The following is a 52699-nucleotide window of genomic DNA, read 5'->3' on the forward strand; positions in this document are numbered from 1 at the left end:
ACGGACGCTGTAATTTTTGAAAAGTAGGCGGAGTCAGGGAGTTGGCAGGCCGCGATATGCTGGCAATCGGCGGATTGTCAGCAGAGCGTCATCGGTCGGGGCCGCCCTTCGAGAGGCGAGGTTCATCACAACGAACACAACGCACCCGGCCACGCCGGAACGCCTCCATCCCCCCGGCGTTCGATCCGGGGGCCCAGAGGGAGAGACGGCATGCGTTCGATTCTGACGATGACGGCGGCGGCGGCCTGCGGGCTGGTGCTGACGGGGTGTGCGACGATGCGTGATGACTACGCCTCGGCGTGCGAGCGGGACTACGCCCGGAACCGGGAGTTGGCGACCGGAGCCGGGGCGGCGCTGGGCGCGGCGATCGGGGCGGCGGTGGCCGGGCGCGACAACCGCGAGGAAGGGGCCGCCATCGGCGCCATCGCCGGCGCCCTGATCGGCCGCGAACTGTCCGAGGAGGAGGATCCCTGCGGCTATGGTTTCGGCGGATACAACACGGACTACCGCTATGGCCGCGAGCGCGTTTACTGGCAGGACGGCGGACGGCGCTGGTAGCGGCCTACTCGAAGCGCAGGCCGACCTCGTCGCCGGCCCGCCAGGCCACGACGCAGGCCCGATCAACGGAGGCGATGCGCAGGACCAGCGGCCCGCTGATCTGAACGCCGGTGGCGGCGGTCAGCCGGACCTTGGCGCCGCCGTCGGTGAGGTTGCGAACCACGACGTCGGCGCTTTCCCTGTGCATGCCGTGCAGAAGCTGGCCGCTCATGGCCGTGCGGGGGCGCGGTCGTCGGCGGGGGTCGGCGGCCGGGGCGTCGGGGGAGGTCATGACGGGGGGAGTGTAGGGGACCCGGGAGGGGGAGGGGTTAAGAGGGTTCGGGTTTCCTTCTCCCTCAAGCCGACCTCGGCCCGCCCTAACCCATCCGACGCCGGTGGTCCGCGCTGCGCAGGGTCGAGCGGATGAAGTCGGCCGGGGGGTCGGTCTCGGCCAGGACGGCTTCCTTGATGGCGCGGGGTTCGCCGAAGAGGTGGCCCTGGCCCATGGCGATGTCGAGCTCGAGGATGTCGACAATCTGGCGCTCGGACTCGCATTTCTCGGCGATCAGCTCGATGCCGTAGCGGCGGGTCAGGCCGGCGAAGTCGGCGGCGGAGATGTCGCGCAGACTGGGCAGGGCAGAGGCGCCGTCTAGGTCGAGCAACTGTTCGATCAGCAGGTCGGCGGCCACCTTCATGAATTTCACATCGGACCGCTGCAGGTCGGCGAAGTCGAGGTCGAGGGTCTGGACCTTGTCGATCGAGAAGCGGAAGCCGAGGTCGGCCAGCTTGGCCATGTTGCGGGCCTCGACCGCGCCGCGGGCGTCGAAGGTGGCCTGGCCCAGTTCGAAGATCAGGGCCTGGTTGAGGTCGCGGTTCTCGGAAAGGAAGTCGAGGAACTGGGGGAAGAAGGTCTCGTCGCCGAGCGAGGACAGGGCGACGTTGCAGAAGACGCCGACCTTGCGGTCCTGACGCGCCAGGCGGCGGACGATCTGGGCGCAGCGGAACAGCAGCAGGTTGTCGATAGCCGGGACCAGGCCCTCGCCCTCGGCGACCGAGAGGTATTCGGCCGGCATCATGACGCGGTCGTCCGCGGCGCGCAGGCGGGTGAAGCTCTCGTAGAAGATGGTCCGGCGCTGGGGCAGGGAGACGACCGGCTGGAGGTAGAGGTCGACGCGGTTCTGGGCCAGGGCCTCGTGGATGGTCTGCAGCAGGACGTTGGACTGTTCGCGGTGGCGGGCCTCATAGGTATTGGTCGGGGCCGGCTGGGAGACGCGCTGGTCGATCGACTCGCTCATCTGCTGGATCAGGGTCTCCAGCATGCGGACTTCGCCGGACAGGGCCTCATTGGAGGTCACGGCGCCGGATTCGATGGCCTGGGCCAGTTCGGTGAGCGCGCCTTGCGTCGACTCCATGGCGTCGGCGAGCAGACGGTGGGCCTCGCGGACCTGTTCTATTTCCTTCGTCAGGGCGGCCTTGTCGGCGCGGCCCGAGATGGAGGCATGGACGGCGATCAGCAGGCCCATGGTGGCGATGGCTCCGGCCGCGCCCGCGCCGGCGCCGAGGCCCGCGCGCCACACGAAGGCGCCGACCGTGAGGGCCAGGAAGAGGTAGCCGAAGAACAGGAAGCCCTGGGTGAGTGCGCGCATTGGAAACGGATGGTCCGTGTTCCCGGATGGAATCGCCTGAGTATCAGGGTATCAGAGCGGATCGCCTAGCGGTCCGGCACGAATTCTCCCCAAGCTTCGAGGTTAACGATGGAATTGTTCGATCTGAGCGGCAAGGTCGCGGTCATCACCGGCTCGTCCAGGGGGATCGGCAAGGCGATCGCCGAGCGGATGGCCGAGCACGGCGCCCGCGTGGTGATCAGCTCGCGCAAGGCGGGGCCGTGCCAGGAGGTGGCCGACACCATCAACGCGAAGCATGGCGAGGGCCGGGCCATGGTCGTGCCCGCCAACATCGCCTCGAAGGAGGATCTGCAGCGGCTGGTCGACGAGACCAACGCCGCCTGGGGTCAGATCGACATCCTGGTCTGCAACGCGGCGACCAATCCCTATGCGGGGCCGATGGCGGGGATCAATGACGAGCAGTTCGGCAAGATCCTGCAGAACAACGTCGTGTCCAACCACTGGCTGATCCAGATGGTCGCGCCGCAGATGCTGGAGCGGCGGGACGGATCGGTGATCATCGTCTCGTCGATCGGCGGGCTGCGGGGCAATGCGCTGATCGGCGCCTACAACATCTCCAAGGCGGCCGACATGCAGCTGGCGCGCAATCTGGCGGTGGAGTGGGGGCCGTCGAACGTGCGGGTCAACTGTATCGCGCCGGGACTGGTGCAGACCGATTTCGCCAAATACCTGTGGGAGAACCCCGAGCTGCTGAAGCAGGTCACCGACCCCGCGCCGTTGAAGCGGATCGGCCAGCCGGACGAGATCGCGGGGGCGGCCGTCTATCTGGCGGCGCCGGCCTCGGCCTATATGACGGGCCAGACGCTGGTGGTGGACGGCGGGATCACCATTGCCTGGTAAGGGGAAGCGGAGGCGGGAGGAGGGGCCATGCTGATCCGGATTCCGGTCGCGGTCGGCGAGCTGTTCGACAAGATCACCATCCTGCGGATCAAGGCCGCGCGGCTGTCGGACGCCGGGCAGCTGGCCAATGTCGGCCGCGAGCTGGCCGAGCTGGAGGCGGTGGCGGCGGAGGTGCCGGGGTCGGAGGAACTGGACGCGCTGGTCGGGCGGCTGCAGGCGATCAATGACGCCCTGTGGGATGTCGAGGACGGCAAGCGGGCGCATGAGCGCGAGGGGCGGTTCGACGCCGATTTCATCGCGTTGGCGCGGCGGGTCTACAAGGAGAACGACCAGCGGGCGGCGGTGAAGCGGGACATCAACCGGGTGACCGGCTCGGCCCTGGTCGAGGAAAAATCGCATGGTCGGTGATGGGGCCGGTGATGACGGCGTCCTGATCATAACCGGCAGCATGATCGGGGACGTCATCCTGAGCACGGGAGCGATCGCGGAGATCGTGCGGCGGCATCCGGGGGCGAAGGTGACGGTGGTCTGTTCGCCCGGCACGGCCATTCTGTTCCGCCACATGCCGGCGGAGACGGAGATCATCCCGCTGGTGAAGCAGAAGCGCGGCGGGCACTGGCTGGCGCTGTGGCGGACGCTGCGGCGGCGGCGCTGGGCGCGGATCCATGACTTCCGCGACAGCGTGGCGGGGCGGTTCCTGAACGGGCCGCGCGTCATCCCGCGCCGGGCCGGCGGGGGGGGCGTTCACAAGGTGGTGGAGGCGTCGAGCATCCTGGGCGACGGGCCGGCGCTGCCGCCGGTGCTGTGGCTGGCGAACGCGGCGGAGGGACTGCCGGCGTCGGTGACGAAGGCGAAACGGCTGCTGGTGCTGGGGCCCGGGGCGACGCGGGCGGGCAAGGCCTGGCCGGTCGAGCGGTTCGCGGAGCTGGCGGCCCGTCTGACGGCGAAGGGCGGGCTGCTGGAGGGGGCGGTGGTGGTCCCGACCGGCGGGCCGATGGACCGGGCGGCGGCGGACGCGATCGGCGCGGGCGTGCCGGCGGCGCGGTTCATCGACCTGACCGGCGCCGACCTGCTGACCACCGCGGCCCTGATGGCGCGGGCCGATCTGTTCGTGGGCAATGATTCCGGCATGATGCATCTGGCGGCGGCGTCGGGCGCGCCGACGCTGGGGCTGTTCGGGCCGACGGACGAACGGCTGTATGGTCCGTGGGGCGCGCGCGCCGCGGCGGTGCGGGCGCCCGGCGTGAGCGTGGTGTTCGGCAAGACGTCGAAGACGGTGAGCAGGACCGAGACCCAGATGGGGGCGCTGACGGTCGATGAGGTTGTCGCCGCGGCCGGACGGCTGATCGGCGCAGTGGATGAGGTCTGATATTTCCGGCGATCCCGCACGCACGCACCGACCGCCGAGCGCGGCGCCGCTCCAGGCCCGGGTCGGGGCCGGGATGCGTCAGCACCTGATCTGGCGGCTGGAGTCGGTCGGGTTCGCGGGATTCATCGGCCTGATGCGGTTGCTGGGGGTCGAGCGGGCCTCGGCGCTCGGCGGCTGGCTGCTGCGGACGCTCGGACCGAAGACGGGGACGCAGCGGACCGTGATGCGCAACCTGCGTATCGCCTTTCCCGATATGGACCCCGCCGAGCGCGAGCGGCTGGCCGTCGATCAGTGGGAACAGACCGGCCGCGCCTTCGCCGAGACGGCGGTGATGGACCTTCTGGTGAAGGAGAACCGGATCGAGGTGGTCGGGCTGGAGCGGCTGCACGCGATCCGGGACAGCGGAAAGCCGGTGGTCTTCGTCGCCGGCCATTTCGCCAATATCGAGACGCAGGCGGCGGCCATCATCGGGGCCGGCGTGCCGTGCCAGATCACCTATCGCGCCGCCAACAATCCCTATGTCGACGCCCAGATCATCGCCGCCCGGTCACGCTATGGCGTCCGGCTGTTCGCGCCCAAGGGCGGGGACGGCGCGCGCGAACTGCTGGCCGGAATGGCGCGCGGCGAGTCCGTGGCGCTGATGAATGACCAGAAGTTTTCGGAGGGGCCGGAGGTGACCTTCTTCGGTCAGCCGGTGAACGCCGCGCCGGGGCCGAGCCGGCTGGCGCTGCGGTTCGGCACGGTGATCCACCCCCTGTCGGTGGTGCGGCTGCCGGGGGTGCGCTTCCGGATGACGGTGCATGAGCCGATCGAGCTGACGCAGACCGGCGACCGCCAGGCCGACATCGCGCGCGCGGTGCAGACCATCACGAGCTTCATCGAGGCGCGGGTGCGCGAGAATCCGGTCGACTGGTTCTGGGTCCACAAGCGGTGGCCGGACCGGGTCTATGCCGCGCTGGAGCCGCCCTTGGCCTGATCCGCGGCCCGGCGCAGCGGACCCTTGTAGTTGGAGGCGGTGGTGCGGCGCCGGTCGGGGCCGAAATAGCCGTCCGTCTTCACGAACGGGCGGGGATGGAAAATCACCGCCTGGATGCGGTCGAGGATGGCCTTGGCGGTGATCGGCTTGACCACGAACTCGGTCACCCCGGCGTCGCGCGCCTCATAGACGCGGCTGCGTTCGGAATGGCCGGTCATCATGATGATCGGCAGATAGGGATTGGCGCTGTCGGGACTGTTGCGGACCAGACGGGTGAATTCGACCCCGTCCAGCGGGAACATGTTGAAGTCGACGATGACCAGATCGACGGCGTACTCGCGCAGAACCTCGAGCGCGGCCGCGCCGTCGGACGCCTCGCGCACCTGGCGGATGCCGGCCGACTGCAGCACGGCGGACGTGATGGTCCGCATGTGCTGGTTGTCGTCGACCAGCAAGACTTTGAGCGCCTGGAGAGAGGCCATGGGATGGATGGAGCCGTGCCGGGATCGGCGGGAGAATGATCAATTTAGAGGGCGAATCATTACCGGTCCATGACCGATCAATGTTCACTCACCCGGATAACCGGTTACGCACGTTCAGGTTTTCACCAGAAGCGAGGGATCGAGGTTGCGGTCGCGCCACTTCATGCGCCAGCACAGGTGAGGGCCGGTGGCCCGGCCGGTCATGCCCACGCGCCCGATCGGGTCGCCGCGCCCGAGTTCCTGCCCCGCGGAGACGTCGATCCGGGACTGATGAAGACAGGCGGTGATCAACCCCTGGCCGTGGTCGATCAGGACCAGACCGCCCTCGAAATGCAACCCTGGCTGGGCGAGGGTGACGCGGCCGGCGGCGGGGGCCCGGATCACGGTCCCCTGCGGCGCGGCCAGATCGATGCCGTAGTGGGGCCGCGCCGGGGTCCCGTTCAGGACTCTCTGGCTGCCCCAGCGGCTGGTGACGCGGAAGCTTTCCAGCGGCCAGTCGAAGCCGTCGCGGAAATGGTCGGCGTCGATGCGGCTGGCGAACCCCTCGGTCTTGAGCAGGACCTCGCGCCGGATGCGGGCCAGCAGCTCGGGATCGGACGGCTCGACGGTCGAGGGCGGCAGGCCGTTGACGCGGGTCGAGGGAAACTGGCCGGGCGCGATGTCGAGGGTGCGGGTGGCGGTGCGGCCCTCGAGCCGGGTCTCGATCCGGACGCTGCCGGGGGCGTCGCGGTCGAAGCCGACGATGAAGACGCCGGCGGCCGAGGCGGCGGTCAGGGATTCGCCATCGACAAAGACCAGGGCGCGCGGCCAGGTCCGACCCAGGGCATGGCCGCCCTGGACGAACCGGCCGGTCAGGGTCAGGCCCTCGACATCCTGGGCCCGGGCCGTTCCGGCGGCGAGCAGGGCGCCGGAGCCGAGCACAACACGCCGGCGGTCCAGCATCAGTCGGCCTGTCCCAGCCGCTGGAAGGCCTCGCCGGGGCCGGCATAGGCCTCCTGAAGGCTGACGGACCAGTAGCGCAGGGTCTCGAGCGGTATGCTCTTGCCGGTGACCGCACAGGTGACGAAACGGCCGGGCTTGAGCACGGCGAACTCGCCGTCGCCGTAATGCAGGGTCGCCTTGGCGGTCTGGGTCTTGGCCATGGTCGCAGGCTAGCCTGAGGGTGCGGATAGCGCCACGGCTTTCGCGTCAGAACAGATCGCCCTGGCCGGGCGGCGGCGCTTTCGGCTTCGGCGGGAGCGCGGGCTTCGCTCGGGCCGGCGGCGGGTCCCCGGCGCCGTCGATCCGGGCGCCGCGCGACCCGTCGGCGAAGAACAGGCGCACGGCCTGGCCGTCCTGAAGGGCGGCGGCGGCGGCGATCATGACGCCGTCCTCGGCCTCGACCCGGGCGAAGCCGGGCTTGGGCGTTTTGGGGTTGAGGCCGGACAGGGCGCGCGACAGGGCGGCCAGCCGGGCCTCGTCGCGTTCGAGCCGACGCGGCAGGGCGATGAGGCGGCCCCCTGCTGAGTCGAGCCGGGCGGCGCGCTGATCCAGCCGGCGGTGCAGGGGTTCCGGCGACAGCCGGGCGACGGCTCGAAGCAGACGGTGCTCATGGGCCTTCACATTGGCGGCGAGCCCGGTGCCCAGGCGCGCGGCCATCGACTCCAGCCGGTCGCGGCGGCGCTCCATGGCGCGGTCCAGCAGGGCGCGCGAGAGGCGGCCCGTGACGGTGATCAGGCCGCGCTCATGCACCGCCAGATTTCGGGTCAGGCCCGAGGCCAGCCGGCTGCCGGCGTGGTCGAGGCGCTGTTGCGGCAGGGCCAGCAGATCCTCGGGCCGGGCGGGCAGGCCGCGGGCGGCGGCGCGCAGCCGGGTGCGGCGGTCCTCCAGAATGCGGCCGCCGGCCCGGGCGAGGCGGCGGTCGAGGTCGGCGACGGCATAGGCCAGGTCGGCCAGCACGGGGGTGGCGATCTCGGCGGCGCCGGTGGGGGTGGGGGCGCGCCGGTCGGAGACGAAGTCGATCAGGGTGGTGTCGGTCTCGTGCCCGACGGCCGAGATGATCGGGATGGAGGCGGCGGCGACGGTGCGGGCGAGGGCCTCGTCATTGAACGCCCAGAGGTCCTCGACCGAGCCGCCGCCGCGGGCGACGATGACCACGTCGGGGCGAGGTATCGGACCGCCCGGCTTCAGGGCGTCGAAGCCGCGGATGGCGGCGGCGACCTGACCGGCGGCGGCGTCGCCCTGGACGACGCAGGGCCAGACGATGACGCGGCAGGGCCAGCGCTCGGCGATGCGGTGCAGGATGTCGCGGATCACGGCGCCGGTCGGGCTGGTGATGACGCCGACCACGGCGGGGAAGGTCGGGATGGGTTTCTTGCGACCCGGTTCGAACAGGCCCTCGCCGGCCAGTTTCGCCTTCAGCCGCTCCAGCTGGGCCAGCAGGGCGCCGGCGCCGGCGGCCTCCATGGTCTCGATGACGATCTGGTACGAGGAGCGGGCCGGGTAGGAGGTGATCTTGCCGGTGACGATGACTTCCAGGCCCGACTCGGGCCGGACGCCGAGGCCGCGGACCGAGCCCTTCCAGATGACGCCGTCGATGGCGGCCTTGTCGTCCTTGAGCGTCAGATAGACGTGGCCCGAGGCGTGGTGGTTGACCTTGGATATCTCGCCGCGAAGGCGGACATGGCCGAACCGGTCCTCGAGCGTGCGCTTGAGGGCGAAGGACAGCTCGGACACCGTCTGGGGCGGATTGTTGTCCCGCGCGGGCGGCGGCGGCTCATCGGCCGGGCCCTCGAAGACGTAGGAGTCGTCGCTCATGGGGGGAGGGTAGCGGGCGGAGGCGGTGGCGGGAATGGGGAACGGCGTCGGCCGGACGCCCTGATCGTCAGTTGCCTCCGACGGGCCGCTCATGAGACCTTCCCTGACCCGCAACCGGAGGCCGTGTCGGCATGAGTATGGTGTTGGCGCTTCTGCTCACCCAGGCCGTTGTGAACGTGCCGGCCTATTCGCCGCCCCGCGCCCTGCCGCCCGCGGCGGATGCCGGGCGACTGAGTCTGGTGGTCGCCACCACCGTCTCGGAAACCGATCCGCACCCGCTGTGCGACCGGCCCAACTGCACCTCGCTTTTCCTGGGCCGGTATCGCGACGCGCGCACCCTTGCGGGCCCCGCGGTTGATCCCGAATTCGGCGCCCGGGTGGAGATGGGTTCGCCTTGGAACACCTCCTACAGGCTCGCGCTGATCGTTGAGGACCGACCGGGTCAGGAACGGCTGGTGCGCGCTGTCGCCGGGTTCAATCAACGCACCGGCCAGGCCTGTTTTGACGACCAGGAGACCGGGCCGCTGAACTGGACTCCGGAGGGCCCCGGGGTGTCCAGCGCCAACGGCAGGGTCTGCGTCACGGAGTCGGCCGGGCCGCCCCAAGAGTGACTTGCCGATCTCCGTGATCATCGGTAGGCAACGAGCAGAAACGGTTGTTTTTACGCCGTGATTTGTACGCTTGAGGCCGCCCGGTGAAGTCCAACGATCCAGATTCCGGCACGCCGGACGCCGTCCGCGCGTCGGAGGACGGGGCGTCTGCCAGAGAGCCGGTGAATCCCCTGCCGATCCTGCGCTGGTCGACGCACGACCTGCCGCCTGAAGAGCGGTACCGCACCTGGTATCTGAGGGACTGGCCGCGCAGCGAGCCGATCTTCCGGACCGAGCCCAGCGAACCGTTCAACACGCGCTGGGAATCGGTCCAGCTGGGTCAGGTGACCTTCGTCCATACCGAGATCACCGGCATGCGCTGGGAGCGGCGGGCGCAGGACATCCGCGTCTCGGACTTCGATTCGATCATCGTCAACATGATGATCGACGGCGAGGCGCAGGGAGATCTGGACGGGCGGCCGTTCCACCAGACGGCGGGCATGTTCCATTTCCACGACCTGAGCCGGCCCTCGCTGCATGGCTCGACCGCCAGCCTGACCCACAGTGTGATCATTCCCCGGCCCGTGGCGGAGGCCTGGTTCGCGCCGATCCACGACCTGCACGGGCTGGTTGTCGGGGGCGCGGCGGCGAAGCCCCTGTTCGCCTATTCCGCCCACCTGCGCGAGATGATGCCGCGCCTCGACCTGTCGGAGGCGGACCGCCTCGGGCGGGTCTTTCTGGAACTGCTTTCCGTCGCCCTGCTGGACAAGCGGCCGCCGCCGTCGAGCCGCCTGAGCGCGGAGAGCATCCTGCGCCGGCGGGCGGCGGAGGAGATCGAACTGCGTCTCGGGCGGGGGATCGTCATCGCCGACCTGTGCCGCGCCCTGGGCACGTCCCGCAGCCGGCTTTTCGCGGCCTTCCAGGCCGACGGGGGAATCCAGACCTACATCCTGGGCCAGCGTCTCGAGCGGGCGCGCACGGCCCTGGCCGACCTCGAGCCAGCCGGGTCGATCAACAATATCGCCCTTCGCCTGGGGTTTGGGGACGCCTCCCATCTGAGCCGGTCGTTCCGGAAACGGTACGGAATGGCCCCGAGCGAGTACCGCAAACTGCTGGCGACCGGGCCCGCCGAGGTGGCGGGGACCGAGGGTTCGGAAGCGCCCGCCGCGGAGTAGAGGATCGGGGTCTTCTTCGAGGAACTCTACGCCTGTTCGCGCTATTGAGCCGGGATGGCCGACCCCCGCGACACCGATCCCGACGACCGCGACCCCCGCGAACGCGAGCTGGGGCGGCGCAGCGAGGGGCCGGCGGTCAGCCCCTGGCTGGTCGTCGGCGTGATCCTGCTGATCGGCGCGGCGGTCTATGTGATCTCGGCCGTGGCGCCGTGATCGCCATCCGCGACTTGACCGCCTTCGCAGGCGCCGTCATTGCGCGGGGATGAATATCCTGCTGGTCGGATCAGGCGGGCGTGAGCACGCCCTGGCGTGGAAAATCGCCCAGTCGCCGCTGACGCGGCGGCTGGTCATCGCGCCGGGCAATCCGGGCATGGAAAAGCTGGGCGAGCTGCGGCCGTTGAAGGTCACGGACGCCGAGGGGCTGGCGGCGCTGGCGCGCGAGATCAAGGCCGATCTGGTGGTGGTCGGGCCGGAGACGGCGCTGGAGGCCGGGCTGGCCGACCGGCTGGCGACCGCGGGCATTCCCTGTTTCGGACCGACCAAGAAGGCGGCGCAGCTGGAGACCTCCAAGGCCTTTTCCAAGGCCTTCATGGAGCGGCACGAGATTCCGACGGCGGGGTTCGGCGTCTATGAGCGACTGCACGAGGCGCGGCAGGCGCTGTCGGTGTTCAAGCCGCCCTATGTGATCAAGGCCGACGGCCTCGCGGCGGGCAAGGGCGTGGCGATCAGCCCGACGAAACGCGACGCCGAGGCCGAGATCGAGCGGATGCTGGGCGGCCGGTTCGGGACCGCCGGGGCGCGGGTGGTGATCGAGGAGTTCATGGACGGCGAGGAGGGCTCGCTGTTCGCCGTCTGCGACGGGACCCGGGCCGTGCTTCTGGGCGGGGCGCAGGATCACAAGCGCGCCTATGACGGCGACCTGGGACCCAACACCGGCGGGATGGGCAGCTATTCGCCGGCGCCGGTGTTCACGCCCGAGCTGGTCGAGGCGGCGGACCGGCTGGTGGTGCAGCCGGTGGTCGCGGCCATGGCGGCCGAGGGGATGCCCTATCGCGGCGTCCTGTACGCCGGTCTGATGGCGACGGCGGACGGGCCCAAGGTGGTCGAGTTCAACGCCCGCTTCGGCGATCCGGAATGCCAGGTGCTGATGATACGGCTGGAGGGGGATGTGGTGCCCCTGCTGCTGGCCTGCGCACGCGGGGATCTGACGCGCGCGCCGGTTCCGTCGTTCCGGGACGAGACGGTGATCTGCGTGGTGCTGGCGGCTTCGGGCTATCCCGACAGCCCGCTGGAGGGGTCGATCATCCGCGGCGCCGAACAGGATTTCGGGCCGCATGTGCAGGTGTTCCACGCGGGAACGCGGCGGCGCGCCGACGGCCAGCTGGCGGCGGCGGGCGGCCGGGTGCTGAATGTCTGCGCGCGCGGCCGGGACATCGCCGAGGCGCGCGAGCGGGCCTATGCGGCGGTGAAGAAGATCGACTGGCCGGGCGGGTTCCACCGGACGGACATCGGCTGGCGGGCGCTGGAGCGGGAGTAGGCGCGGCGCGACTGCGGTGGCGATCTGAACACCTGTCTCGCTGAAGTTGAAGCCGCGTGCACCGTCTGCAGGTCATGGTATGTTCTGTCCATGCCTGAGCCGCCCAACGAAATGCATGAAGAGCCCGGCGTATTCGATTTCGCCGACGAAGCGGCGGATGAGGCGTCGATGGTCCGCGGCGAAGCTGACTTCGAAGCCGGGCGTGTGGTCGGTCACGAAGCCGTAAAGCGTTGGCTGCTGTCGCTGTCGACCGAAAACCCGCTGCCTCGACCCAAATGGGGCGAGTAGTCTGGTCGGATGAGGCCATGGAGAACGCGGCCGAGATTACCGGCTATGTTCGGGATTTCAGTCCTGCCGCCGCAGCGCGTCTCGACATGCAGTTTGTCAGTGTGGCGGAAAGTCTGGAGACTTTTCCCGAGCGCGGACGACCCATCGGTCGTGGCCGTCGCGAGGTTCTCGTCTTGAAGCCATATGTCATGCGCTATGTGCTGGTTTCGGACGAGGTGCGAGTTCTCTCAATCCGCCATGGCGCAAGGCGACCGCTCAGCTAGACCCAGGCGGCGGTCGTGATCCAGTGTTGCAACGAGCGAACCCGTGCCATGGAAGGTGACGCTTCCGCCACCGCCGCTGCGCGCGCCTGGAACAGAAGGACTCCCGTGACCGACACCCTGCCCCCCGAACCGCCGAGCCATTACCGCGACGGCAAGGAGCGTCTGGCCGATCTGATCGTGCATCTGACCGGGCTGGCGCTGGCGCTGGTCGGGGGCGGGATGCTGCTGGGGCTGGCGATCGGCTTCGGCGACGCCGGAAGCCTGACGGCGGCGGCGATCTATGCGGGCGGGCTGCTGACCATGCTGGGGCTGTCGACGGCCTATAATTTCGCCGCGCCGCGGTTTCAGCCGCTGCTGAGGCGGTTCGACCATGCGGGCATCTTCATCATGATCGCGGGCTCCTACACGCCGTTCACGACCCAGCACCTCACCGGGGCCTGGGCCGGGGGGATGACGGCGGCGGTGTGGACGACGGCGGTGGTGGCGGCGGCGGCCAAGCTGCTGCTGCCGGGGCTGGGCAAGGGGTTCTGGATCCTGGTCTATCTGGCGCTGGGCTGGGTGATGGTGATCGCCATCGAGCCTTTCATGCGCAGTCTGGGCCCGGCGCCCGTGATCCTGCTGGCGATCGGCGGGCTGCTGTATTCGGTCGGGGTGATCTTCTACGCCAACAAGGCGATGCGCTACCGGCGCGCCATCTGGCACGGCCACGTCGTGGCGGCGGCGGCGGTGCACTGGGTGGCGGTGCTGCTGGCCGTGCTGAAATAGGGCGAGGCGGGGGATGATCCGCGGATACGCATTGGCCCTGAGCCTCGGCGTGATCGCAGCCGCGATCTTCGCGGGGTGGTACAGCACGACCCGCGTGGTCTATTTCGCCCCCGCCCTGTTCGAACAGTCGGTCGACTGCGGCCCCGGGGGAGGCGGCCGCTGGCCGGTCATCGATACGTTCGAGGCCGACTGGTACGGCGGCGCCCTGCGCGCGTTCGGGGAGCCGTCGCTGTACAGCGCATCCCTGAATCCCGAGGCGTCCGCGGGCAGTCTGCGGTTCACCTGGCTGCGCAGTTTCCGCGACCCCATCTTTGTGCGGATCGACCGGGCGGCCGACGGCGGCGTCCAGTTGTCGGCCGGACAGCGCGCGAAGGGCGGACGTCCGGGTTCACAGACGCGGCGGGTTTCGCGACGCCTGACCCCCGCGGAAGTGCGGGAACTGGACGCGGTCCTGATCCAGACCGCCCTGTCGGAGCAACCGCCGAAATCCTGCGATGGAGGCACGGACGGCGCCCGGTGGATCATCGAGGCTGTCGAGCCCTCAACCGGCTATGTCTATGTGAACCGGTGGACGCCCCGGGAAGGACCGGTCCGCGAACTGGGTCTGCATATGCTCGAGCTGACCGGCTGGGAGATCGCCGACGTCTACTGACCGGCGTCAGGCCCAGGCGAACAGCAGGCGGCCTTCGCCCATGCGCTCGCGCAGTGCCGGGAGGTCGGCGTGGCCGACCGAGAAACAGCCGTAGGAGCGGCCCAGCTTGCCCTCGCGGGCGAGGAAGGCCGGGTCGGCGTAGTCGGCGCCGTGGATGATGATGGCGCGCTCGCGGGCCATGTTGTTGGAATACTCAAGCCCGTCGAGCAGGACGTTGGGGCCCTGCTGGGCGCCGTGGCTGGCGCCGGCGGTGGCGTAGGCGCCGACCGAGGACATGTGGCTGTCGGGCGTGTTGCCGAAGCTGGTGGCGAAGCCGGTATGGGTCGGGTCGGAGCCGCGGCCGTGGCTGGTCCGCATCAGGGTGACGGTGCCGCTGGCCAGATCGACCTCGTAGAGCCGCTCGTCGCCCGAGAATTTCTTGAAGTCGACCAGATACATGCGGTCGCGTTGGGTGATGCGGTGCTGGTGGATGTCGAGCGCCGCCATGGCCCGTTCCATCAGCTCCTCGCGGATCTGGGCGCGCGGGTCGAGGGGGCGGGTGGTGTTGAGCTGTGAGGTGATGATCTGGGGCGGGCGGGACTGAAGCCCGGGATCCCGGGTGACCGTCGCGAGCGGGCGGGCCGTCGGAACCTGGGCCGCCGCCGTCGCGCAGCCCGACAGCAGCGCCGCGCCGCCCAGAATGAAGCCTCGTCTCGCCAAGCGCATGCGACGCCCCTCGCACGGTTACAGAACAAGTCACGGGTTGTTTCAGTTCGTGACGGGTGTTTCAACCTGAGCCTTGGCCCAGACGCCCGAATGGCTAAGGTGCAAGCCCTGTTCCGGGAGGTTTTCGTGAAGCTGATCACGTCTTTGTTGGCCGCCGTCGCCTTGTGCGCCGCCACAAGCGTCACCGCGCAAACGCCCGCGCCTGCGTCCGTTTCTCCTGTGGAGGGAACGACGTTCGTCCATGTGGGGCGGCTTCTGGCCGATCCGGCGACCGGTGTTGTGCAGCGCGATAAAACTCTCGTGATCGAAGGGAACCGGATCGTCGAAATGCGCGATGGCTTCGTCGGCGAGGGGCGGATCGTCGATTTGCGGGGCGCCTTCGTGCTGCCGGGGCTGATCGACAGCCACGTCCACCTGACCGGCGAGCAGAACCCGAACGGGCGGCTGGAGACAGTGACCCAGTCCGAGTCCGAACAGGCCATGATCGGCGCCCGCTATGCGCGGCGGACCCTTATGGCGGGGTTCACCACGGTCGCGGACCTCGGGGCGGCCAATGAGTCCATCTTCGCCCTGCGCGACGGGGTGCGCCGCGGCGACGTGCCCGGACCCAGGATCATCGCCTCGGGCGAGGCCGTCTCGGTGCATGGCGGTCACGGGGACATCAACGGCTATCGCGCAGACATCATGCATCTGTTCACCGGCGAGAGCATCTGCTCGGGCGCCGACGACTGCATGCGGGCGGTGCGGCTGCAGGTGCGGGCCGGGGCCGACATCATCAAGATCACCGCCACCGGCGGGGTGCTGTCGAACACGGCGGCGGGACTGGGCCAGCAGTTCTCGGATGACGAGCTGGCGGCCATCATCGGCGCCGCGCACCGCATGGGCCGCCGGGTGACGGCGCACGCTCACGGGGTCGACGGGATCAACGCCTTCCTGCGCGCCGGCGGCGACTCGATCGAGCACGGGACGTACCTGGACGATGAATCGATCCGGCTGTTCCGGCGCGAGGGGACGTATCTGGTCCCGACCCTGATGGCCGGGGATTTCGTGGGGCGGATCGCCTCGGGGCCGGACAATTTCTTCACCCCGGCGCAGACGGCCAAGGCGCTGGAGGCCGGGCCGAGGATGCTGGACATGGTCCGGCGCGCCCATGCCGGCGGGGTGCGGATCGCCTTCGGCACCGACAGCGGGGTCTCGGCCCATGGCGACAACGCCGGCGAGTTCGCCCTGCTGGTGCGGGCGGGGATGACGCCGCTGGAGGCGATCCAGTCGGCGACGGTGAACGCGGCGGCGCATCTGCGGATCAGCGGCGAGGCGGGCCGGATCGCGGCGGGGATGCCGGCGGATCTGATCGCGGTGACGGGCGATCCGCTGAGCGACGTGACCGAGCTGGAGCGGGTGCGGTTCGTGATGCGGGGCGGGATGGTCTATCGGGAGGAGTGAACCGCCGACAGCAACAGCCGCTGGAACCCCGCCTCATCCTCGAAGGTCGCCTTGACCGGCCATGAGGTCACGCGCGCCCGCCATTCGGGGGGCAGGCGGAACCAGTCCTTTTCGGTGGTGACCAGCCGGGCGTGATGGCGCTCGGCGTGGCTGGCGAGATAGGCCAGATCGCCCTCGCGGAAGGCGGCGTGGTCGGGGAAGGGGGCGAAGTCGATCAGGTCGGCGCCGGCGGCGTCGAGGGCGCGCTCGACCTTCCAGGGCTTGGCGATGCCGGCGAAGGCGACGATCGGCCCCTTGGGCGGCGGCGCGGCCGGGGTCAGCCGGGCGATGAGGACCGGCAGGTCGCCGAAGGCCTGAACCAGTTCAGGATCAGCGCCGGGGGCGTCGGCGGGCAGCAGGATGACGACCGCGTCGGCGCGGGCGAGACCGTGGCGCAGCTTTTCGCGCATCGGGCCGGACGGAAACACCGAGCCGTCGCCGAAGGGCCATTCGTCGCCGCGCGTCTCGCCGTCGACGACGACGAGGCTGAGCGTCTTCTTCAGGGTCGGGTTCTGGTGGGCGTCGTCGAGGACCAGGACCTCGGCTCCGGCCGCTGCCGCGGCGCGGGCGCCGGCGACGCGGTCATGGGCGATCCAGGTCGGGCCGCCGAGGGCCAGCATCAGGGGTTCGTCGCCGACATCCGCGGCGGTGTGGAGGGCGGCGTCGACCTGTGTCGGTTCGCGCAGGGACCCGCCGTAGCCGCGCGACAGGCCGTGGGCGTTGATCCCCGCCTCATGCAGCAGGCGGATGGCCTCGCGGGTCACGGGCGTCTTGCCCGAGCCGCCGACCGTCAGATTGCCGACCGAGATGATCGGAATGCCCGGATCGACCGGCTCGGCGCGGGCGATGCGACGGGCGGTGGCGGCGGCCCAGACCCAGGACAGGGGTTTGAGCAGGATGCGCGCGACCATGCCGTGGCGGGCGTCGCGCGTGTACCACCAGCGGGGGGTGTTGAGCTTCATCGGCGGCCTCGCTGCGGGGCGAGCGGCAGCAGGGGCGTGATGGCGTCCCACAGCCGGTCGAGCCCCGAACCGGCCTCGGTGGCGGCGCGGCGGCCGCGCTCGCCCATGGCCTTGGCGGCGGCGTCGTCGGCCAGCAGGGGGGCGATGACGGCGGGCAGGTCCCACGGGGCCTCGACCACGGCGAGACCGCCGGCCTCGACGAGAGCCTGCGTGACGGCGGACCAGTTGGTCATGTCGGGGCCGGTGACGGCGGGCTTGCCGAGGCGGGCGGGCTCGAGCGGGTTGTGGCCGCCGACCGGGGGCTTCTCGAGGGCGGCGGAGAAGGAACCGCCCATGACGACGACATCGGCGAGGCGCAGGAACAGGCCCATCTCGCCGAGGGTGTCGGCCAGATAGAGGTCGGTGTCTCGGTCGGGCTCGCGGCCCTGCGAGCGCAGGGCGAAGCGGTAGCCGTCACGGGTGAGGGCGGCGGCGATGTCGGCGCTGCGGGCGGGATGGCGGGGCACCAGGATCAGGCAGAGGCGGTCGGTCAGGCGGTCGAGGGCGCGGACGAGGGCGATCTCCTCGCCGTCATGGGTGCTGGCGGCGACGACCACGGGGCGGTCGCCGATGGCGGCGCTGAGGCGGGTGAAGGCGGCGGCGTCGTGCGGCGGGGCCTCGCCGGACAGTTTCAGGTTCACATGGCCGTCGATGCGGCCGCCGAGGCTGTGCAGCCGGGCAGCGGAGGTCTCGTCCTGCGGCAGGATGCGGTCGAAGGCGGCGAGGATTTCGCGGGCGGCGCCGGGGAAGCGACGCCAGCCGTCGACGGTCTTTTCTGTGATGCGGGCGCTGGCGAGGACCAGTTTTACGCCGCGCCGGCGGGATTCGAGGATCAGATTGGGCCAGAGTTCGCTCTCGACGAAGACGGCCAGTGACGGCCGCCAGTGGTCGAGGAAGGCGGCGACGGCGCCGGGGGCGTCGACCGGGGCGAACTGGTGGATGACGGCGGCGGGCAGCCGCTTGGCCAGCAGCTGGGCCGAGGTCAGGGTGCCCGAGGTGACCAGAACGGTGAGGTCGGGACGCTGGCGGCGCAGGCGTTCGACCACGGGGAGCAGGGACAGGGTCTCGCCGACGCTGACGCCGTGCAGCCAGACCAGGTCGCCCTCGGGACGGGCCACGGAGGCGCGGCCGAGGCGTTCATCGACGCGGGCGGGGTCTTCCTTGCCCTGTTTGGCGCGGGCGTCGAGCAGGCGGGGGGCCAGCGGCTCCAGCAGGCGCGTCAGCAGACGCCAGGCGATCAGGGCGGGGCTCACCGCGAGGGGTCCTGCCCGGTGATGGCGTCGGCCGCGGCCTCGACGGCGTTCAGGCGCGCGGTCCAGTCGCGGGCGACCGCGGTCAGGTCGGCGCCCTCGGGATAGTGCGCGACATCCCAGACGATGGCGCCCCGGGCGAAGGGCAGGGGCAGCAAGGCGCGGTCCCAGCTATTGAGGCGGATGGCGGGGTTGCAGGACAGGCCGATGAACAGCACCGGCGCTTTCGACAGTTTGGCCAGCAGGGGCAGGCCTTCGGCCATTTCGCCTGCGGGGCCGCGGGGACCGTCGGGGGTGATGGCCAGGGCGCCGATCTTGAGCTGACGCAGGCCGTCGCGCAGGGCCTGGGAGCCGCCCTTGGCGCGGTCGGCCTTGTCCTTGTTGGCCGAGGAGCCCCGCACGGCGGGGATGCCCTGCAGGGCCACCGCGCGGGCGATGAACTGGCCGTCGGGGCTGAGCGAGATCAGGGCCTTGGCCGGCTGGGCCCGGTCGAGCGGCCAGCAGGCGGGGCTGAGGCCGATGCGCGAGTGCCAGAAGGTGCACAGCACGCCGCCGCCCTGTTTCCAGACGGCTTCGGCGACGCCCTGGTTCTGATGGGTCCAGCGGATGGTGGCGAAACAGAACCGCATCCAGCCGGCCAGAAGCCAAGCGAGGACGCCCTGGATGAGCGGATTGCGCAGGGGCCTCATAGGACCGCCGTGACGGGGTCCCCGTCGAGCGACTGCTGCTTCGCCAGACGGGAATAGAGGCCGCCCAGCTTGACCAGTTCGGCATGGCTGCCGGTCTCGACGACGCGGCCGGCCTCGATGACGTGGATGCGGTCGGCGTTGCGGACGGTGGACAGGCGGTGGGCGATCATCAGGGTGGCGCGGCCGTGCATGAGGCGCTCCAGCGCGGCCTGGACGAGCGCCTCGCTTTCGGTGTCGAGGGCGCTGGTGGCCTCGTCGAGCAGCAGGATGGGGGCGTCCTTGAGGAAGGCGCGGGCGATGGCGATGCGCTGGCGCTGGCCGCCGGACAGGCGCAGGCCGGCCTCGCCGGCGCGGGTGGCGTAACCCTCGGGCAGGGCGGTGATGAAATCGTGGGCGGCGGCGGCCTGGGCGGCGGCGACGATGTCCTCGGCCGTGGCGCCGGGGCGGCCATAGGCGATGTTGGCGGCCAGGGTGTCGTCGAACAGGAAGGGCTCCTGGGTGACCAGGGCGATCCGGGCGCGCAGGTCGTGCAGCTTCAGTTCGCGGATGTCGCGGCCGTTGACGGTCACGGCGCCGGCGGTGACGTCGTAGAAGCGCGGCAGCAGGCTGAGCAGGGTCGACTTGCCGCCGCCCGACGGGCCAACCAGGGCCACGGTCTCGCCCGGCGCGACGGTCAGGGACACGTCGGACAGGGTCGGGGCGCCGCCCGCGGCGGCCGGGGCATAGGCGAAGGAGATGCGGTCGAAGGCGACTGTGACGGGACCGTCGGCCAGCGGCGCGGCGTCGGGCGCCTCGCGGATCTCGGGTTCGATGTCGAGGGCCGAGAACAGGCGGCGGGCGGCGGTCAGGCCCTCGGACATGACGGTCTGGAGATTGGTCACCTGCCGCAGCGACTGGCCGGCGGCCATCAGCAGGCCGATGTAGGCGGCGAAGGCGCCCACGCTCATGGCCCCGTCCTGCGCCCGCCAGCCGGCGTAGGCCATGACGGCGGCGACCACGAACATGGCCACGAGGTTGGAGAAGGGGCCGGCGAAGGCGCGGCTGTCAGCGGACTTGATGACGTGCCGCTGGCGGCGGGCGACGACCTCGCCGACGCGGTCCTGTTCGGCCGCCTCGCGGTTCTCGATCTTGATCAGGCGGACGCCGTCGAGGTTCTCCATCAGGGCGGTGGAGAGGTTGGAGGTCTCGACCATGGCCCCGGTGGTGGCCTTGCGCATCCGCTTGCCGAAGCGGCGCATGACGAAGGCGATGACGGGCGCGCCCAGCAGGACGATCAGGGTCATGCGCCAGTCGATCCAGACCATGTAGCCGATGACGGCGACCAGGGTCAGGGCGTGCTGGGTGTAGTTGACGACGCCATTGGTGAAGGCCTCGCGCACCAGATTGGCGTCGAACAGGACGGAGGAGACGAAGCCGCCGGAATGCTGGCTGCGCAGCCGGGCCAGGTCGGCGCGGATCATGGCGCCGAACAGCTTGACCTGGATGTCGCCGACGATGCCGTGGCCCAGCCGGTTGACGAGGGCGGCCTGGCCGAGGGCGGCGGCGGTCCAGATCAGGCCGGCGCTGATGATGATCAGGGGGATCCAGACGAGGGCCCGCCCGGGCGGCACGGTGAAGACGCCCCAGATGGTCACCGCCTCGCCGAGGAACAGGCCGTTGATGGCCGGCTCGAGCAGCTGCAGCACGGTGGCCGCCATGACGCCGACCACGGCGGCGCAGGCGATCGACAGGAACAGCGGCGTCCGGTGATGGGAGAGATAGTCGCGCCAGATGCGGGCCAGCAGGGGGCGCAGGGGCTCCTTCTCGTCGGCGGCGGGGGCGGGCGTCGTCATCGGTCCGAGGTCGGACGGGACGGGGGGGAAGTCAAGCGGGGAGGTGGCGGGCCGCTCGTGGCGACCGTTAGCAGACGGGAGGCGAGGCGGCGAATGTCGGCTTTCGACCCGTAGCGGTCATTGGCTCAGCCGCGCCGCAAACCTTGCGGAAGGTCACTCTTCACGGCGACATTTTCAGGAGCGCGAACGAGCCAGCCCAAGGCTACCGGGACGAGGTGGATCAGGTGGCTGAGGTGAAACGTAAGCGGCTCTATCCCGTCCCAACGAGGGCCGAGGTTGACCACCAAGATCATCAGGCCGATCCACCAGCCGCTGAGATTAGCGTCCCGGAGGCGGAGATATGTCAAAACGACAAGAGCGACGTAGACCGGAAGGCCCGCAAGAGAAGCTACCCACTCCAATGCTCCGAGCCTCATCATGAGAACCGGGAGAAGGATCATCGCCGCGATGAGCGCGACGCTCGCCCAGCGATAGTTCCGGATTGCGCTCAGCCGGTGAAAGAACATCGCCATGCGAGGAAGTTAGCAGGGGTGATGTCCGCTAACTACCCTCAGGCGACCGTCCGCTCACGACCCATTGCGGACCCTCAGGTTAGGTTGTGCTTCTTGTCCTTGGACCCGAGCCCAAAGCGACAAGCACGATGATCCCTGGAAGCCACATGAAAGAGAGGCCAGCTTCCCACAACTGAAACAGGCGGAAATCCGACTCAGTGTGTGATTGGCCCTGTTTGCCGCAATAGCTATTCTGCGGACTGACGTATTGATAGGCAGGAGCGGCTGCGCAGGCGTGTATCGGCGAGTCGGGGAACCGCATTATTCCTGCGAAAAACCATGTCAGCATAAATGCAGCGACGAGGGCCATTAGGAGCTTGCGGACCAAAATTGCCCTCGTCGAGCTCCGGTGACGACTTAGCGGCATAGATGCTTCCGTCTCGTGCGAGTAGTTCACGGAGTATCGTGAACGCAAGGTCAGCTTACCAGTCCTAAGCGTGCCTCAAGCCAGCCAACGCCCGCTTTCCACCCGTTGCGGACTTTCCCTCCGCCCGGATGACGCGCCCCGTCTGAACCGCTATCTCCCCTCCCATGTCCCGCTACGACCTCACCACCCCCGCCGGCCGGTTTCGCGCGCGGTGGGACTATGTCTGGAAGGATCACGCCTTCCTGCGGCGGTGGTTCATGAACGCCCACTGGCTGGGGCCGGATCTGGTGCGGACCAACCAGCCGTCGCCGCGGCAGCTGGCGTACTGGAAGGCGCAGGGGATCAAGACCGTCATCAACCTGCGCGGGGCGCGGGACGAGGCCTATTATGCGCTGGAGAAGGCGGCGTGCGAGCGGCTGGGGCTGACGCTGATCGACGCGCCGCTGGATTCGCGCGATCCGCCGCAGAAGGATCGGGTGCACCGGGCGCGGGCGCTGTTCCGGACCATCGAGTATCCGGTGCTGATCCACTGCAAGTCGGGGGCGGACCGGGCCGGGATGATGGCGGTCTTCTATCGCCATTTCCATCTCGGCGAGCCGATCTCGGAGGCGATCCGGCAGCTGGACAAGAAATACCTGCACCACCGCGAGGGGCTGACCGGGGTGCTGGACTATACGCTGGAGAAATACCTGACGGAGGTCCAACCGACCGGGGTCAGCTTCATCGACTGGGTCGACAGCGACGCCTATGACCCGAAGGCGATCCGGGCCGAGTTCAAGGCCGGCTGGTGGGGCACGGTGCTGACCGAGAAGCTGCTGAAGCGGGAGTAGCCGGCGTCAGCCCCAGGGGCCGCGCGGCTCGCCCCGGTCCGGGGACGGAGGCGCGGCTTCGCCGTTCTCGGCGGCGATCTCGGCGTCGCGGCGCGCCTTGCGCTCGGCGTTCCAGTTTTTCAGCCACTGGGACTCGCGGCGGTCGCCGCGCCAGACGCCGATCCACAGGACCAGCACCATCAGAAGCGAGACGAGGGAGGCGATCTCCATGCCGTCGAGGGTGCGGCCGAACAGGGTCAAGGGCGGTGTTCCTCGGAAGCAGCGGCGGGGGCGGGGGCGTCCGCCGGCAGGGTCTCGCCGGGGGTGACGGGATCGTTCCAGGCCGTGTCGGCCTCGCGCGGGCCGGTGGTGGTCGCGCCGGGCTTCTTGCGCGTGGCCCAGACGACGATGCCGACGCCGAGCGCCACAAGGGCAAGGACAATGAGGGTGGGGGCCATCGGGTCTCTCCGGTCAACGCACAGTATAGCTGTGAAAGCGCGTCAGGCCGAGGCCGGGTTCCGTGTTCAGTGGCCGGCGTCGCCGCGCGGGTCGATCATCCGGTGGGCGTGCAGGATGAAGAAGCGCATGTGGGCGTTGTCGACGGTGGCCTGGGCGCGGGCCTTCCACACCTTGCGGGCCTCTTCGTAGTTGGGGAAGGCGCCGACGAACTCGACCTTGGACAGGTCGCGGAACACCGGGGCGTCGAGGTGGCGCAGCTCGCCGCCGATGACGAGGTGGAGGAGCTGGTCGGTTTCGGCGGGCTTGGTCATGGGGTCGTCCAGAGGGGAGCTAGCGGGGCGCCAGCGGAATAGGCGCTGTGCGCCGCACGATCAACGGGTGAAGCGCCGGGGCGCTGCAGACCAGGCTGTTCTGGCGTGGATCGGACTGGTTGAAACGCCAGGCGTGGCCGTGGTGATCGCTGACGCGGCCGCCGGCCTCCTCGACGATCAGGGCCCCGGCGCAGACGTCCCAGTCCCATTTGGGAGTCAGGTTGATGGCGGCGTCGAACGCCCCGGCGGCGACCAGGGCCATGCGGTAGGCGATGGCGTTGCGCTTCTCGAACCGCATGGCGGGCCAGGGCTCGAGCCAGTGCGGGCCCTCCATCAGGCGGGCGTCGGCGAGGACGGAGGCGTCGTCGAGGTCGCTGGTGTCCGAGGCGGTGATCGGCCGGCCTTGCAGGAAGGCGCCGCCGCCGAGGGTGGCGGTGAAGGTCTCGCCAAGCGCCGGGGCGTGGATGACGGCGGCGACGGGGTGGCCGTCGTCGACGATGGCGATGGGAATGCACCACCACGGCTTGCCCTTCATATAGGCGACCGTGCCGTCGATGGGATCGACCACGAAGATGCGCCGGTTCGACAGTCGGTCGGCGGTGTCGGCGGTCTCTTCCGACAGCCAGCCGTGGTCGGGGCGGGCCGTTAGAAGCGTGTCCCGGAGCAGCTGGTCGACGGCCATGTCGGCCGAGGTGACCGGCGAGCCGCCGGACTTGGACCAGACCTTCAGCCCGGCCTCGCGCTCGGCCAGCGCCAGCCGGCCGGCGGCCTCGGCCGCGTCGCGTATCAGGACGAGATCGGCGGCCAGCCCGCTCATTTGCCGGCGATGGCGACGCCGTCGAACATCAGGGACGGACTGTTGAAACTGCTGCGGAACTCCAGGTCTGAACCGCGCGCCATCCGGGTCCAGAGCTCGGCCAGATTGCCGGCGACGGTGACGCCGCTGACGGGCCAGACGATCTGGCCGTTCTCGAACCAGAAGCCCGAGACTCCGGCCGACCAGTCGCCGGTGTTGGCGTTCAGCGAGGGGCCGAACATGGAGGTGACCAGCAGGCCGGTCCCGGCGTCGGCCATGAGGCCGTCGAGATCGCGCTCGCCCGGCTCGAGGTGCAGGTTGTGGGTCGAGACGCCGGGCGGGCCGGCGAGGCCGCGCGAGGCGTGGCCGGTCGAGGCGAGGCCCAGCTGGGCGGCGGCGGCGCTGTTGAGCAGCCAGGTGGTGAGGACGCCGTCCTGCACGATCGACTGGCGCGACACGGCCACGCCCTCGTCGTCGAAGGGGGTGGAGCCGAGGCCGCGCGGGCGCAGGGGATCGTCGATCAGATCGACGCCGGCGGGCAGGATGCGCTGGCCCAGCCGGTCCTTCAGGAAGGAGGTGCCGCGGGCGATCGACGGGCCGGAGATGGCGCCGAGGATGGGCGACAGGACCTGGGTCGCAACGCGGTTCTCGAAGATCACCGGGGCGGTGGTCGAGTCGATCTTGCGGGGTCCGACGCGAGCCACGGCGCGGCGGCCGGCGAAGTCGCCGATGGCGGCGGCGGGGGGCAGGTCGGACAGGTGGCGGACGGCGCGGTGTTCGCTGCCCCGTTCCATGGCCCCGTCCTGCTCGGCGATGACACCGGCGCCGAGTGAGAAGGCCGAGCCGTGATAGGCGCCGTCGAAGCCGTGCGAGGTGACCAGCCGCCAGCGGCTGGACGAGGCCGAGGCGTGGCCGCCTTCGGATTTGGCGACGCCGGGCACGGCGAGGGCGGCGGCTTCGGTTTCGGCGGCGGCGGCCTCGAGCTCGGCGGCGCTGCGCTCGGACGGGTCGAACAGGTCGAGGTCGGCGAAGGGACCGCGGGCGAGGCGGTCCTGCGGGGCCAAGCCGGCGTAGGGGTCTTCGGGGGCGAGGCGGGCCATGGCCACGGCGCGCTCGACCAGACGGGCGCGGGTGGCGTCGGACAGGTCGGAAGCCGATACCGTCGCCATCCGCCGACCGATGAAGACGCGCAGGCCGAGGTCGCGGCTCTCCTCGCGCTCGACGTCTTCCAGCTTGCCGTTGCGGACGCCGACGGACAGGGCTGCGCGCTCGGCCGAGACCGCCTCGGCGGCGTCGGCCCCGGCCCTGAGGGCGGCGGCGACCAGATCGGGCAGGATGTCGGGGGAGGCGGCGGACGCGGTACGGTCAGGCATGCCCCGATATGGCCGGGACAAGGCGACGCCGCAACCGCGCGCGTGAAGTTCAGACGAAGGCGTGGACCACCAGCATCCCGCCGGCCGTGAACAGGGCGAGATAGGTCAGGGCCATCCCCAGGACGCGACCAAAGGTCGGCTTCTTGTCGCTCAGGCCGACGGCGTGGATCAGACGTCCCGCCAGGAGGACTCCACCGACGGCGTGCACCGCCATGGCCGGCATCGCCAGCATGGCCAGAAGGGCCAGGGCGCCGACTCCGACCGGAACATATTCCGCGGCATTGCCGAAGACCCGGCCCGGCAGGGTGATCTGGGACGCGGCTCCGTCGCCCAGCAGCACCTTGTGCTTCTTTCGGTTCAGGGCGACCCGCACCGAAAGCACGAGCATCAGCAGGAGCAGCAGGCCGCTCCACAGGGCGGCAGCCTGAACCGGTGTCATCGTCTCGAACATCGCCATCAGTTTTCTCGCCCCACCGGATAGAGCCGGTAATGGTCATCATAGAACGGGGTTCGCTCATAGAACCACTGCAAACGGGCGTCGCCGTCGGCCGCGAACGCCGGCTCCGCGGCCAGTTTGGCCTCGAACTCGTTCCTGAGCGCCGGGTCGGCGGCCATCATGGCCTCGGCCAGCGGGGCGATGGCGTAGCCCTCGATGTATTCGACCCGGCTGAGCACCTCGGGGAACAGGCCCCAGGCGAAGAAGCTCTCGCTGGACTGCGGCTCCAGCAGCAGGACGACGATGTCGCCCAGCGGCTGGTCGGTGGGCACGCGAACCGAGCCGGCGGGGAAGGTCCAGTCGCGGCGCTCGGGCGTGACGCCCGTGACGGTGACGCCGACGTGACCCTCGTTGGCGCGGGTCGCCAGCTTCGGCTCGACGAGGCGCAGCATGTCGAGATTGACGGTGCGCGGGGCGTCGAGCGTCTCCATCCGGACGCCGTGGACGCGGAGCCGCTCGATGATGTCGGCGCGGTAGGACGGGACCCAGTAGGCCTCGGGCCGGGCGAGTGTCAGCGTGGGGCGAGAGCCGTAGAAGGGCAGGGCCCAGGGCTCCGGGTCCGGCTCGCCCAGCCAGCGGATCTCCTGACGGCCCGAGGCGGGGCTGTCGTACATCTCGTAGCGGATGCCCTTGAAGGTCCGGGTGTAGGCCGGCGTTGGATCGGCGGCGAAGTTGGCCGGGATTTCGGCGGGGCGCAGGGCCGTGTCGGCGGCGATGGCCGTGCGCAGGGCCGGGCCGTCGGCGGCGAGACGGCGCATGGCGGCCTCAAGGAAGACATAGGTGCCCAGGACGCGCTGTTCGTAGGGCTTGAGGCTGTGGTTCTCGATCAGGATGGTGGGGACATGGGCCGCGGAACCCCAGCCGTTGGAAAACCGCTCGCCAAGCCCGCCGTCGGACAGGCCGGCGCGGGGATCGTCGCCGATACCGAAGACCAGCTCGCCGGGAATGTGGCCTTCCGCCTCGAGGGCGGCGTTGATCGCGGGCTTGAAGGCGTCGTCCAGCCAGCGGGCGATGGCCGGCGAGCGCGACCAGACGCCGTTCTCGCCGTTGAAGCCGTAGGTGACGTCATACTGGTAATCCATGCCGTCGGTGACGTGGATATCGACGTAGAGGTCGGGCCGGTATTTCAGGATCAGGCCGCGCACGGCCCGCATCTCGGGCTGGTCCAGTTTCAGATAGTCGCGGTTGAGGTTCTGGTTGGTCGCCGTGTTGCGCCAGCCCTGGATGCGGGGGCCGCGCTGGTTGGGGCGGCTGTAGGCGCTGGCGCGCTCATGGCCGTCGACCGAGAGGATGGGGATCAGGATCAGATTGACCCGGTCGAGCAGCGCGTCCTTGCCGTTGAAGGCGATGTCGCGGAGCAGCATCATGCCGGCGTCCTTGCCGTCGATCTCGCCCGGATGGATGCCGGCCTGGGCCAGCAGCACGGGCTTGGACGGGTCGAAGGCGGCGCCGTCCTTTGAGGCGATGACGGCGTAGATCGGCCGGCCCTCGGGCGAGACGCCGAACTGTTCGATGCGGATCAGGTCGGAGGCGGCGTCGAGCCGGTCGAACCAGGCGCGGGTGTCGGCGTAGTTGGGGCTCTCGTCATGCTCGGCGTCGGCCTCGAAGGCCGTGACCCACGGGTCCGAGGCGTCGCGCAGCAGGGCGCGGCTGGCGCCGTCCCAGGCCGGGGCGGGCGGCAGGAAGGGCTGGTCCCAGGGGGCGGCGTTGGGAACGGACGGGGACTGGGACATGGCGGGACTCGATACGAGCGCGGCGAACGCGGCGATGATCAGGGTGGAGCGCATCAGGGTTCCTCGGCCATTCGGGGTCGGGTTTCAAGCGTGGGCGGGCGGCGGCCGGTCAGGGCGACCCGGTCGCCGCCGGTTGCGTCGGCTGGCCTGCCGCCATGGCGTCCGGCGCGACGAGGGAGGCGACCGCCAGCAGGATATAGACCGCCATATGCAGGCCGATCATGGCCGCGAACAACGGGGGTCGCCGGGCCAGCGCCGCCGGAATGATCAGCGCCATGTAGAAGGCGAGATTCAGCAGATAGCCCACGATCATCACCATCCCGCCGGGCTTGCCCAGGTTCACGACGATGGCGGCCAGGACCACCATGGCGTTCGCCACGACCGTCAGCATCAGCACGACGCGCTTGTTGGCCCAGAAATGATCGTCCAGCGACGCCCCGTCCTCGATCGCGTGCGGGAAGACGAGCGAGGCGGCGATGAAATAGACCAGGGTGATGGCCAGGCCGATGATCAGCATGCCGTAGCTGAACGGCAGGTCGCGGAAATTGACCCAGGCGGAATCCCAGAAGCTGGCGATGTCCATGCCCACGAACAGGGCCAGCAAGGGCGTCAGCCAGCCGATCCTGATCTTGTGGCGGTGCTGGATCGCGGTCGCCATCCCGGTGGCGATGACGGCGACCGACAGGCCCAGCAACAGGCCGTAGAAGCTGAAGAAGAATTCGAACGCGGCCACACCGGCTCCCCATACCGCCCAGCTCCACCGTAGGCAGGGTTGGGCCCGTCGTCACCACCGAACGAGCCGGGGCCGCCCGGGTCAGCCGTGTCGTCGCGGGTCCGCCCGGCGAAGAGGGCGAGCGGTCATGCGGCCCTCGTGAAGTCCATGACCCAATTGGTCTCCCAGGTCGCGCCGCCGTCGTACGAGAAGGCCTGGGTCCAACGGGCGCTGTCGGCGGTGATGTCGGACCAGATGTATCGGGCGCTGACAGGCCGGCCGCCGTCGCTGTCGGAGCCTTCCAGCACGCAGCCGTTGGCGTGGAACCGGCCGCGGACGGGCGGCTGCAGGACGCCATCGACGCTGTTGATCCAGTGGATGACCCATTCGCGGGCCGGAATGTCGAAGGCGCGCACCGCCATGCCGGTCCATCCGCGCGCCGGACAGTCGATCTGTTCGACATTGGCCAGGCCGCCCAGCCGCGGCTCGCACCATCCAGCCGATGGGAATTCGTCCCAGTCGTCGGAGCCGTCGCCCCGCACCTTCAGCTTGCGATTGGCGACGCTCCAGCGGCCGTGGATGAAGTCGAAGTCGTGGATTTCAGGCAGGGCATCGATGGGGTCGGCGGACATGGCGGTTTCCTTCTCGAGGGATGATGCGAGAGGAATACGGCCCCTAACCTGACATCTGTTGTCAGGATTTATCGCCTAGTGTCGAAAAATGCGCGCCAGCCGACTGCTTTCCATTCTCCTGCTGCTCCAGACCCGGGGGCGGATGACGGCGGAGGCGCTGGCGGCCGAGTTCGAGGTGTCGGTGCGCACCGTCTATCGCGACATCGACCAGCTGAGCGCGGCGGGGGCGCCGGTCTATGCCGACCGGGGCCGGGCCGGAGGGTTCCAGCTGATGGACGGCTACCGCACCCGGCTGACCGGTCTGACCGATGCGGAGGCCGAGACCCTGTTCCTAGGCGGGCTGTCGGGGCCGGCGGCGCAGATGGGCTTCTCGGGCGCGGTGACGACCATGCAGCTGAAACTGCTGGCCGCGCTTCCCCCGGAACGGCAGGCGGCGGCGGAACGGCTGGCGGGGCGGTTCCATCTTGATCCGGTCGGCTGGTACCAGAACCCGGACGAGGCCGAACGCCTGCCCGCCATCGCCCAGGCGGTGTGGAACAGCCGCCGCATCGTCGTGCGCTACGAGAGCTGGAAGGGCGAGGTGGCGCGGACGCTGGAGCCGCTGGGCCTGATCCTGAAGGGCGGGCTCTGGTATCTGGCGGCGCGGCCGGCGGAGGGGCGGCGGCGGGAGCCGCGGACCTACCGGGTGTCGAACATCCTCCAACTGACCTTGGCCGAGCAGACGTTCGAGCGGCCGGCGGGGTTTGATCTGGCGGCGTGGTGGGCGGAGACGTCGCGGCGGTTCGAGGCGGAGATCTTCACCGGGACGGCGACGCTGCGAGTGACGACCGAGGGGCTGAGACGGCTGGCGCGGCTGGGGACGGAGCGGGCGCGGATCGCGGCGGGCGCCCGGCCGGGGGCGGACGGCCGGGTGGAGGTCGTGGTCCCGATCGAGTCGGTCGAACACGCCGCGATCGACTTCCTGCGTCTGGGACCCGAGGCCGAGGTGCTGGCCCCGCCCGAGCTTCGGACGGCCATGTCCGCCACGGCCCGCCGACTGGCCGCCCTCTACGCCTGAGCTATTTCCAGATCGGCGCGCCCTCGCCGGGCAGGCCGAGGCGGTCCCACATCTCCGACACCCGCTCGACGACACCTTCGTCCATGCGAATCTCCTCGCCCCATTCCCGCTTGGTCTCGGGCGGCCATTTGTCGGTGGCGTCGAGGCCGATCTTGGAGCCGAGGCCGCTCTCGGGGCTGGCGAAGTCGAGGTAGTCGATCGGGGTGTTCTCGATCAGGGTGATGTCGCGCGCCGGGTCCATCTTGGTCGATATGGCCCACATGACCTGTTTCCAGTCGCGGGCGTCGATGTCGTCGTCCACGACGATGACCCATTTCGTGTACATGAACTGGCGCAGATAGCTCCAGACGCCCAGCATCACCCGCTTGGCGTGGCCGGGGTAGGCCTTCTTCATCGACACCACGGCGATGCGGTAGGAACAGCCTTCGGGCGGCAGCCAGAAGTCGGTGATCTCGGGGAACTGGGCGCGCAGCAGGGGGATGAAGACCTCGTTCAGCGCCTCGCCCAGCACAGAGGGCTCGTCCGGCGGGCGGCCGGTGAAAGTGGTCAGATAGATCGGGTCCTTCCGCATGGTGATCGCGGTGACCTGGAAGACCGGGAAGGTCTCGACCGAGTTGTAGTAGCCGGTGTGGTCGCCGTAGGGGCCTTCGGGGGCGTGTTCGTCGAACAGGACGTGGCCCTCCAGCACGATCTCGGCATTGGCGGGGACCATCAGCGGCACGGTCTTGCACGGGACCAGCTCGGCCTTGGCGCCGCGCAGCAGGCCGGCGAACTGGTATTCGGACAGGGTGTCGGGCACCGGCGTCACGGCGGCGAGGATGGTGCCGGGGTCGGCGCCGAGGACGACAGCGCAGGGCAGGGGGCCCTTCTTCCCGGCCTTCTTGTGCCGGGCGTAGTGCTGGGCCCCGCCGCGATGGGCCAGCCAGCGCATGATGGCCTTGTCCTTGCCGAGCACCTGCATGCGGTAGATGCCGAGGTTGAAGTCGTCCTCGCGATCCTCGGACGGCCCCTTGGTGACGACGAGGCCCCAGGTGATCAGGGGCGCGGGCTCGCCGGGCCAGCAGCCCTGGACGGGCAGGCTGGTCAGGTCGATCTGGTCGCCCTTGAGGACGATTTCCTGCACCGGCGCGGACTTCACCACCTTGGGCCGCATCGACATGACGGTCTTGGCGAGGGGCAGCATCTCCATCGCGTCCGACAGGCCGCGCGGCGGGGTCGGGTTGCGCAGGAAGGCCAGAAGTTCGCCGACCTCGCGCAGTTCGGCGGCGGTGGTGCGGGTCTTCTTCTCCATGGTCACGCCCATGGCGACGCGCTTCACCGTGCCGAACAGATTGGCGAGGCAGGGGATGGGGCTGATCGAGCCGTCGGGCATGACGGGCTTTTCGAACAGGACCGCCGGGCCGCCGTTGCGCAGCAGCCGGGTCTGGATCTCGGTCATCTCGAGGTGGGTCGAGACGGGCTCGGAAACGCGAACCAGTTCGCCCTCGGCCTCGAGCATGGCCATGAAGTCGCGAAGGGATTTGTAGGCCAAGGCAGAACGCTCCGTCAGAGCGTCATGGATTAGGCGGGCGCGCGCGCCGTGTCACGCCATGGCGGGTGCGGCCTTTTCAGTAGGCCCGCGTATCCGACACCAGCGCCCACAGCGGCAGGCGCAGGGCGCTGGTGGCGGCGCCGATCTGGGCGGTGGTCAGGTGGGCGCGGCCGGCCTCGGCGCGGCGGGCTTCCTCGACCGGCATGTGAATCAGGGCCGCGACGTCCTCAATGGACAGGCCACGGTCCTCGCGCCACCGCTTCAGCCTCGCGCCGACCGCTGCGTCGAGCGGATCGACGCCGGGAAACCCCAGCACCAAGCCCATGGTTCGCTCCCTTGGCGCGCCGACTGATCGCAGCGCGTCAGGCCCATTCTTCGTCCCAGTTGAAGGACTTGTCGAGCCAGTCGCCCAGACGGCCGTCGGGACGGGCGAGGGCGTGGATGCGGTCCATCTCCTCTCCCGTCAGTTGGAAGTCGAAGATGTCGAAGCTCTCCTCGGCCCGGCTGACCTTCGAGGTGCGCGGGATGGCGATGACGTCCTGCTGGATCAGCCAGCGCAGGGTCACCTGGCCGGGGCTCTTGCCGTGCGCCTTGCCGATCTCGATCAGGGTGGCGTCATCGGCGATATTGCCCTGGGCCAACGGCGACCAGGCGGTGATGGAGGAGCCGAGGTCCTTCGCCGCGGCCTTGAGCTTCGAGAGCTTGAGGTAGGGGTGGTACTCGACCTGGTTGGTGACCAGCCGGGCCTTCGACAGGGTCTGGGCGCGGCGGAATTCGGCGGAGGGGAAGTTGGACAGGCCGATGGTCCGGGTCAGGCCCTGGTCTTGCGCCTCGTTGAGGGCGCCGAGGGTCTCCTCCCAGGCCGGCTCCGTCTTGGGCCAGTGCAGCAGCAGCAGGTCGGGGGTGAAGCCGAGGCTGGCGACGCTTTCCCGCGCCTGGTTCAGCAGCCCCTCGCGATCGAAATGGGCGACCCAGATCTTGGTGGTCAGCCAGATGTCCTCGCGCGCGACGTGGCCGGCGGCGATGGCGTCGCGGATGCCGTCTCCGACCGCCGCCTCATTGTGATAGATCCAGGCCGTGTCGATGTGCCGGTAGCCGATGCGCAGGGCCTCGGCGACCATGGTCCGGGCGACCTCGGGCGTCAGGTTCCAGGTGCCGAACCCGAGCAGGGGAATGGCGTGGCCGTCGACGGTGATGGCGGGCTGGTCGGTCATGGGAGGCTCCGGTCGGGAGGCGCTTACCTATGCCGACACGCCCGCCGATCAAGCGTCAGCGGCGTCGGTAGGTGAAATCAAAGCCGCCGTCGGACCAGGTCTGACCGCCGTCGTTTGAGGTGAGGCCCCACTGCCGGACCGAGCCGTCGGGCTGGGGGGCGATCGTCATGCGCTGGACGATGCCGGGCGTGCCCGGAGCGTCGAGGACCATGGCCGTGTCCTGTAATCCACCCTCAAAGACCATCACCGACCCGCCGCTGTCGACATAGAACTGCCGCCATTTGCCGCCGTTTGCCGCGTCGAAGATGCTGAAGCTGGCACCGAAGTAGGAGGCCGAGACCCCGCCCGGGCCGAGGGTCTGGTGGTAGTTCTCTTCGATCGCGCAGCCGTCGACTGCCGACGAGATTGTGCTTCGGGCAAGGACCGTATCCGTCCCGGTCTGGCTCACATCCCACTCGCCGAGCCAGAAGTTGAAGGCGCTGTGGTCGGCGTCGGCGCAGTTGATCCGCGCGGGCCGTGGCGGCGGCGCGGTCTGGGCCGGCACTGCGGCCTGGAGCGCGAGGGCGAGCAGGGCGATGTGGATCATGGAGGCCTCCCGCCGCCCACGAACGCCCGGCCGGCGGCGGGGTCAACTTAAAGCGCCGTAACCTCCGGCGACCGGAGCCAGTCGAACATCTCGTCCCACAGCGGCTCCAGTCCCTTGCGGAAGGCGCCCTCGTGGCCGATGCGGGCCACGCTGTAGTCAGCCGGGGCGCGGACGACGATCTCGTGCGGGGCGTGGGGATAGACCCGCATGAGGATGGGCGAGGTCACCGGCGTGGCGATGGGATCATCGGTGAAGACCCAGGAGCGGATCGGCGCCGTCACCGCGTCGTAATGGTGGGGCCGCAGCCGGTCGCGCAGTTCGTCGTGGAAATAAGACGCCTTCAGGCACCAGCGCCGCCAGGTCTTCCAGACGCCGGCGGGCAGGTCGGTCCCGGCCCACAGGCCGCCGCCCTTGATATAGCCGTGGCGCAACAGGCTCCACGGACCGTAGGCGAGCCAGAAGAACAGCTCGAGCGGATTGTAGGAGCGGTGGTGCCGGCCCCAGTAGCCGCTGCCGACCGAGACGAAGGCGTGGCGGTCGATGCGGTGGTGGTTGGGCATGAAGCCGAGGAAATGGCCGCCGACGCTGTGGCCGACATGGACCACGGGCAGGCCCGGAGCCGCGGCGATCAGGGCGTCGAGGGCCGCGGGCATGTCGAGCCGGCCCCAGTCGGGATAGTCCATCTCCATGGCGGCGAGGTCTTCGGGCCGCGAGCCGGCGATGCCGCGGAAATCATAGGTCAGTACGGCCGCGCCGCGCGCCGCCAGATGCCGCGCGAACCGGTCGTAGAAGCCCTTGGGGAAGCCGGTCCCCGAACTGACCAGCACGGCCACTGTCGGGGCGACAGCCGAGACCAGTCGCATCGACAGCGGATAGCCGTCGGAGGCCGGGGCGATGAAGTCGCGGATGACGGGGTCGCTCATTGTTAGTCCGTAGCTATTCGCAACGAACCTAGCCGATTGACGCGGCGTCAGGTCAAGCGCTCTTGGAGCCGGCGCGGTCCTCGGCTAAAGCCCGCGCCTTCTCCTGCTTTCCGGGCTTTCTCGCCATGACCGATCTTCCCGACCGCCTGTCCGTCGATCCCGACAGCCCGTTCCACGACGCCGACCTGTTGGCGAAGGGGATCGGCGTCCGCTTCAAGGGCGAGGAAAAGACCAATGTCGAGGAATACTGCATCTCGGAAAACTGGGTCCGTCTGGCCGTCGGCAACCGCGTCGACCGCCGCGGCAAGGCCCTGACCGTCAAGCTGCAGGGTCCGGTCGAGGCCTGGGTCAAGGGCGAGTAGGTCGCCGGTCCTTATGGCGGCGTCGAAAAAACTCCGGCGCGGGCCGCTTGTCCGCTCTCATCGCAGGGTTCAGGTTCCGGCTCCTCATTGAGTCTCCCGGAGCCGTCATGCGTCTGTCCGCCCGCCTCCTCGCCGCCAGCGCGCTCGCGCTGACCCTCGTCGCCGCGCCGGCTGCGGCCCAGGACGCCGCCACCATCGCGCGCGCCGCAACCATCCGCGACGCGGCGCTGAACGAGAATATCGCGCTCGACTACGTCACCCAGCTGACCACCCGGTTCGGGGCGCGGCCGGCAGGGTCGAAGGCCGAGCAGGACGCCTCGGCCTGGGCTGCCGACTATATGCGGGCCCAGGGCTTCCAGAATGTTCGGATCGAGGAATTCCCGCTGGTCGGTTGGGAGCGGGGCGAGGAGAGCGCCGCCATCGTCGGGGCCCGGCCGCAGCGGCTCGCGGTCGTCGCCCTGGGCCATTCGCCCGGCACCAACGGTCCGATCGAGGCCGAGGTGGTGCGGTTCGACAGCCTTGAGGCGCTGAACGCCGCGCCCGCCGGATCGCTGGCGGGCAAGATCGCCTTCATCGACGCAGGCCAGATGGTGCGGATGCAGGACGGCGCCGGCTATGGCCCGCTGACGCGCATCCGGGGCGCCGGACCCGGCGCGGCGGCGGCCAAGGGAGCGGTGGCCTTCATCATGCGCTCGGTCGGATCGGACGAGCACCGGATGCCGCACACCGGCACCACCCGCTACATCGACGGCGTGGTGCCCCTGCCGGGCTTCGCCCTGGCGGCGCCGGACGCCGACACGGTCTCGCGCCTGATCGGCATGGGCGAGACGGTGCGTCTGCGGCTGTCCTCGACTGCACACACCTATGAGACCGTCAGCCAGAACGTCATCGGCGACATCGTCGGCCGCTCACGGCCGAACGAGATCATCGTCCTCGGTTCGCACATGGACAGCTGGGACCTCGGCACGGGGGCCATCGACGATGGCGCCGGCGGGGCCATCACCCTGGCGGCGGCCAAGGCCATCGCCGAGAGCGGGCGGCGTCCGGCCCGGACGGTGCGCGTGGTCCTGTACGGCTCGGAAGAGGTCGACCAGCCGAACAACACGGGCAACGGCGGCGGGGCCTATCTGCGCGGCATCGGCGCGGCGGCGGACCAGCATATCATCGCCGGCGAGAGCGATTTCGGGGCCGACCGGGTCTATGCCCTGCGACTGCCGCCGGGCGCCCAGACCTCGGATTTCGCCCGGGCGGCGGCGCAGGTGCTGTATCCGATCGGCGTGCTGTCGTCGGCCGAGCCTGAACTGTACGGCGGGGCCGACGTCGGTCCGCTGGCCGGGGTCGGGGTGCCGATGTTCGGCCTGAGCCAGGACGGCACCCGCTATTTCGACCTGCACCACACCGCCGACGACACCCTGGACAAGATCGATCCGGAACAGATGAGCCAGAACGTCGCCGCCTGGGCGGCGCTGGTGTGGCTGATCGCGGATTCGGACGTGGACTTCCGGTCGATGCGGCCAGCGGCGGACTGACCAGATGGTCGAAGCGGGCGGGCGCTGCTAGATCACGCCACAGCCCGCGAGCGTGGCGAAACTGGTAGACGCAAGGGACTTAAAATCCCTCGACTTCGGTCATGCGGGTTCGACCCCCGCCGCTCGCACCACGGCCGCCGTCAGCCCGGCCCGATGGCCACGCTGGACAGCAGGGCCACGACCTCGGCCTGCCGGGTGCAGCCGGTCTTTTCCAGCACACGGCGCAGCTGGGAGCGCACGGTCGTCATCGCGACATCGCCGGCGGCGGCGATCTCCTCGAGGGTTCTGCCGGTGGCCAGACCGCCGGCGACGCGCGCCTCCTGGGGCGTCAGGTCGAACAGCGACTGCATGATTTCGGCCGAGGGGGCGCGGTCGCCGGCGACCGGGGTGATCATCAGCAGGGCATAGCTCTGGCCGAAGATGTCGTGCGCGGATCGTTTGATCGGCATGACGTGCAGCACCATCGACGCCCGGCCATGGGCGTCGCGCAGGGGGATCGAGCAGGCCTCCGATCCGGGCGTCTCGATCGCCGCCAGCGCCGCCAGCCACTGATCGTTGGCGCGCTTGTCCGGCAGGACGAGACGATTGTCGGCGCCGAAACGGATGCGCTCGGGCAGGGTCTCGATCAGGGCGTTGGCCTCGATCACCCGGCCGGCCGAATCGGCCACCAGGGCGGGCAGGCGCAGGGCCGTCAACGCCTCTGCGGCCCCCTGGACGCGCTGGAGCTCAAGCCGCGCCGACACCATGGCGCTGCGGGACAGGTGCGGGCGGAGTTCGTTCAGACGATCGACATAGGTCTGTTCGATCGGGCCGCGCCCGAACTCGCGTTCGACGCTGAAGACGATGTTGTCGCCCGTGGGAATCTTCAGCCCCGTTCCGGCGGACCAGCCGAGCCCCCGGGGCCGGAAGAAGTCGCGGTAGATGGGGTCGGCGTCGAGTTCGTCCTCGCTCCAGAAATCCTGCTCCACGAAGAAGGATGGCTGCGACTGCCCCATCAGGCAGACCCGCCGGCTGCAGCGGGTGAACCAGCCGTCGGCGACGTATTCGTCGAAGACATCGCGGACGGCCCCGGACGCGGTCCAGTAGAGCGCCTTGCGCGCGGAGAACAGCAGCCCGCCGCGGGCTTCCGTCAGGGTCGCGAGGTCGTCGAGAACGGACGGCCACAGCTCCGGCACGACGGAGCATTCGTAAATGCGGTCGATCAACTCAGCCGGCACCCGGGGCCCCGATCATCTTTGGCCGGCGGTTCGGAACGCCGCCGGCGCGACGATCTCACATCCCGCTGATCGCGGGAATAGCCGCTCCGGGCCTGGGCAGATCCGGATCGAGGGCGTCCGCGCGCGTCGCTGACGCCGAAGGCGCCGCCCGCTACGTCCCATTGACCGGCCGGGACGGTGAAACGGCCGGCGCCGCCCGAGGGGATCGCCATGCCGCGGGCAGCCGGTGCAGCCCGTAGGTCGAGCTGCTGCAGGAGATCAGCACGGCGTGGAACTGGTCTCCGGTGGCGTTGATGACCTGGATCGAGCCGCGGGGCTCGCCCGGACGGACCAGGGGACCGCCCGTCACCAGGCTGGAGGAACAGCCCGAGAGGGCGACGACGGCTCCGAGCGCCAGAACGCAGCGAAGAACGGTGTTCATGATCAGCGCCTCCCGCAACAACCGGCGTCGTGCGCCAGCCTCCCTGCGGTGGATCTAGGCGGAGACGGACCGGGCCGGCGTCATCCAAACGGATGAAACAGGAGCGATCTCAGACCGGCGAGGCTAGCGCTTCTTGCCCAGCTCGGCGGCGATGTCCTTGATGTTGCGGCCGGCCTTGCGGTGGGCGGCGGTCAGTTGGTCGCGGGTCACGCCCCAGCGCTTCATCCAGTGTTCGACGGCCTGGCGTTCGGACAGGTCCAGCCGGTCCCGGTCGATGAAGCCGCGCTTGTCCTTCAGTCCCGCCATCGGTCGCTCCTCTCCCGCGGCGTGCACCGCGCCCCCGCCTTACCGCATAACTTCGTGTTTCGCGCGCCGAACCGCGCTCGAACCCGCGCGCTTTCATGGCAGAAGAGGGAATCGCCCCTCCGGCCCTATGGATATTCGATGAAAAGAGCCCGGCGCGCCCGCATCGTCGCGACCTTGGGACCCGCCAGCCGGGCGCCCGGCATGGTCAAGGCCCTGGCCCAGGCCGGGGTCGACGTGTTCCGCCTGAATTTCAGCCACGGCTCGCATGAGGATCACGCGGCGGCGTTGAAGGCCGTGCGCGGGGCCGAGCTGGCGCTGAAGCGGCCGCTGGGCGTGCTGGCGGATCTGCAGGGGCCCAAGCTGCGGCTGGGCAAGTTCAAAGACGTCGAGATCGACGTCAAGCCGGGCCACAAGATGCGGTTCGACCTCGACCCGACGCCGGGCGACGCGACCCGGGTGCAGATGCCGCATCCGGAGATCTTCCGCGCCCTGCGCACCGGCATGCTGCTGCTGCTCGACGACGGTCGGGTGCGGCTGCGGGTCAATGAGCGTGATGACACGTGGGCCGATGTCACGGTCGAGAGCGGCTCCAAACTGTCCGATCGCAAGGGCGTGGCGGTGCCCGAGGCGGTGGTGCCGGTCTCGGCCCTGACGCCCAAGGACCGGGAGGACCTGGCCTTCGCCCTGCGCATCGGCGTCGACTGGGTGGCGCTGAGCTTCGTGCAGAAGGCCGAGGACATGGCCGAGCTGAAGCAGATCGTGAAGGGCCGCGCCGCCTGTCTCGCCAAGATCGAGAAGCCGCAGGCGTTGGCGGAGCTGGAGAGCATCCTCGACTATTGCGACGGGGTGATGGTCGCGCGCGGCGATCTGGGCGTGGAGCTGGAGCCGGAAGAGGTGCCGGTGGCGCAGAAGCAGATCATCCGCGCCGCCCGCCAGCGCGGGGTGCCGGTGATCGTGGCGACACAGATGCTGGAGAGCATGACGTCGTCTCCCGCGCCGACCCGGGCCGAGGCCTCGGACGTGGCCAATGCCGCCTATGAGGGCGCTGACGCCCTGATGCTGTCGGCCGAGACGGCCTCGGGCGACTATCCGCTGGAATCGGTCGGGGTGATGAGCCGGATCATTGAACGGGTCGAGAAGGACCCGATGTGGCCCAGTCTGATGGACGCCGAACACGCCGGCATGGACGACATCGACGCCGACGCCCTGGTCGCCGCGGCGCGCAAGGCGGCCGAGGCGCAGTCGACGGCCTGTATCGTGGTGTTCACGACCCTGGGGGGAACGGCGCGGCGGATGGCGCGAGAACGGCCGCTGCAGCCGGTTCTGGCCCTGACGCCCAATCCGGACACGGCGCGACGGCTGGCGCTGGTGTGGGGTCTGGAGACGCGGCTGGGCAAGGAGCCGGCGTCGCTGGAGGATGTGACCGAGGACGCGGTCAACAGCGCGGTCGAATACGACATGGCCCAGCCGGGTCAGCGCATCCTGATCCTGGCCGGAACGCCCTTCGGCGCGCCGGGGGCTGCGAATCTTCTGCGACTGGCCCATGCTCCGGCGAAGGGGCGCAAATAGCGTCTGATCCCTTCCGGTCGGCATGATCAAATACATCGGCTCAAAGCGGGCGCTGCTGACCCAGATCGCGACGGCGATCCGCGGCCAGCTGCCTGACGGCGGGACGGTGTGCGACCTGTTCTCCGGCAGCGCGCGCGTGGGGCATGCGCTGAAGCGCGAGGGGTTCCGGGTCTGGTCGAACGACCACAACGCCTATGCCCACACGCTCGCCACCGCCTATGTCCAGGCCGACCGCGAACGCTGGCTGGACAGGGCCGAGGCGGTGCTGGCCGAACTGCGGGCCGTGACGCCCGAGGCCGGCTGGTTCACCAAGGCCTTCTGCGAGGACGCCCGCTATTTCACGCCGCAGAACGGCGCGGTCATCGACGCCATGCGCGACCGGATCGCAGCCATGGCGCTGGAGCCCGAGCTGGAGGCGATTGCGCTGGTCAGCCTGATGGAGGCGGCCGACCGGGTGGATTCCACGGCCGGTCTGCAGATGGCCTATATGAAGTCATGGGCGGCGCGGGCGCTGAAGCCGCTCGAGCTGCGCATGCCCGACATCCTTCCCGGCGTGGCCTGCGGACCGTGCAAGGCGACGCGACGGGACGCGGTCGAACTGGCCCCCGAGGTCGAGGCCGATCTGGTCTATCTGGACCCGCCCTACAATCAGCATTCCTATCTGGGGAACTACCACTGCTGGGAGAGTCTGGTGCTGTGGGATCGGCCCGAGACCTACGGGATCGCCAACAAGCGGATCGACGTCCGCACCCGCAAGAGCGCCTTCAACAGCAAACCCGGGATCGCGCTGGCGCTGCAGGCGGTGATCGAGGGGCTGAAGGCGCCGAACCTGATCGTGTCGTTCAATGACGAGGGCTATCTGGGGCGTGACCAGCTGGTCGGCATGCTGTCGGGTCGGGGCGAGGTGCAGGTGATCGAGATCGCCCGCCCGCGCTACGTCGGGGCCCGCATCGGCATCCACAATCCCAAGGGCGAGAAGGTCGGGGCGGTCGGTCGGCTGAGGAATGTCGAATATCTGTTCGTGGTCAGCAAACGGCCGGTCAGCCTGGCGGACGCGGCCTAGGCCGGCGGAACGACCGTTTGACATTGTCGTTTAGCGGGCATGGAAATGTCGCCCATGACCTCCGCCCGCCGCCTTGAGGGTGTTCGCGCCTATGGCCGCGCCGCCGACGCCTTTGACACGGTCGCCTGGCGACCGCCGTCGTCGGCGCGGTTCGATCCCCGGGTGGCGAACGATGCGGTCGACCCCGAGCCGACCCTGAAGGAACTGATCGCCGATCTGCCCGGCTGGGTGACCGTGGTCGGCGGCGGCGTGATCGCGGCCCTGATGGGCGCGCTGGTCGGCGGGGCGCTGGCGCTCTGATCCGCTATTGATCCAGCAGGGCCCGGATCGGCGCCCAGCTGCGACGGTGCGCCGGGCAGGGACCCCGTTCCTTCAGCGCGGCGGAATGGACCGGCGCATTGTAGCCCTTGTGGCCGGCGAAGCCGTAGCCGGGGTATTCCGCGTCGAGTTCGACCATCAGCCGGTCCCGCGCCGTCTTGGCCAGGATCGAGGCGGCGGCGATCGACAGGGAGAGGCTGTCGCCCTTGATCACGGTCTGCACCGCGCACGGCAGTTTGAATCCGTAGTTGCCGTCCACCAGCGCCGCGACGGGCTGGATCGCCATCGCCTCGATCGCCCGGCACATCGCCAGCCCGGTGGCGTGCAGGATGTTGTGGGTCTCGATCTCCTCGACGGAGGCGAAGCCGACGCCCCAGGCGAGGGCGCGGGCCTTGATCTCAATCTCGAGGGCCTCGCGCCGGGCGTGGGTCAGGGCCTTGGAGTCGTCGATGCCGGCGGGCAGGTCGTCGGGATTGAGGATCACCGCCCCCGCCGAGACCGGCCCGGCCCAGGGTCCGCGGCCCGCCTCGTCGACGCCGCAGACCGGTCCGCCGGCGCTTTCGATCAGCAGGACCTCCAGTGCCAGGGTCGGGAAGGCGCGCGAAAGCTTCGCCTTTGCAGGGGGTTTGGCCGGAGTCTTCACGACCGGGCCATCGCACGAACCTGCCGGTGACGGAAGCATTCCGCACCGTGATCGTTGACCATGCCCACGGCCTGCATGAAGGCGTAGACGATCACCGGTCCCACGAAGGTGAAGCCGCGCTTCTTCAGCGCCTTCGACATCGCCTCGGATTCAGGGGTGGCCACGGGCCGGGCGTCGCCGTCGGGCCAGCTGTTCTGAATCGGGGCGCCGCCGACGAAGGACCAGAGCCATTCGCTGAAGTCCTCGCCGCTGTCGCGCATCTCCAGCCAGATCCGCGCGCCCTTGATGGCGCTGTTGATCTTGGCCCGCGAGCGGATGATGCGGGAGTCGCCGAGCAGACGTTCGATGTCCGCTTCGCCATACGCCGCGATCGTCTCCGGGTCGAAGCCGTCGAAGGCGTCGCGCATCCCCTCGCGTTTGCGCAGGATGGTGATCCACGCCAGCCCGGCCTGGAAACCGTCCAGCACCAGCTTCTCCCACAGGGCGCGGGCGTCGTACTCGGGCACGCCCCATTCCTCGTCGTGATAGGCGACGTACAGCGGATCGGTCCCGCACCAGGCGCAGCGATGGAGTGAGTCGGCCATGAGGAGAGGGTAGCGGGTTGGGGTGGGGTGCGCAGTGGGTCCGATCTCGACCCGCGAGACTTTCTTCAGGCGCGGAGTATGGTCACCCGCAGATCGGCGCATTGAGGGAGGCGCGCTCGGGAGTTCTCCATGACAACGGATTTCAGGACATTTCGGATCGTGGCCATCGTCGTCGCGGCAGCAGTTCTGTCCGCATGTGCCGGGGGACCGTCTGACGGCCGCCGCGTGGATGGCGCGGTCGAGTGTCCGTCAGTGACAGCATTTGTTGACGGGACTCCCGTGGGCCAGCCGCGGAAGGCGGTGTTCTACTGGCCGATTAAACCCATGACCATTTATCTGTTCGCCCAGCTTTTCGCCGATCCTGATGACACGGTGGCGTCAGACTTTTACGCCGCCCATGCCCGTTCCACCCATTATTTCAGCCTGTCCGACATCGCCGATAACCTGCAGAACTGCCTTCGACACGGCGCCGCCACTCCGGATGGATTCCATCTGATCCGCGGCCGAAAGGTTCGGATCAGCGCAACGGAGGGGAGATGCGCGGCGCTACCGGAGGACCGGGCAGCCCAGCCCGGTTGTCTGGTGATTGAGGTGCAGGGCACGGCAGGCAGCTGAACCGCCATGGGGACGGGGCAGCGATCAGCCACGAAAAAGGGCCGCGCCCCGAAGGACGCGGCCCTGATCTTCGGCCGGACCGGGTGATCAGCCAGCGGTGTAGCGGTATTCGGTGATCTGGCAGACGTTGATGCGGTATTTCTCGAGCTCGTCGCCGTCGGCGAAGCGGGCCTTGAAGTCATAGATGCAGGCGCCGGAGCCGTCGTCGATGTTGATCGTCACCGAGGCGCCGTTGGCCAGCACGTCGCGGCCGAGAATGTCTTCCTGCCAGTCGTCCTCGCCCGAGTTGGAGGCGTAGAAATGGGTCATGGTGACGCCGGTGACATTGATGATGCGAACGCGGCGGTCCTGACCGTCGTTCGACTGGAAACCCATCGTCCCGAGGGCGACAGCCGAAATGGCGGCCGCAAGTACGGCGCGGCGTGCGAAAGCCTTGAACATCTTACATTTCCTTGGAGGGATGCGCCCCCTGCGCAGCTTCGAACTAACACCGATGTGTCAACTACGTCGAGATGGCGGCGCGATAATTCGCTGAATGATGAAGGCCGATCGTCAGGCGGCGCTTCGGCCCTGCTGTGCTACAGAGACCGCCAGCCGCAGCATTGATGGAACGACCGCCCATGCCACGTACCCCCGTGCGCCTGCTCGCCGCGCTGCTGACCGCGCTGTGGCTCGCCGGCTGCGGAACCATTGCCCGTCCGGAAGGCGGGGTCATCCGGCTTGACGCCCGGACGTGGCGTCCGACCGAGGACCCGCGCATCCGCGCCGGCGACACGGTCCGGGTCGAGGCGCTGGCCACCGAGATCGGCGACCGGTTGTGGAGCAGTTCCGAACCGCCGGCCATCCTCGCTCTCTCGGGCGGCGGGGCCAACGGAGCCTATGGCGCGGGCGTGCTGACCGGCTGGACCGAGAGCGGAAGCCGCCCCGCCTTTCTGGTCGTCACCGGGGTCAGCACCGGCGCGCTCGCCGCCCCCTTCGCCTTTCTGGGGCCGGAGTGGGACGACGAACTGCGCGGCGCCTATGCCGAGGGGCGGACGCGTGGGCTGCTGGGCTGGCGCAGTTTCGCCGGCCTGGTCACGCCGGGTCTGTTCGATTCCGGGGTGCTGAAGGACCTCGTCGAGGACTATGTGACGCCGGAACTGCTGCGCCAGATCGCCATCGAACACGACAAGGGCCGGCGGCTGCTGATCGTGACCACCAATCTGGATACGCAGGAGACGGTGATCTGGGACATGGGCGTCCTGGCCCGGCAGGGCGGGGACCAGGCGGTGGCGCTGTTTCGCGAGGTTCTGCTGGCCTCGGCCAGTATTCCCGGCGTCTTCCCGCCGGTGATGATCTCCGGCGTCGATGACGAGGGGCGGTTGATCGAGGAGATGCATGTCGACGGGGGCGTGATCACACCCTTCCTCGGCATTCCGGAAAGCCTGTTGACGGTGACCACCCTGACGCCGGCGCCGGACGGAACCGCGCTTTACGTCCTCATCAACGGGCAGATGGGTCGCACCGAAACGATCACCCGGGGCACGCTGCCGGCCATTCTGGCCCGGACCTATGACACGATGAGCAAGGCGAACCTGCGCACCAGCCTGGCCGTCAATCTGGTCTTCGCCGAGCGCAACGGCCTGAGCCTGTATGTGGCCGCCATTCCCGACGGCGTCGAAGCTTCCAGCCTCGACTTCGGCCCCGAGTCCATGGCCGCGCTGTTCGAACTGGGACGGGCCGCGGCCGCGGGCGGCGCGGCATGGTCGGAGATGAAGAGCCCGGAGCCGGAAGCCGCCGCCGAGACAGCCGCGACACCGCCCCCCGTCGCGCCGGGCGACTGATCCGCGGCCTGATCAGGGGATTTCGGCGAAGGCCCGCACCGGGAAAGTCCCGAACGCCTTCACCTTGGGCGGGGCGGCGGTGAAGCGGAAGCCGGCGTCGGGCAAGAGTTCGAGCCCGCGCATGTGTTCGCAGATCGGGATGCCGGCGCCGAGCAGCAGGGTGTGGGCCGGGCGCGACCGGGTGCGGGTGTCGTCGATGTTGTGGGAGTCGATGCCCACCAGGGCCGCGCCCGCCTCGACCAGCCCGGCGGCGGCGGCTTCGGTCAGGAAGGGGTGGTTCTCGAAATAGGCGTCCGAGCGCCAGTGGCGGGCCCAGCCGGTGTGGACCAGCACGGCCTTGCCGCGCAGATCGAGGCCGGCGAACCGGTCGGCGTCGATGGCCTGGATGCCCGGCGTCCGGACGACCAGGCCGGGCAGGCCGGCGACGCGGTCGAGGCCGACATCGCTGAGGTCCTCGCCGTCGGCGTAGCGGTGGAAGGGGGTGTCCAGATAGGTGCCGGTGTTGCCGACCATCTCGATCCGGCCGATCTGGAATTCGGTCCCCGGGTCGTAGTGGGCGCGGGAGGCCTCGCGGCTCAGATGATCGCAGACCAGCGGGGCGGGCAGGCCCTTGTAGGTGATCATGCCGGCTTCGATGGAGTGGCTGAGGTCGATGAGCGGCATGAAACGGGCGTCCGGATTGTGGGACCAGGATGATGATCGGGCCCCCGCCGCGGGTCAAAGGGGGTGGACAAGTCGCGGTCGAGGCGAAAAAAGGGCGGCTCCCAACAAGGAAGGATTCTGACCATGCGTATCGCCCTGTTCGCCGCCGCCGCGGCCGCCCTGACCCTCGCCGCCTGCTCGCAGCAGACCGAGGAAAACGCCGCCGCCACCGCCGATTCGGCTGGCGAGACCGTCGCCTCGGCCGCGCAGGACACGGCCGCCAACGCCGACGCCGCCGCCGACAACGCCGCCGCCGCCACCAACGAAGCCGCCGAGAACGTCGACGCGTCGATCCAGACGCCCGCCGAGACCCCCGCGCACTAAGCGACGGCCCTGACTAACGGAGACGCGCCCGGGGTCAGCTCCGGGCGCGTTTTTCGTTCTGGAGGCCGCTCCAGTCCGGCAGCCGCGCCGTGACCCGCCGGCCATCGACCGTCAGATCGCCGTCGATCCGGTCCAGCCGCAGCGCGGCCATGGCCGCGCCGTCGCGGCCGCTGAGCACCTCGCCGGCGCGAAGCTCGCCGTTCAGCACCTCGGCGCCGAAGGGGGGCGGCGGACCGTCGAAGGCGATCGGCAGCATACGGGTCTTGATCGCCCCGCGTCGCTTCATGCGCGAGGTTGTCTCCTGGCCGACGAAACAGCCCTTCTGAAAGTCGATGCCGTTCAGCAGGTCGAAATTGGCCTCGATCGGATAGGTCTTGTCGGCCGGAGCGTCGGCGGATGGATCGGGGACGCCGACGGCGAGGCGGTGGGCCTGCCAGTCGGATTCGTCGGCGGTCGTTTCGCTGTCGCCGCCGTAGCGGCGGCCGCCGAGGCCGGGCGCCCGGGGGTCGGCGGCGAAACCATCGGCGACGTCGGGCCAGCTGGCGAAGACACGGCGGTCGTCGGCCTCGACCGTGACCTGAGCCCGCAGCCTGTACATCGCCAGCCGCTGCAGCAGGGCGTCGCGACGGTCGGCGGCGACATCGAGGACGACAGCGTCGGCCTCGCCCCACAGGAACAGGTCGAACAGCAGCCGCCCGGGCGGCGACAGCAGGGCGCCGAAGCGGAGCTCGCCGGGCGCCAGGGTCTCCACATCCTGGGTCAGCAGATTGTGCAGGAAGGGCCGGGCGTCGGCGCCCGAGACCCGGATCAGGGCGCGGCTGTCGAGGTGGGCGATACGGGTGGTCATGAGGGTCTAGATAGGGCGCCGCAGCGCAGTTCTACAGGCAGGTGCCCCAAGTTGGAGCGCCGGGACGGGCGATCAACGCATCAATACTGGTGCTTAACTCGACCGGATCAGTCCGGGCGATATGTTCGAACATCTCCAGGCCATCACCCTGGCAAAGCTCCGCTTCAGGTGCGCCGACATGCGCCTGCTGCGACTTGAACTGGGCGATCTCTTCCGGCGTGAAGTCCGAATTGTCCCGGACATAATCATCCAGCTTTTGGACGGTTCGGCGTAACTCCGCCTGCGCCTGCGGGTAATGGTCCGGTGCACAGCGACGGCCGACCTCTTCGACCAAACTGTAGATGGCCCAAGCGCAGATGACGCCCTCGCCGGGAGGAGCTTCACGTGGGACTTGCGGAGCAGGCGGGACGGATGCCGCGCCCATAAGCAAGCTGAGTGAGCTCGCTATCCAGATAGATCGAACTTCCACGGCGTCCTCCCTCGTCCACAGCGAACTTACGCGCATGTCGCACGAACGCGACCCCAACGACGCTGACAGAGCGAGAATCCGTATACGGTGCGATCCATGGCCGCACGGTTCCCCATCCTCTACATCGCCGAGGCCGACGCGAGCGACGCGATCCTGTCGTCGGGGGTGCTCGCCTATATGGTCGAGGCCATGCCGCAGGCGAGCTTCACGATCGTGGGATCGCCGAAGAGCGCGCCCCTGTTCGCGGACACGCCGCGGCTCGACCGGCTGATCGTGCTGGAACGCGACAGCCGGCTGGACTGGCTGGGGCTTTGGAACAAGGTGCGGGAGACGAAATGGGGGCTGGTCGTCGACATGCGCGGCACCACCCTGTCGGGCAAGCTGAAGCGGCAGAAGCGGGCCGTGCGCGGGGCGTGGGAGGCCGGGGTCCACGCGGTCGAGCAGGCGGCGCGGGTGCTGCAGCTGGAGGAGGTTCCGGCCCCGAAGCTGTTCGTCTCCGAGGCCACGCAGACGAAGGCGGACGCCCTGATCCCGTCCGAGGACGTCCCGATCCTCGCCATCGGCCCCGGCGCGGACTGGATGGGCAAGGTCTGGCCCTCGGAACGCTACGCCAAGATCGCCGTGGCCCTGGTCGGCGACGGTGGGCCGATGGAAGGCGGTCGGGTGATCGTGGTCGGCGACGACAACGCCCGCGACGCGGCCCATGTCATCCGCCTGTCGCTGCCGCGCACCCGGGTGACCGAGCTGCAGGGCCGGCTGGGCCGGCTGGAAAGCGTCGCGGCGATCGGGCGGGCGGCGCTCTATGTCGGGGCCGACACCATCTGGACCGACCTGGCGGTGGCGTCCGGCGTGCCGGTGGTGGCGGCCTTCGGGCCGTCGGATGAGGCCGAGCACGGGCCGTGGGGCGGCATCGCGGTGCGCGGGCCGCGCTCGGTCGAGGAGTTCCGCAAGATCGACCCGAACCTGAACCAGGCCATCCAGCACATGAACGACCTGCCCGCCGACCGGGTGCTGAAGGCGGCGACGAAGCTTCTGGCCGAGCGCGCGGCGGCCTAGATCGTTCGGCCGCGCGGGGCTAAGGGACGGGGCATGACCCAGACATACGACCTGATCGTCCGCGGCGGCGAAGTGGCCAATCACGCGGGGCGCGGCAAGGCCGACGTCGGCGTGGTCGACGGGCGGATCGTCTTCGTCGGCGACCTGTCGCAGGCCAGCGCCGGGGAGACGGTCGATGCGACCGGCCTGACCGTCCTGCCCGGCGTCATCGACACCCAGGTCCATTTCCGCGAGCCGGGGCTGGAGTGGAAGGAAGATCTCGAGAGCGGCTCGCGCGCGGCGGCGCTGGGCGGGGTCACTTCGGTGTTCGAAATGCCGAACACCGAGCCCAATACGACCGACCCGGAGACCCTGGCCGACAAGCTGGACCGGGCGCGGGACCGGATGTGGACGGACCACGCCTTCTACATCGGCGGGACGCACGGCAATGCGAAATACCTCGCCGAGCTGGAGCGGCTGCCCGGGTGCTGCGGGGTCAAGGTGTTCATGGGGGCCTCGACGGGGACCCTGCTGGTCGCCGATGACGACGGGGTGCGCGAGGTGCTGCGCCACGTGAAGCGGCGGGCGACCTTCCATTCCGAGGACGAGTACCGGCTGGTCGAGCGGCGGCCGCTTGCCCGGACCGGCGACTGGACCAGCCATCCCGAGGTGCGCGACGCCGAGAGCGCCATCCGTTCGACCCGGCGGCTGGTGGCCCTCGCCCGCGAGGTCGGCGCGCGGATCCATGTGCTGCACGTGTCGACGGCGGAGGAGGTGCGCTTCCTCGCCGACCACAAGGACGTCGCCACGGCCGAGGTGACGCCGCAGCATCTGACGCTGGACGGGGACGAGGCCTATGCGCGGCTGAAGGGCTATGCCCAGATGAACCCCCCGATCCGCAATGCGGCCCATATCGCCGGGCTGTGGGGCGGGGTCGAGCAGGGGGTGTTCGACGTGCTGGGCTCGGACCACGCGCCGCACACGATCGAGGAGAAGGCCAAGCCGTATCCGGCGTCGCCGTCGGGGATGCCGGGGGTGCAGACCCTCGTGCCCGTGATGCTGACGCATGTGGCTGAGGGCCGGCTGAGCCTTGACCGGTTCATCGACCTGACTTCGCACGGCGCCAACCGGATCTTCGGCATCGCCGGCAAGGGGCGGATGGTCGAGGGCTACGACGCCGACCTGACGCTGGTCGACCTGAAGGCGAAGCATGTGATCCGCCACGCCGACATGGCCAGCCGTTGCGGCTGGACGCCGTTCGACGGGTTCGAGGCGACCGGCAAGGCGATGGCGACGATCGTCCGGGGCCGGGTCGTGATGAAGGACGGCGAACTGGTCGGATCGGCGCACGGGCGGCCGGTGCGGTTTCAGGAGACGCTGGGCTAACGCGGCCGGAGGATAAAACCGGCCACGTCATCCACCACCGCCGGGGCCAGCGGCAGGGTCGGGTTGCTGTGGGTGGCGATGTTGCCGGCGCGGTCGGCGGGGGCGATCTTGAGCAGGTGGTTGACGCCCTCCCACAGAACGAGATGGACGCCGGGGCGGGCGGCGGCGAGGGCCTCGGCCTCGACCACCGGGGTCTGGATGTCGGTGGTGCCCGAGCCGACCATGACCGGGCCGTCGTAGGCGGCGGTCAGGGCGGCCGGATCCATGGCCAGCCACGAGATCAGATAGGGCTGGACCGAGGGGCGGAACAGGGCGGCGAGGGCCGGGGGCGTGTCGGCGACGGTGCGGCCGGCTTCGAGCTCGGCGAGGGCGTGGAAGGCCTGGGTCCGCATCGGCTCGGGCAGTTGCGAGCCCAGCTGCTCCTCGAGCACCAGGCGGGCCCGCCGACCGGCGCCGGACAGCAGGACGAGGCCGCAGACGCTGTTATTGCCGCCCTCGACGGCGGCGAGGGCGACCAGCGCCCCCTCGCTGTGGCCGATCAGCCAGACGCAGGGCTGGCCCGTCCGTTCGGCGGCGGCGGCGGCCCAGGCGCGGGCGTCCTCGACCAGATGGCCGAAGCGCATGTCTTCCTCGCGGCCGCCGGCCGCCGCGCTTCCGGCGATGCCGCGCTTGTCGGTGCGGACGGTGGCGACGCCGTGGGCGGCGAGGCCCTCGGCGAGCAGGCGGTAGCTGGAGGCCGAGACGCCGAGCGGGCTGTTGCCGTCGCGGTCAGTGGGGCCGGAGCCGGCGATGATCAGGGCGACAGCGCGGGTTGGGCCGTCGGGGGTCAGCAGGGTCCCGTGCAGGGGCGCGGGCTCCGTCGGCAGGACGACCGGCGTGGCGACCGGGTCGGACAGCAGGGCGGCGGCGAGGATGAGGCTGAGCATGGCGGGTCTCCGGGGCCGGATCAGAAGGGCTGGCGGTCGGGGTCGGTGCGCCAGACGCGCCAGCTCTCGACCACGGACCAGACGGCGGCGACGACGATGGCGGCGAGGAGGCCGTAGAGGCCGAGCGGGCGGGGCGCGAAGGGCGCGGTCAGCAGGCCGGCGAGGCCGATGACGAAGAACAGACGGCCGGCGAGGCGGTTCGACCGCTCCCAGGCCAGGCGGCTCTTGTAGGCCCAGGGCGTGCGGACGCCGACGAAGGGATTGGGGCCGACGCGGCCGAGGAAGGCCCCGATCAGCAGGATGACCAGGCTCATCAGGGCCATGGGCAGGGCGCCGCTGATGTCGGTCGTCCCGGTCAGGCTGGCCGAGGCGACGAGCAGGCTGACGAGGGGAATGCTGAGGACGACGACCAGCTGGGCGTAGCGCAGGGCGCGGCGCCGGGCCGGATCGTCGGTGCGGCCCGCCGCCAGGGCCATGCCGCCGCCGAGCAGGAGGGTCAGCAAGGCGAGGCCGACCAGGGCGCCGCCGACCAGTTCCCGACTGCCCCAGTCGTCCGCCTGACCGGCGGCGTTGTAGTGGATCGGCAGCAGTTCGGTCGGCCCGGCGAGGACGGTCCAGACGCCGATCCCGCCGACGAGAAGGCTCAGGCCGACCGTGGCGGTATTGAGCGCCGGGGCGGATTTCTGCGGGGCGGTCATGTCGTGTCTCCCGGATCGGGGCGGCCGGAGCCGGTCATGGCCAGCAGGAAGGCGAGCGCCTCCTCGACGGCCGAGATTTCAAGGCGGTAGCGGATCGAGGCCCCCTCGCGCTCGGGCGAGACCAGTCCGGCCTCCTTGAGCGCATTGAGGTGGCCAGTGATCGTCGGCCAGCTCATGTCGAAGGCGGCGGCGATGTCGCCGGACGCCATCGGGCCCTTGCGCAGCATGTCGATGATGCGGCGGCGGACGGGGTGGGACAGGGCCTTGAACAGGGCGTTCATAGGGAAGAGGCTAATTAGGAATTAGCCTAAGTGCAAGCCCGATGGCGCCGGCGTCCGAGCGCCGCCGCGAGGGATCGCCTCCGCTTTCGCGGGATTGACAACCCGACGCCAAGCTGGACCCTGTTCCGCGGGGTGGCTGAAGGCGGGCAAGGTGCTGAATAATCTGAAAAGGATGCTGTGCCGCCACGAATGGGTGTGGTCGGAGCGGCGGGGCAAAGAAGTCTGCTACCGGTGCCGGCAATCGCGCCAGGTCGCTGACAGCGGCCAAAGGCCTGCGCCACCGGCCAGCCCGGTCAGCGCCACTCCGCCGCTGAGGGATGCCGTCGTTCAGGGCGACCCCGTCGAAGTCCGGCTCGCACAGGGCGAGGTCGAGATCGGGCTGATCGTGGCGGAGGAGGCCGCCAGACCCGGCTTCAGCTTCGGCTCCCTTGGCGACCAGAGCCTGAACGCCGCCAGGGTTCGCGATGTGCGTCGGTCGTAAGCGCCGCTGAAGGCGCAGCCGGCTGCATCATGCCCGGGCTGCTCAGATCGAGAAACTGACCCCGCACCCGCAGCTCGAGGCCGCATTGGGATTCCGCACCACGAATTGCGCCCCGGCGAGGTCGTCGACGTAGGCGATCTCGGAGTTCTTGAGGAAGGGGAGGGAGACGGGGTCGACCAGGGCCGCCTGTCCGTCGGCCTCGATGCGCAGGTCGTCGGCGTCGGCGGTCTCGACCAGTTCGAAGCGGTACTGGAAGCCGGAACAGCCGCCGCCGTCGACGGCGACGCGGAGCATCACCGGGCGACCCTCGGCCCGGCCCAGTTCGGCCAGCCGTATCGCCGCGCTGCCGGACAGGGTCAGGCCGTGACCGCCGGCGGACGGCGACAGCTGGTAGGCGGGGATGGATTGGACGGTGCTCACAGGGGGCTATATGAGGCGCGGACGGGCGTTCGCAAAGGCCCGGGCCCGAAAGAGCGGCACACTGTGATCCCCGAACGCGCGCCATACGCCGAATATCCCGAGCACAGCCGCGGGCGGCTGACCCCCGAACCGATCAGCCGGACGCGCAACGCCTACGCCCGCGACCGCGACCGGATCATCCACGCCACCGCCTTCCGCCGGCTGAAGGAGAAGACC

67 protein-coding genes and 1 tRNA gene (1 of these 68 cut by a window edge) are annotated in these 52699 nt (G+C 69.8%); 29 read left to right on the forward strand and 39 right to left on the reverse strand.

Translation table 11 applies throughout. The features are described 5' to 3' along the window. Positions 1–210: 210 nt before the first annotated feature. Positions 211–558 (forward strand): glycine zipper 2TM domain-containing protein, encoded by a 348-nt coding sequence (locus B2742_RS03010; protein WP_292062796.1) that lies wholly within the window; start codon positions 211–213, stop codon positions 556–558. Between the two features lie 4 nt (positions 559–562). Here B2742_RS03010 and B2742_RS03015 read toward each other — a convergent pair whose 3' ends face one another. Continuing rightward, the gene (locus B2742_RS03015; RefSeq protein ID WP_292062798.1) at positions 563–769 is read right to left on the reverse strand and encodes a hypothetical protein; all 207 of its coding nucleotides are present in this window, start codon (positions 767–769) and stop codon (positions 563–565) included. 145 nt (positions 770–914) lie between these two features. Continuing rightward, positions 915–2183: an EAL domain-containing protein gene (locus B2742_RS03020; RefSeq protein WP_292062801.1), complete on the reverse strand. Its 1269-nt coding sequence runs from the start codon at positions 2181–2183 to the stop codon at positions 915–917. Between the two features lie 108 nt (positions 2184–2291). Between B2742_RS03020 and B2742_RS03025 the strand changes: the two genes are divergently transcribed. The 4 genes from B2742_RS03025 to B2742_RS03040 all read left to right on the forward strand — a co-directional run bounded on the left by B2742_RS03025 (position 2292) and on the right by B2742_RS03040 (position 5407). Continuing rightward, positions 2292–3062, forward strand: a complete 771-nt coding sequence (locus B2742_RS03025) for an SDR family NAD(P)-dependent oxidoreductase (RefSeq protein WP_292062804.1) — start codon at positions 2292–2294, stop codon at positions 3060–3062. 27 nt (positions 3063–3089) lie between these two features. Next, entirely contained in the window at positions 3090–3470 is a 381-nt protein-coding gene (locus tag B2742_RS03030; protein ID WP_292062806.1) for a DUF6165 family protein, read from the forward strand. Between the two features lie 40 nt (positions 3471–3510). Continuing rightward, positions 3511–4431, forward strand: coding sequence for a glycosyltransferase family 9 protein (locus tag B2742_RS03035; RefSeq protein WP_292062807.1), 921 nt, complete (start codon positions 3511–3513; stop codon positions 4429–4431). A gap of 73 nt (positions 4432–4504) precedes the next feature. Continuing rightward, positions 4505–5407: a lysophospholipid acyltransferase family protein gene (locus B2742_RS03040; protein WP_292062808.1), complete on the forward strand. Its 903-nt coding sequence runs from the start codon at positions 4505–4507 to the stop codon at positions 5405–5407. Here the strand turns inward: B2742_RS03040 and B2742_RS03045 are convergent. The 4 genes from B2742_RS03045 to xseA all read right to left on the reverse strand — a co-directional run bounded on the left by B2742_RS03045 (position 5377) and on the right by xseA (position 8685). Next, the gene (locus B2742_RS03045; RefSeq protein WP_292062810.1) at positions 5377–5889 is read right to left on the reverse strand and encodes a response regulator; all 513 of its coding nucleotides are present in this window, start codon (positions 5887–5889) and stop codon (positions 5377–5379) included. The two genes, B2742_RS03040 and B2742_RS03045, sit on opposite strands and share 31 nt — an antisense overlap. A 114-nt stretch (positions 5890–6003) precedes the next feature. Then, a complete protein-coding gene (locus tag B2742_RS03050) occupies positions 6004–6831 on the reverse strand; it encodes a M23 family metallopeptidase (protein ID WP_292062811.1) in 828 nt (275 codons plus the stop codon). Next, positions 6831–7031, reverse strand: a complete 201-nt coding sequence (locus tag B2742_RS03055) for a DUF2093 domain-containing protein (RefSeq protein ID WP_292062813.1) — start codon at positions 7029–7031, stop codon at positions 6831–6833. The genes B2742_RS03050 and B2742_RS03055 overlap by 1 nt, the downstream gene beginning before the upstream one ends. Before the next feature lie 46 nt (positions 7032–7077). After that, complete coding sequence (gene xseA, locus B2742_RS03060) at positions 7078–8685, reverse strand: exodeoxyribonuclease VII large subunit (RefSeq protein WP_292062814.1); 1608 nt, start codon at positions 8683–8685, stop codon at positions 7078–7080. A 131-nt stretch (positions 8686–8816) separates the two neighbouring features. Here xseA and B2742_RS03065 point away from each other — a divergent pair, with 131 nt between their 5' ends. From B2742_RS03065 to B2742_RS03100, 8 genes are all read left to right on the forward strand, one after another. After that, positions 8817–9296 (forward strand): hypothetical protein, encoded by a 480-nt coding sequence (locus B2742_RS03065; RefSeq protein WP_292062815.1) that lies wholly within the window; start codon positions 8817–8819, stop codon positions 9294–9296. 83 nt (positions 9297–9379) lie between these two features. Next, complete coding sequence (locus B2742_RS03070; protein WP_292062817.1) at positions 9380–10450, forward strand: helix-turn-helix transcriptional regulator; 1071 nt, start codon at positions 9380–9382, stop codon at positions 10448–10450. Between the two features lie 54 nt (positions 10451–10504). Then, positions 10505–10663 (forward strand): hypothetical protein, encoded by a 159-nt coding sequence (locus B2742_RS03075; protein WP_292062818.1) that lies wholly within the window; start codon positions 10505–10507, stop codon positions 10661–10663. 49 nt (positions 10664–10712) lie between these two features. After that, positions 10713–11987 carry a phosphoribosylamine--glycine ligase gene (gene purD, locus B2742_RS03080; protein ID WP_292062822.1) on the forward strand — a complete coding sequence of 425 codons (1275 nt, stop codon included), beginning with the start codon at positions 10713–10715 and terminating at the stop codon, positions 11985–11987. A gap of 90 nt (positions 11988–12077) precedes the next feature. After that, positions 12078–12275, forward strand: a complete 198-nt coding sequence (locus tag B2742_RS03085; RefSeq protein ID WP_292062824.1) for a CopG family transcriptional regulator — start codon at positions 12078–12080, stop codon at positions 12273–12275. A gap of 17 nt (positions 12276–12292) precedes the next feature. Next, the gene (locus tag B2742_RS03090; RefSeq protein WP_292062826.1) at positions 12293–12538 is read left to right on the forward strand and encodes a type II toxin-antitoxin system RelE/ParE family toxin; all 246 of its coding nucleotides are present in this window, start codon (positions 12293–12295) and stop codon (positions 12536–12538) included. Positions 12539–12643: 105 nt separating this feature from the next. Continuing rightward, positions 12644–13303, forward strand: a complete 660-nt coding sequence (trhA, locus tag B2742_RS03095; protein ID WP_292062828.1) for a PAQR family membrane homeostasis protein TrhA — start codon at positions 12644–12646, stop codon at positions 13301–13303. Positions 13304–13316: 13 nt separating this feature from the next. Continuing rightward, entirely contained in the window at positions 13317–13955 is a 639-nt protein-coding gene (locus B2742_RS03100) for a hypothetical protein (RefSeq protein ID WP_292062831.1), read from the forward strand. 6 nt (positions 13956–13961) lie between these two features. On the opposite strand, the gene B2742_RS03105 is transcribed toward B2742_RS03100, so the two are convergent. Further along, a complete protein-coding gene (locus B2742_RS03105) occupies positions 13962–14660 on the reverse strand; it encodes a murein L,D-transpeptidase catalytic domain-containing protein (protein WP_292062834.1) in 699 nt (232 codons plus the stop codon). Positions 14661–14750: 90 nt separating this feature from the next. Between B2742_RS03105 and B2742_RS03110 the strand changes: the two genes are divergently transcribed. Beyond that, complete coding sequence (locus B2742_RS03110) at positions 14751–16103, forward strand: metal-dependent hydrolase family protein (protein ID WP_292062836.1); 1353 nt, start codon at positions 14751–14753, stop codon at positions 16101–16103. Here the strand turns inward: B2742_RS03110 and lpxK are convergent. From lpxK to B2742_RS03135, 5 genes are all read right to left on the reverse strand, one after another. After that, complete coding sequence (gene lpxK / locus B2742_RS03115; protein WP_292062838.1) at positions 16088–17104, reverse strand: tetraacyldisaccharide 4'-kinase; 1017 nt, start codon at positions 17102–17104, stop codon at positions 16088–16090. The genes B2742_RS03110 and lpxK overlap by 16 nt on opposite strands. Further along, positions 17101–18396 carry a 3-deoxy-D-manno-octulosonic acid transferase gene (locus B2742_RS03120; RefSeq protein WP_292062841.1) on the reverse strand — a complete coding sequence of 432 codons (1296 nt, stop codon included), beginning with the start codon at positions 18394–18396 and terminating at the stop codon, positions 17101–17103. The genes lpxK and B2742_RS03120 overlap by 4 nt, the downstream gene beginning before the upstream one ends. Further along, positions 18393–19082 (reverse strand): lysophospholipid acyltransferase family protein, encoded by a 690-nt coding sequence (locus B2742_RS03125; protein WP_292062849.1) that lies wholly within the window; start codon positions 19080–19082, stop codon positions 18393–18395. Before B2742_RS03125 ends, B2742_RS03120 begins: the two co-directional genes overlap by 4 nt. Beyond that, complete coding sequence (locus B2742_RS03130) at positions 19079–20914, reverse strand: ABC transporter ATP-binding protein (RefSeq protein ID WP_292062851.1); 1836 nt, start codon at positions 20912–20914, stop codon at positions 19079–19081. Before B2742_RS03130 ends, B2742_RS03125 begins: the two co-directional genes overlap by 4 nt. A gap of 125 nt (positions 20915–21039) precedes the next feature. Next, the gene (locus tag B2742_RS03135) at positions 21040–21426 is read right to left on the reverse strand and encodes a hypothetical protein (RefSeq protein ID WP_292062853.1); all 387 of its coding nucleotides are present in this window, start codon (positions 21424–21426) and stop codon (positions 21040–21042) included. A gap of 570 nt (positions 21427–21996) precedes the next feature. On the opposite strand from B2742_RS03135, the gene B2742_RS03140 reads away from it, so the two are divergent. Beyond that, complete coding sequence (locus tag B2742_RS03140; RefSeq protein WP_292062855.1) at positions 21997–22662, forward strand: fused DSP-PTPase phosphatase/NAD kinase-like protein; 666 nt, start codon at positions 21997–21999, stop codon at positions 22660–22662. A 6-nt stretch (positions 22663–22668) separates the two neighbouring features. On the opposite strand, the gene B2742_RS03145 is transcribed toward B2742_RS03140, so the two are convergent. The 9 genes from B2742_RS03145 to B2742_RS03185 form a co-directional block, all read right to left on the reverse strand. Continuing rightward, positions 22669–22902, reverse strand: coding sequence for a hypothetical protein (locus B2742_RS03145; protein ID WP_292062857.1), 234 nt, complete (start codon positions 22900–22902; stop codon positions 22669–22671). Next, positions 22899–23099: a hypothetical protein gene (locus tag B2742_RS03150; protein ID WP_292062858.1), complete on the reverse strand. Its 201-nt coding sequence runs from the start codon at positions 23097–23099 to the stop codon at positions 22899–22901. Before B2742_RS03150 ends, B2742_RS03145 begins: the two co-directional genes overlap by 4 nt. 66 nt (positions 23100–23165) lie before the next feature. Beyond that, the gene (locus tag B2742_RS03155; RefSeq protein ID WP_292062860.1) at positions 23166–23411 is read right to left on the reverse strand and encodes a DUF4170 domain-containing protein; all 246 of its coding nucleotides are present in this window, start codon (positions 23409–23411) and stop codon (positions 23166–23168) included. A gap of 19 nt (positions 23412–23430) precedes the next feature. After that, positions 23431–24228 (reverse strand): inositol monophosphatase family protein, encoded by a 798-nt coding sequence (locus tag B2742_RS03160; protein ID WP_292062863.1) that lies wholly within the window; start codon positions 24226–24228, stop codon positions 23431–23433. Next, complete coding sequence (locus tag B2742_RS03165) at positions 24225–25580, reverse strand: TldD/PmbA family protein (protein WP_292062865.1); 1356 nt, start codon at positions 25578–25580, stop codon at positions 24225–24227. The genes B2742_RS03160 and B2742_RS03165 overlap by 4 nt, the downstream gene beginning before the upstream one ends. A gap of 49 nt (positions 25581–25629) precedes the next feature. Beyond that, positions 25630–26037: an MAPEG family protein gene (locus B2742_RS03170; RefSeq protein ID WP_292062866.1), complete on the reverse strand. Its 408-nt coding sequence runs from the start codon at positions 26035–26037 to the stop codon at positions 25630–25632. Then, on the reverse strand, positions 26037–27863 hold the full coding sequence (locus B2742_RS03175; protein WP_292062868.1) for a M14 family metallopeptidase: 1827 nt from the start codon (positions 27861–27863) through the stop codon (positions 26037–26039). Before B2742_RS03175 ends, B2742_RS03170 begins: the two co-directional genes overlap by 1 nt. 55 nt (positions 27864–27918) lie before the next feature. Further along, on the reverse strand, positions 27919–28542 hold the full coding sequence (locus B2742_RS03180) for a hypothetical protein (RefSeq protein ID WP_292062871.1): 624 nt from the start codon (positions 28540–28542) through the stop codon (positions 27919–27921). Between the two features lie 125 nt (positions 28543–28667). Next, complete coding sequence (locus B2742_RS03185) at positions 28668–29153, reverse strand: DUF1579 domain-containing protein (protein ID WP_292062874.1); 486 nt, start codon at positions 29151–29153, stop codon at positions 28668–28670. Positions 29154–29241: 88 nt separating this feature from the next. Between B2742_RS03185 and B2742_RS03190 the strand changes: the two genes are divergently transcribed. Beyond that, positions 29242–30210, forward strand: coding sequence for a helix-turn-helix transcriptional regulator (locus B2742_RS03190; protein ID WP_292062877.1), 969 nt, complete (start codon positions 29242–29244; stop codon positions 30208–30210). 1 nt (position 30211) lies between these two features. Here B2742_RS03190 and B2742_RS03195 read toward each other — a convergent pair whose 3' ends face one another. The 5 genes from B2742_RS03195 to B2742_RS03215 form a co-directional block, all read right to left on the reverse strand. Next, the gene (locus tag B2742_RS03195) at positions 30212–31741 is read right to left on the reverse strand and encodes a UbiD family decarboxylase (RefSeq protein ID WP_292062880.1); all 1530 of its coding nucleotides are present in this window, start codon (positions 31739–31741) and stop codon (positions 30212–30214) included. A gap of 76 nt (positions 31742–31817) precedes the next feature. Next, positions 31818–32066: a helix-turn-helix domain-containing protein gene (locus tag B2742_RS03200; RefSeq protein WP_292062882.1), complete on the reverse strand. Its 249-nt coding sequence runs from the start codon at positions 32064–32066 to the stop codon at positions 31818–31820. A 37-nt stretch (positions 32067–32103) separates the two neighbouring features. Further along, positions 32104–32955 (reverse strand): aldo/keto reductase, encoded by an 852-nt coding sequence (locus B2742_RS03205; RefSeq protein WP_292062885.1) that lies wholly within the window; start codon positions 32953–32955, stop codon positions 32104–32106. 55 nt (positions 32956–33010) lie between these two features. Beyond that, positions 33011–33541, reverse strand: coding sequence for a hypothetical protein (locus B2742_RS03210; RefSeq protein ID WP_292062887.1), 531 nt, complete (start codon positions 33539–33541; stop codon positions 33011–33013). A gap of 47 nt (positions 33542–33588) precedes the next feature. After that, positions 33589–34464 carry a serine aminopeptidase domain-containing protein gene (locus B2742_RS03215; protein ID WP_292062889.1) on the reverse strand — a complete coding sequence of 292 codons (876 nt, stop codon included), beginning with the start codon at positions 34462–34464 and terminating at the stop codon, positions 33589–33591. A gap of 125 nt (positions 34465–34589) precedes the next feature. Here B2742_RS03215 and B2742_RS03220 point away from each other — a divergent pair, with 125 nt between their 5' ends. The 3 genes from B2742_RS03220 (at position 34590) to B2742_RS03230 (ending at position 36486) form a co-directional block, all read left to right on the forward strand. After that, positions 34590–34826 carry a DUF3297 family protein gene (locus tag B2742_RS03220; protein WP_292062891.1) on the forward strand — a complete coding sequence of 79 codons (237 nt, stop codon included), beginning with the start codon at positions 34590–34592 and terminating at the stop codon, positions 34824–34826. Positions 34827–34933: 107 nt separating this feature from the next. Further along, positions 34934–36355 (forward strand): M20/M25/M40 family metallo-hydrolase, encoded by a 1422-nt coding sequence (locus B2742_RS03225; protein ID WP_292062894.1) that lies wholly within the window; start codon positions 34934–34936, stop codon positions 36353–36355. A gap of 46 nt (positions 36356–36401) precedes the next feature. Then, a tRNA-Leu gene (locus B2742_RS03230) sits at positions 36402–36486 on the forward strand. Positions 36487–36495: 9 nt separating this feature from the next. Here B2742_RS03230 and B2742_RS03235 read toward each other — a convergent pair. The 3 genes from B2742_RS03235 to B2742_RS03245 all read right to left on the reverse strand — a co-directional run bounded on the left by B2742_RS03235 (position 36496) and on the right by B2742_RS03245 (position 38299). Next, positions 36496–37560, reverse strand: a complete 1065-nt coding sequence (locus tag B2742_RS03235; RefSeq protein ID WP_292062897.1) for a helix-turn-helix transcriptional regulator — start codon at positions 37558–37560, stop codon at positions 36496–36498. A gap of 163 nt (positions 37561–37723) precedes the next feature. After that, a complete protein-coding gene (locus B2742_RS03240) occupies positions 37724–37993 on the reverse strand; it encodes a hypothetical protein (protein WP_292062900.1) in 270 nt (89 codons plus the stop codon). A 123-nt stretch (positions 37994–38116) separates the two neighbouring features. Continuing rightward, entirely contained in the window at positions 38117–38299 is a 183-nt protein-coding gene (locus B2742_RS03245; RefSeq protein WP_056617584.1) for a DUF3606 domain-containing protein, read from the reverse strand. Between the two features lie 138 nt (positions 38300–38437). On the opposite strand from B2742_RS03245, the gene pyk reads away from it, so the two are divergent. Genes pyk through B2742_RS03260 form a run of 3 tightly spaced genes read left to right on the forward strand, consistent with a single transcriptional unit; the run spans position 38438 to position 41231 of the window. Continuing rightward, entirely contained in the window at positions 38438–39868 is a 1431-nt protein-coding gene (gene pyk / locus B2742_RS03250; protein WP_292062910.1) for a pyruvate kinase, read from the forward strand. Positions 39869–39890: 22 nt separating this feature from the next. Beyond that, complete coding sequence (locus B2742_RS03255; protein ID WP_292062913.1) at positions 39891–40931, forward strand: DNA adenine methylase; 1041 nt, start codon at positions 39891–39893, stop codon at positions 40929–40931. Between the two features lie 54 nt (positions 40932–40985). Then, entirely contained in the window at positions 40986–41231 is a 246-nt protein-coding gene (locus B2742_RS03260; protein WP_292062915.1) for a hypothetical protein, read from the forward strand. A gap of 4 nt (positions 41232–41235) precedes the next feature. Here the strand turns inward: B2742_RS03260 and B2742_RS03265 are convergent, their stop codons facing one another. Both B2742_RS03265 and B2742_RS03270 read right to left on the reverse strand, forming a co-directional pair. Then, entirely contained in the window at positions 41236–41892 is a 657-nt protein-coding gene (locus tag B2742_RS03265) for a ribonuclease HII (protein WP_414633038.1), read from the reverse strand. Then, positions 41889–42476: a DNA-3-methyladenine glycosylase I gene (locus B2742_RS03270; RefSeq protein ID WP_292062918.1), complete on the reverse strand. Its 588-nt coding sequence runs from the start codon at positions 42474–42476 to the stop codon at positions 41889–41891. Before B2742_RS03270 ends, B2742_RS03265 begins: the two co-directional genes overlap by 4 nt. A gap of 129 nt (positions 42477–42605) precedes the next feature. On the opposite strand from B2742_RS03270, the gene B2742_RS03275 reads away from it, so the two are divergent. Beyond that, positions 42606–43091, forward strand: a complete 486-nt coding sequence (locus B2742_RS03275) for a hypothetical protein (RefSeq protein WP_292062921.1) — start codon at positions 42606–42608, stop codon at positions 43089–43091. A gap of 87 nt (positions 43092–43178) precedes the next feature. Here B2742_RS03275 and B2742_RS03280 read toward each other — a convergent pair whose 3' ends face one another. Then, positions 43179–43532: a hypothetical protein gene (locus B2742_RS03280; protein ID WP_292062924.1), complete on the reverse strand. Its 354-nt coding sequence runs from the start codon at positions 43530–43532 to the stop codon at positions 43179–43181. Positions 43533–43711: 179 nt separating this feature from the next. On the opposite strand from B2742_RS03280, the gene B2742_RS03285 reads away from it, so the two are divergent. Further along, positions 43712–44914 carry a patatin-like phospholipase family protein gene (locus B2742_RS03285; protein ID WP_292062927.1) on the forward strand — a complete coding sequence of 401 codons (1203 nt, stop codon included), beginning with the start codon at positions 43712–43714 and terminating at the stop codon, positions 44912–44914. 12 nt (positions 44915–44926) lie between these two features. On the opposite strand, the gene B2742_RS03290 is transcribed toward B2742_RS03285, so the two are convergent. Beyond that, positions 44927–45577 (reverse strand): cyclase family protein, encoded by a 651-nt coding sequence (locus tag B2742_RS03290; protein WP_292062930.1) that lies wholly within the window; start codon positions 45575–45577, stop codon positions 44927–44929. 123 nt (positions 45578–45700) lie between these two features. Between B2742_RS03290 and B2742_RS03295 the strand changes: the two genes are divergently transcribed. Beyond that, positions 45701–45940 carry a hypothetical protein gene (locus B2742_RS03295; RefSeq protein ID WP_292062932.1) on the forward strand — a complete coding sequence of 80 codons (240 nt, stop codon included), beginning with the start codon at positions 45701–45703 and terminating at the stop codon, positions 45938–45940. A 34-nt stretch (positions 45941–45974) separates the two neighbouring features. On the opposite strand, the gene B2742_RS03300 is transcribed toward B2742_RS03295, so the two are convergent. Together B2742_RS03300 and B2742_RS03305 are read right to left on the reverse strand one after the other, a co-directional pair. After that, positions 45975–46787 carry a YgfZ/GcvT domain-containing protein gene (locus B2742_RS03300; RefSeq protein WP_292062935.1) on the reverse strand — a complete coding sequence of 271 codons (813 nt, stop codon included), beginning with the start codon at positions 46785–46787 and terminating at the stop codon, positions 45975–45977. 31 nt (positions 46788–46818) lie between these two features. Beyond that, complete coding sequence (locus B2742_RS03305; RefSeq protein ID WP_292062937.1) at positions 46819–47121, reverse strand: hypothetical protein; 303 nt, start codon at positions 47119–47121, stop codon at positions 46819–46821. 231 nt (positions 47122–47352) lie between these two features. Here B2742_RS03305 and B2742_RS03310 point away from each other — a divergent pair, with 231 nt between their 5' ends. Both B2742_RS03310 and B2742_RS03315 read left to right on the forward strand, forming a co-directional pair. Next, positions 47353–48312, forward strand: a complete 960-nt coding sequence (locus B2742_RS03310; RefSeq protein ID WP_292062941.1) for a glycosyltransferase family 9 protein — start codon at positions 47353–47355, stop codon at positions 48310–48312. Between the two features lie 33 nt (positions 48313–48345). After that, positions 48346–49677, forward strand: coding sequence for a dihydroorotase (locus B2742_RS03315; protein ID WP_292062944.1), 1332 nt, complete (start codon positions 48346–48348; stop codon positions 49675–49677). Here B2742_RS03315 and B2742_RS03320 read toward each other — a convergent pair. Genes B2742_RS03320 through B2742_RS03330 form a run of 3 tightly spaced genes read right to left on the reverse strand, consistent with a single transcriptional unit; the run spans position 49674 to position 51582 of the window. Continuing rightward, positions 49674–50603 (reverse strand): alpha/beta fold hydrolase, encoded by a 930-nt coding sequence (locus B2742_RS03320; RefSeq protein WP_292062947.1) that lies wholly within the window; start codon positions 50601–50603, stop codon positions 49674–49676. The two genes, B2742_RS03315 and B2742_RS03320, sit on opposite strands and share 4 nt — an antisense overlap. Before the next feature lie 20 nt (positions 50604–50623). After that, entirely contained in the window at positions 50624–51301 is a 678-nt protein-coding gene (locus tag B2742_RS03325; RefSeq protein ID WP_292062950.1) for an SdpI family protein, read from the reverse strand. After that, positions 51298–51582, reverse strand: coding sequence for a metalloregulator ArsR/SmtB family transcription factor (locus tag B2742_RS03330; protein WP_292062952.1), 285 nt, complete (start codon positions 51580–51582; stop codon positions 51298–51300). Before B2742_RS03330 ends, B2742_RS03325 begins: the two co-directional genes overlap by 4 nt. Before the next feature lie 151 nt (positions 51583–51733). Between B2742_RS03330 and B2742_RS03335 the strand changes: the two genes are divergently transcribed. Further along, the gene (locus tag B2742_RS03335) at positions 51734–52063 is read left to right on the forward strand and encodes a hypothetical protein (RefSeq protein WP_292062955.1); all 330 of its coding nucleotides are present in this window, start codon (positions 51734–51736) and stop codon (positions 52061–52063) included. A gap of 42 nt (positions 52064–52105) precedes the next feature. On the opposite strand, the gene B2742_RS03340 is transcribed toward B2742_RS03335, so the two are convergent. Next, positions 52106–52483, reverse strand: coding sequence for a HesB/IscA family protein (locus B2742_RS03340; protein ID WP_292062958.1), 378 nt, complete (start codon positions 52481–52483; stop codon positions 52106–52108). 63 nt (positions 52484–52546) lie between these two features. Between B2742_RS03340 and B2742_RS03345 the strand changes: the two genes are divergently transcribed. Continuing rightward, positions 52547–52699, forward strand: the start of a protein-coding gene (locus tag B2742_RS03345) for a deoxyguanosinetriphosphate triphosphohydrolase (RefSeq protein WP_292062962.1). Its footprint extends 1023 nt past the window's final position; only the first 153 of its 1176 coding nucleotides appear in the window; it begins with the start codon at positions 52547–52549; its stop codon lies off the right edge, out of view.

The sequence above is a fragment of the Brevundimonas sp. UBA7664 genome (assembly GCF_002483305.1).
Classification (GTDB): Bacteria; Pseudomonadota; Alphaproteobacteria; order Caulobacterales; family Caulobacteraceae; genus Brevundimonas.

Coding starts and splice junctions, on each gene's coding strand:
- B2742_RS03010 (WP_292062796.1), top strand. CDS start 211: ATGCGTTCGATTCTGACGATGACGGCGGCGGCGGCCTGCGGGCTGGTG.
- B2742_RS03015 (WP_292062798.1), bottom strand. CDS start 769: ATGAGCGGCCAGCTTCTGCACGGCATGCACAGGGAAAGCGCCGACGTC.
- B2742_RS03020 (WP_292062801.1), bottom strand. CDS start 2,183: ATGCGCGCACTCACCCAGGGCTTCCTGTTCTTCGGCTACCTCTTCCTG.
- B2742_RS03025 (WP_292062804.1), top strand. CDS start 2,292: ATGGAATTGTTCGATCTGAGCGGCAAGGTCGCGGTCATCACCGGCTCG.
- B2742_RS03030 (WP_292062806.1), top strand. CDS start 3,090: ATGCTGATCCGGATTCCGGTCGCGGTCGGCGAGCTGTTCGACAAGATC.
- B2742_RS03035 (WP_292062807.1), top strand. CDS start 3,511: ATGATCGGGGACGTCATCCTGAGCACGGGAGCGATCGCGGAGATCGTG.
- B2742_RS03040 (WP_292062808.1), top strand. CDS start 4,505: ATGCGTCAGCACCTGATCTGGCGGCTGGAGTCGGTCGGGTTCGCGGGA.
- B2742_RS03045 (WP_292062810.1), bottom strand. CDS start 5,889: ATGGCCTCTCTCCAGGCGCTCAAAGTCTTGCTGGTCGACGACAACCAG.
- B2742_RS03050 (WP_292062811.1), bottom strand. CDS start 6,831: ATGCTGGACCGCCGGCGTGTTGTGCTCGGCTCCGGCGCCCTGCTCGCC.
- B2742_RS03055 (WP_292062813.1), bottom strand. CDS start 7,031: ATGGCCAAGACCCAGACCGCCAAGGCGACCCTGCATTACGGCGACGGC.
- xseA (WP_292062814.1), bottom strand. CDS start 8,685: ATGAGCGACGACTCCTACGTCTTCGAGGGCCCGGCCGATGAGCCGCCG.
- B2742_RS03065 (WP_292062815.1), top strand. CDS start 8,817: ATGAGTATGGTGTTGGCGCTTCTGCTCACCCAGGCCGTTGTGAACGTG.
- B2742_RS03075 (WP_292062818.1), top strand. CDS start 10,505: ATGGCCGACCCCCGCGACACCGATCCCGACGACCGCGACCCCCGCGAA.
- purD (WP_292062822.1), top strand. CDS start 10,713: ATGAATATCCTGCTGGTCGGATCAGGCGGGCGTGAGCACGCCCTGGCG.
- B2742_RS03085 (WP_292062824.1), top strand. CDS start 12,078: ATGCCTGAGCCGCCCAACGAAATGCATGAAGAGCCCGGCGTATTCGAT.
- B2742_RS03090 (WP_292062826.1), top strand. CDS start 12,293: ATGGAGAACGCGGCCGAGATTACCGGCTATGTTCGGGATTTCAGTCCT.
- B2742_RS03100 (WP_292062831.1), top strand. CDS start 13,317: ATGATCCGCGGATACGCATTGGCCCTGAGCCTCGGCGTGATCGCAGCC.
- B2742_RS03105 (WP_292062834.1), bottom strand. CDS start 14,660: ATGCGCTTGGCGAGACGAGGCTTCATTCTGGGCGGCGCGGCGCTGCTG.
- B2742_RS03110 (WP_292062836.1), top strand. CDS start 14,751: ATGGCTAAGGTGCAAGCCCTGTTCCGGGAGGTTTTCGTGAAGCTGATC.
- lpxK (WP_292062838.1), bottom strand. CDS start 17,104: ATGAAGCTCAACACCCCCCGCTGGTGGTACACGCGCGACGCCCGCCAC.
- B2742_RS03125 (WP_292062849.1), bottom strand. CDS start 19,082: ATGAGGCCCCTGCGCAATCCGCTCATCCAGGGCGTCCTCGCTTGGCTT.
- B2742_RS03130 (WP_292062851.1), bottom strand. CDS start 20,914: ATGACGACGCCCGCCCCCGCCGCCGACGAGAAGGAGCCCCTGCGCCCC.
- B2742_RS03135 (WP_292062853.1), bottom strand. CDS start 21,426: ATGGCGATGTTCTTTCACCGGCTGAGCGCAATCCGGAACTATCGCTGG.
- B2742_RS03140 (WP_292062855.1), top strand. CDS start 21,997: ATGTCCCGCTACGACCTCACCACCCCCGCCGGCCGGTTTCGCGCGCGG.
- B2742_RS03150 (WP_292062858.1), bottom strand. CDS start 23,099: ATGGCCCCCACCCTCATTGTCCTTGCCCTTGTGGCGCTCGGCGTCGGC.
- B2742_RS03155 (WP_292062860.1), bottom strand. CDS start 23,411: ATGACCAAGCCCGCCGAAACCGACCAGCTCCTCCACCTCGTCATCGGC.
- B2742_RS03160 (WP_292062863.1), bottom strand. CDS start 24,228: ATGAGCGGGCTGGCCGCCGATCTCGTCCTGATACGCGACGCGGCCGAG.
- B2742_RS03165 (WP_292062865.1), bottom strand. CDS start 25,580: ATGCCTGACCGTACCGCGTCCGCCGCCTCCCCCGACATCCTGCCCGAT.
- B2742_RS03170 (WP_292062866.1), bottom strand. CDS start 26,037: ATGGCGATGTTCGAGACGATGACACCGGTTCAGGCTGCCGCCCTGTGG.
- B2742_RS03175 (WP_292062868.1), bottom strand. CDS start 27,863: ATGCGCTCCACCCTGATCATCGCCGCGTTCGCCGCGCTCGTATCGAGT.
- B2742_RS03185 (WP_292062874.1), bottom strand. CDS start 29,153: ATGTCCGCCGACCCCATCGATGCCCTGCCTGAAATCCACGACTTCGAC.
- B2742_RS03190 (WP_292062877.1), top strand. CDS start 29,242: ATGCGCGCCAGCCGACTGCTTTCCATTCTCCTGCTGCTCCAGACCCGG.
- B2742_RS03200 (WP_292062882.1), bottom strand. CDS start 32,066: ATGGGCTTGGTGCTGGGGTTTCCCGGCGTCGATCCGCTCGACGCAGCG.
- B2742_RS03205 (WP_292062885.1), bottom strand. CDS start 32,955: ATGACCGACCAGCCCGCCATCACCGTCGACGGCCACGCCATTCCCCTG.
- B2742_RS03210 (WP_292062887.1), bottom strand. CDS start 33,541: ATGATCCACATCGCCCTGCTCGCCCTCGCGCTCCAGGCCGCAGTGCCG.
- B2742_RS03215 (WP_292062889.1), bottom strand. CDS start 34,464: ATGAGCGACCCCGTCATCCGCGACTTCATCGCCCCGGCCTCCGACGGC.
- B2742_RS03220 (WP_292062891.1), top strand. CDS start 34,590: ATGACCGATCTTCCCGACCGCCTGTCCGTCGATCCCGACAGCCCGTTC.
- B2742_RS03225 (WP_292062894.1), top strand. CDS start 34,934: ATGCGTCTGTCCGCCCGCCTCCTCGCCGCCAGCGCGCTCGCGCTGACC.
- B2742_RS03240 (WP_292062900.1), bottom strand. CDS start 37,993: ATGAACACCGTTCTTCGCTGCGTTCTGGCGCTCGGAGCCGTCGTCGCC.
- B2742_RS03245 (WP_056617584.1), bottom strand. CDS start 38,299: ATGGCGGGACTGAAGGACAAGCGCGGCTTCATCGACCGGGACCGGCTG.
- pyk (WP_292062910.1), top strand. CDS start 38,438: ATGAAAAGAGCCCGGCGCGCCCGCATCGTCGCGACCTTGGGACCCGCC.
- B2742_RS03255 (WP_292062913.1), top strand. CDS start 39,891: ATGATCAAATACATCGGCTCAAAGCGGGCGCTGCTGACCCAGATCGCG.
- B2742_RS03260 (WP_292062915.1), top strand. CDS start 40,986: ATGACCTCCGCCCGCCGCCTTGAGGGTGTTCGCGCCTATGGCCGCGCC.
- B2742_RS03270 (WP_292062918.1), bottom strand. CDS start 42,476: ATGGCCGACTCACTCCATCGCTGCGCCTGGTGCGGGACCGATCCGCTG.
- B2742_RS03275 (WP_292062921.1), top strand. CDS start 42,606: ATGACAACGGATTTCAGGACATTTCGGATCGTGGCCATCGTCGTCGCG.
- B2742_RS03280 (WP_292062924.1), bottom strand. CDS start 43,532: ATGTTCAAGGCTTTCGCACGCCGCGCCGTACTTGCGGCCGCCATTTCG.
- B2742_RS03285 (WP_292062927.1), top strand. CDS start 43,712: ATGCCACGTACCCCCGTGCGCCTGCTCGCCGCGCTGCTGACCGCGCTG.
- B2742_RS03290 (WP_292062930.1), bottom strand. CDS start 45,577: ATGCCGCTCATCGACCTCAGCCACTCCATCGAAGCCGGCATGATCACC.
- B2742_RS03295 (WP_292062932.1), top strand. CDS start 45,701: ATGCGTATCGCCCTGTTCGCCGCCGCCGCGGCCGCCCTGACCCTCGCC.
- B2742_RS03300 (WP_292062935.1), bottom strand. CDS start 46,787: ATGACCACCCGTATCGCCCACCTCGACAGCCGCGCCCTGATCCGGGTC.
- B2742_RS03310 (WP_292062941.1), top strand. CDS start 47,353: ATGGCCGCACGGTTCCCCATCCTCTACATCGCCGAGGCCGACGCGAGC.
- B2742_RS03315 (WP_292062944.1), top strand. CDS start 48,346: ATGACCCAGACATACGACCTGATCGTCCGCGGCGGCGAAGTGGCCAAT.
- B2742_RS03320 (WP_292062947.1), bottom strand. CDS start 50,603: ATGCTCAGCCTCATCCTCGCCGCCGCCCTGCTGTCCGACCCGGTCGCC.
- B2742_RS03325 (WP_292062950.1), bottom strand. CDS start 51,301: ATGACCGCCCCGCAGAAATCCGCCCCGGCGCTCAATACCGCCACGGTC.
- B2742_RS03330 (WP_292062952.1), bottom strand. CDS start 51,582: ATGAACGCCCTGTTCAAGGCCCTGTCCCACCCCGTCCGCCGCCGCATC.